Source organism: Streptomyces sp. NPDC058671, from assembly GCF_042716475.1.
In the GTDB taxonomy this organism is placed as follows: domain Bacteria; phylum Actinomycetota; class Actinomycetes; order Streptomycetales; family Streptomycetaceae; genus Streptomyces.
This window is the reverse complement of record NZ_JBHXSA010000001.1, coordinates 287,231-343,250: the sequence shown is the minus strand read 5'-3', so window position 1 is coordinate 343,250 and position 56,020 is coordinate 287,231. Positions and strand designations below refer to the sequence as shown.

Genomic DNA, 56,020 nt, shown 5'->3' with positions numbered 1-56,020 from the left:
AGGGCGAGCACCTCGCGCTGGCGCCGCTGGAGCCCGCGCATGGCCTTGATCAGGTCCTCGCGCTCCAGCAGGTCGTACGCGCCCTCCTCCGCGCTGGCCATGTCCGGCATCGGCTTGGACAGCAGCTTGAGGCCGAGGATGCGGCGGCGCAGGGCGGACCGGGAGAGGTTCACGACGGTCTGGCGCAGGTAGGCGAGGGTCTTCTCCCGCTCGCGCACCCGCTTGCGGGCCGAGTGGACGCGGATGAACGCCTCCTGGACGACGTCCTCGCAGGAGGCCGTGTCGTCGAGGAGCAGCGCGGCGAGACCGAGCAGCGACCGGTAGTGGGCGCGGTAGGTCTCGGTGAGGTGGTCGACGGTGGTGCCGGCGACCGTGTCGCCCTCGGCGCTCGTCCGGGGCGACGGGATGCCGTCCATCGAGCCTGCGCGGGATCCGGTGGGCACGGGGGCGATCACCGGCATGCCGCCGAGAGCCCGCGGGCGCCGGTAAGGGGCGGCCGCGGGGGCGCGTACGGGGGCGACGGCGACGCTCCGCGGGGGGAGCACCACTGTGCCCGCGCCGCGCAGCGGAGCGATGGTCGCGATGTCGAGTAGCTCAGCCACGCATGTTGGACACGCTTCCCCCCGGCAGGGTTGTACGCGTACGCGACCCTTTTCGACGGTGCGTCGTCTGTCCTCATGCGTAACCGATCTCCCCCGGTGCCCCGCCCTCGCGGCGTCCGCCCCCCACGACCGTGACCAACGCGGAGACGCCTCCCACCGACCACTGGTTGCAGCGAGGGTGAAGAGCATCGTCAACCACGGCATCACCGCAGTTCAAGAGGTATCTGACGCGTATTTGCTCACAGGGTGTCCACAGATCCTACAAAGCTGGGACAACCGATTCGGCGATCTGCAGGGCGTTGAGCGCCGCGCCCTTGCGGAGGTTGTCGACGCAGACGAAGAAATCGAGCGCCCGTTCGTCGTCCAGGGAGCGCCGCACCCTCCCGACCCAGGCCGGATCGGTGCCGACGACGTCGGCGGGGGTGGGGAAGTCGCCCGCGCCGGGGTCGTCGTACAGCACGACGCCCGGGGAGGTCGCCAGGATCTCGTGGGCCCGCGCGACCGGTACGGGCCGCTCGAAGCGGGCGTGCACGGAGACGGAGTGCCCGGTGACGACGGGGACCCGCACGCAGGTGACGGCGACCCGCAGGGCGGGCAGCCCGAGGATCCGGCGGGTCTCGTCCCGTACGCGCTCCTCCTCCGAGGAGGCCCCGTCGGCGCCCGCCGTGCCCGACCAGGGCAGGACGTTGAACGCGAGGGGCCCGGGGAAGGGCCCGGTGTGCTCGCCGACGGCCCGCCGTACGTCACCGGGCCGGGTGCCCAGGTCGCCGTCGGCGGCCACCAGGCCGAGCTGTCGCCGGAGCGTGTCGGCGCCCGCCCGTCCCGCGCCGGCGCCGCCGGCGGCCTGCTGGGCGGTGACGACCAGTTCGGTGAGGCCGAACTCGGCGTGCAGGGCGCTCACGGCCACGATCAGCGCCAGGGTGGTGCAGCCGGGGCTCGCGACGATGCCCCGGGGCCGCAGGCGGGCGGCGTGGGGGTTGGTCTCGGGGACGACGAGGGGGACGTCGGGGTCCGCGCGGAAGGCGGCGGAGGTGTCCACGACGACGGCGCCCTTGGCGGCGGCGATGGGCGCCCAGCGCGCGGCCACCTCGTCGGGCACCAGGAAGAGCGCCAGGTCGACGCCGTCGAGGGCGTCCTCGCTCAGCGCGAGGATCTCGCACTCCTCCCCGCGCACGGCGGCCTTCCGGCCGGCCGAGCGCGGGGAGGAGAGGAGGCGTATCTCGCCCCAGACGTCCGCGTGGTGCGTGAGCATCTGGAGCATCACCGAGCCGACGGCTCCGGTCGCGCCGACGACCGCGAGTGCCGGCTTCGGCGTCACCGGCCGGTGCCTCCGTAGACGACGGCCTCGTCCGAGTCGCTGTCCAGACCGAAGGCGGTGTGGACGGCGCGCACGGCCTCGTTGACGTCGTCGGCGCGGGTGACGACGGAGATGCGGATCTCGGACGTCGAGATCAGCTCGATGTTCACGCCCGCGTCGGAGAGCGCGCGGAAGAAGTCCGCCGTGACACCGGGGTTGGTCTTCATCCCGGCGCCGACCAGGGAGATCTTGCCGATCTGGTCGTCGTAGCGCAGCGAGTCGAAGCCGATCGCGCCCTTCGCCTTCTCCAGGGCGTCGATGGCCTTGCGGCCCTCGGCCTTGGGGAGGGTGAAGGAGATGTCCGTGAGGCCGGTGGAGGCGGCGGACACGTTCTGCACGATCATGTCGATGTTGATCTCGGCGTCCGCGACGGCCCGGAAGATGGCCGCGGCCTCGCCCGGCTTGTCCGGCACGCCGACGACGGTGATCTTCGCCTCGGAGGTGTCGTGGGCGACGCCCGAGATGATGGCCTGCTCCACCTTGCGGCTCTTTTCTTCGGAGTGTGGCTCGTTGCTGACCCACGTGCCCTGCAGCCCCGAGAAGGACGAGCGGACGTGGATCGGGATGTTGTAGCGACGCGCGTACTCGACGCACCGGTGCAGGAGCACCTTGGAGCCGGAGGCGGCGAGCTCCAGCATGTCCTCGAAGGAGATCCAGTCGATCTTCTTCGCCTTCTTCACGACGCGCGGGTCGGCCGTGAACACACCGTCGACGTCGGTGTAGATCTCGCAGACCTCGGCGTCGAGCGCCGCCGCGAGCGCCACGGCGGTGGTGTCGGAACCGCCACGGCCCAGCGTGGTGATGTCCTTCTTGTCCTGGGACACACCCTGGAACCCGGCGACGATGGCGATGTTGCCCTCGTCGAGGGCGGTACGGATCCGGCCCGGCGTGACGTCGATGATGCGCGCTTTGTTGTGGACGGAGTCGGTGATGACACCGGCCTGGCTGCCCGTGAACGACTGGGCCTCGTGGCCCAGGTTCTTGATCGCCATGGCCAGCAGGGCCATGGAGATCCGCTCTCCGGCGGTCAGCAGCATGTCGAACTCACGCCCGGCAGGGATCGGGGATACCTGCTCGGCGAGATCGATCAACTCGTCCGTCGTGTCGCCCATCGCGGAAACCACGACGACCACCTGGTGGCCGTTCTTCTTGGCGTCCACGATCCGCTTGGCGACGCGCTTGATGCCTTCGGCATCGGCAACGGAGGAGCCTCCGTACTTCTGCACGACAAGGCCCACGTGCGCTCCTCGCTCAGTGTGTGCCGCAGCCGGCGCTGCGATCGCCTCAGTCTAACGAGCGACCCGCGAACGCCTTTGTGATCCCGGATGCTGAGACGGCCCGCTCACGGAATGATCGTGAGGTACGTCGGACCGGTCCGCTACTTCCTCAGCGGGCGGCTGCGCAGACCCAGGGGGGCGGCGATCTCCTCCAGCATCACGCGGCCCGCCTCCTCGGCGAGGTCGTCCTCGGTGATGTCCTCGTCGATGTCGAGGCCGTCGAGGGCCGCGAGGGGCTGGTCGAGGCGGACGTGGGCGACGAGGGACTGGAGGGCGCGGAGGGTCGCCGAGGCCGTCGGGCCCCAGTTGGAGAAGTACGAGAACTGCCACCACCACAAGGCCTCGCTGGTCCGGCCCGCCCGGTAGTGGGCGAGGCCGTGCCGCAGGTCGGTGACGATGGCGGCGAGGTTGTCGGAGATCCGGGCCGGGACCGGGGCCTTGCGGGGCTCGTACGGGTCGAAGACCTCGGAGAAGACGTCGACGGGCTCCAGGAGCACGGCGAACCGCTCGCGCAGGGCGTCCGCGTCGGGCTCGGGGCCCGTGTCCGTCTCGTACCGCTCGTCCGGGACGATGTCCTCGTGCGCGCCGAGCCGGCCGCCCGCCAGGAGCAGCTGCGAGATCTCCAGGAGCAGGAAGGGGACGGCGCTGTCCGGCTCGTCGCCCTTGGCGACCTCGGTGGTCGCGACGATGAAGCTCTCGATGGAGTCGGCGATCTGGACGGCGAAGTCGTCGGGGTTCTGCGTGATCGCGTGCAGCGTGGGGTCAGACATCGAGGAGCCTCCCTGAGAGCGCGCCGGCCCGGTCGTCATACATCTAGCAGCCTCCGCCCCTCGAAGGCCCGGCCGAGGGTCACCTCGTCCGCGTACTCCAGGTCGCCGCCGACCGGGAGGCCGCTGGCGAGCCGGGTGACCTTGAGGCCCATGGGCTTGATCATCCGCGCCAGGTACGTCGCGGTGGCCTCGCCCTCCAGGTTCGGGTCGGTCGCCAGGATCAGCTCGGTGACGGTGCCGTCGGCGAGCCGCGTGAGCAGTTCGCGGATCCGCAGGTCGTCCGGGCCGACGCCCTCGATCGGGCTGATCGCGCCGCCGAGTACGTGGTACCGCCCCCGGAACTCGCGCGTCCGCTCGATCGCCACGACGTCCTTCGGCTCCTCGACGACGCAGATGACGGTCAGGTCGCGGCGCGGGTCCCGGCAGATGTTGCACTGCTCCTGCTGGGCCACGTTGCCGCAGACCGCGCAGAACCTGACCTTCTCCTTGACCTCCAGGAGCGCGTGCGCGAGCCGCCGGACGTCCGTGGGCTCGGTCTGGAGGATGTGGAAGGCGATCCGCTGCGCGCTCTTGGGACCGACGCCGGGCAGCCTGCCCAGTTCGTCGATGAGGTCCTGAACCACGCCTTCGTACACGGAACGCCCTTTCAAGGGAGTGCTTGATTCTTACGGTAGTGGCTGGAAGCGAGCCTTAGTAGCCCACGGAGGCGAGGGAAGCCGGAGGCGCGGAGGCCCCCGGCCCCCGGGGGCCTCAGATGCCCAGGCCCGGCATGCCGCCCATGCCCTGCGCCAGCGGGCCGAGCTTGGCCTGCTGGAGCTGCGACGCGTTGTCGTTGGCGGCCTGGACGGCGGCCACGATCAGGTCGGCGAGCGTCTCGGTGTCCTCCGGGTCGACCGCCTTCGGGTCGATCACCAGGCCGCGCAGCTCCCCGGAGCCCGTCACGGTCGCCTTCACCAGGCCGCCGCCCGCCTGGCCGTCGACCTCGGTCGCGGCGAGCTCCTCCTGGGCGCGCGCGAGGTCCTGCTGCATCTTCTGGGCCTGCTGGAGAAGCTGCTGCATGTTGGGCTGACCACCACCGGGAATCACGGTCACTCCTGAGGTTCGGTACGTCCGTATGTCGGTACGCCGAGCCTACGTGGTCCCCGCCCGCCCTGCCTCCATCACTCTTTCGAGTGAGAAAGCGCGGGCTCCTCTACCTGATCAAGGCCCTCTTGCGGGCGGAAATCCTGGGATTCCGGGCCCATCGCCCACCATTCGGCGGTAGGAAGGGCGGGCACCACCTGCACCGCACGTCACAGAAGGTCACGAGCGCTGAGCTGAACAGAGGAGTCCCCCGGTGAGCCAGCAGCCGGAGACGCCACCACCGGGGCCCCCCGGGGGAGACGTCCACCGCGATCTGACCGGTACGCCGTTCCCCCTGGGCGACTGGGGCGAGCCGGCGGAGCGGCTCGACGAGCTGTACCGGTGGGTGGAGGCCAACGCCCTGCGCACCGTCGAGTGGTACCTCTCCGACCGGGTCCGCAAGCGCCTCTGCGCCAGGATCCTGCGCGTCGGCACGACCACCGGGGTGATCGCGGGCGCCGCGCTGCCCCTGCTCGACCTGACCGGGGTCGCCGAGGGCGCCGCGGGCCTGGGCTACCTCTCGCTGCTGCTGGGTGCGGCCTGTCTGGCCTGCGACCGGTACTTCGGTCTGACGTCCGGCTGGATGCGGGACGTGGCGACCGCCCAGGCCGTGCAGCGGCGACTGCAGGCGCTGCAGTTCGACTGGGCCTCGGAGAGCGTCCGCGAGGTGCTCGGGCCCACGGAGGGCACCGCCAGCGAGGCGGCCGAGCGGTGTCTGGGTGTGCTGCGCCGCTTCTCGGAGGACGTGACGGAGCTCGTACGGGCGGAGACGGCGGACTGGATGGTCGAGTTCCGCTCGGGTCCGGCGCCGCTGGCGCTCCAGTCGGTCGGCGTGGTGCCCACCCGGACGGAGGTCCCCCACCCCTCGGGCGCCCGTTTCCCGCTGCCGCCCGGCACCCGCCCGAACATGCCGCGGCAGCGGCCCCCGGAGGCCCGCTGAGACCCGCCGGCGCCCCCGGCGGCCCCGCTGGGGCCGGTCCGGGGGCTCGGCCTCGGCGCGCGCTCGGCTCAGCTCAGGTCGGCTCAGCCCAGGCAAGCTCAGCCCAGGCAAGCTCAGCCCAGGCAAGCTCAGCTCAGCTCAGGATGATCATCGACCCCTGCGCCAGACTCCGGGTCGCCGCCGCGTGCAGTCCCAGCCACACATGGCGCTCCCGTGCGAAGGGGCCACCGTCCAGCGGGACCGGTACGGCCGGTTCCTCCAGGGCGGTCGGGCGATCCGGCGGCAGCGGGGCCGCCGGCGGGTTCGCCGGGTCGATGCCGATCGAGGGCGCCACGTAGTGGAGTTCCCGCAGCAGCCCGTACGAGGAGCCGAGCGGTCCGCCGCCCTCCAGGAGCTCGTCGCTGGCGAGCGGCACCGGGAAGTCGACCGGCACGTACGCGCCCGCGTGGTCGTAGTGCCAGACCAGGTGCGACTGCTGGGCGGTCGACTCGAACATCTCCAGGAGCTGTTCGTAGTCGCCGCCGAGCTCGCCGACCGGCTCGACCGGCAGTCCGCACCTCTGGAGGAGGTAGGCGCGCCGCAGGAAGTGCAGGGCCTCGTAGTCGAAGCCGGCCACCGGGGCGACGTCGCCGGAGAGTCCCGGCATGTACGCGTAGACCGGCACGGTCGGCAGACCGGACGCGCTGAGCACGGCGTCGTACGAGGCGATCTCTTCGGCGAAGGGGTTGTCGGGGCTGTGGCACAGCACGTCGACGAGGGGGACCAGCCACAGGTCACAGGCCAAGGGAGGCTCGCTCTCCGTCAGTTGCGGGGGACGTGTGCGGGAGACACGTGGGGGGACAGTCGCAGGGCGTTGTGCGGGGACCGCCAGGTTAGTCGGCGCCCCACAGGCACCGTCCACCCGCTCTGGACCTGCCCCCGGAGGCCTGCCCTCAACCTCCCCGCCGCTCCAGCCGGTCCGCCCACTCCATCGACTGCGTGTTGTACTGCCGGACCACCGAGACGGCGGACTCGGCGTCGCCGCGCGTGATGGCGTCGACCAGGTCCACGTGCCCGCTCCACAGCCAGCCGAGCATGTCCGGTTCGGAGCGCAGGTAGGGCACGGAGAAGACCCAGGCCTGGACGCGGAGGCGGTGCAGGAAGTCGGCGATGTAGTCGTTGGCGGAGACCAGGCGCCCGAGTTCGCGCCAGTAGCGGATGTCGTACCCGATGAGGATGTCGAGGTCCCCGGCACGGGCCGCGCGGGCGGCCGCCTCGCCGCGGCGCCGTACGGAGACGAGAGCGACCCCGGTCCCGAGGTCGGGTTCCGTGGCCGTGGCGGGGGGCGGGGGCGCGTGGCGGCGGAAGATGCCGTCGACGACGAGCATCCGGGCCTCGACCATGCCCCGGTAGTCGTCGACGGAGTACTCGTGGACGCGGAAGCCGCGGTGCTGGTCGGAGTCGAGGAGGCCTTGCGCGCAGAGGTCGACGAGGGCTTCCCGTACGGGTGTCGCGGACACCCCGTACTGCTCGGCGATCTGCTTGACGGTGAATTCCTCGCCGGGTTCGAGACGGCCCGCGAGTACCTCGTCACGCAGCGCGTCCGCGATCTGCTGTCGCAAGGTGTTGCGGGTGACAGCTCCGCTCGCGGGCATGTTGGTCGGTCCCCTCCGTCCGGCTGCGGACACCCTAGTCCAGACGGAGGGAACCTCTCCGGTACGGCGGTTACGCGGTGTGCTCGTCGGCCACCGAGAGGGCGGCGTCGAGGGCCGCGAGGCCTTCCTTGGCCTCGGCCTCGGAGACGTTGCAGGGCGGGACGGCGTGGGTGCGGTTCATGGCGACGAGAGGCCACAGACCGTTCTTCTTCGCGGCCGCGGCGAAGGCGGCCATCGGCGCGTTGGCCTCGCCGGCCGCGTTGTACGGGACGAGCGGTTCGCGCGTCTCGCGGTTCCTGACCAGGTCGAGCGCCCAGAAGACGCCCAGGCCGCGGACATCGCCGACGGACGGGTGGCGCTCGGCGAGCTCGCGCAGGCCGGGGCCGAGGACGTTCTCGCCGATGTGGGCGGCGTGCTCGACGACCTTCTCGTCCTCCATCACCTGGAGGGTGGCGACGGCGGCGGCGCAGGCGAGCGGGTGGCCGGAGTAGGTCAGTCCGCCCGGGTAGGCCCGCTTGTCGAAGGTGGCGGCGATCTCGCCGTTGATGGCGACGCCGCCGAGGGGCACGTAACCGGAGTTCACGCCCTTGGCGAAGGTCAGCAGGTCGGGCACCACGTCGAAGTGCTCGGCGGCGAACCACTTTCCGGTGCGGCCGAAGCCCGCCATGACCTCGTCGAGGATGAAGACGATGCCGTACCGGTCGCAGATCTCGCGGACGCCGGCGAGGTAGCCGGGGGGCGGGGTCATGATGCCGGCGGTGCCGGGCACGGTCTCCAGGATGATCGCGGCGACCGTCGCCGGACCCTCGAAGGCGATCGTGTCCTCCAGGTGCTGGAGGGCCCGTGCGCTCTCCTCCGCCTCGGTGGTGGCGTAGAAGGGCGAGCGGTAGAGGAAGGGCGCCCAGAAGTGGACGACGCCGGCGGAGGCGGTGTCGGAGGGCCAGCGGCGCGGGTCACCGGTGAGGTTGATCGCGGTGTTGGTGGCGCCGTGGTACGAACGGTAGGCGGAGAGCACCTTCGTACGGCCGGTGTGCAGCCGGGCCATGCGGACGGCGTTCTCGACGGCCTCGGCGCCGCCGTTGGTGAAGAAGATCTTGTCCAGGTCGCCCGGGGTGCGCCCGGCGATGAGGCGTGCGGCCTCGGAGCGGACGTCGACGGCGAAGGAGGGCGCGAAGGTGACGAGCTTCCCGGCCTGCTCCTGGACGGCCGCCACCACGCGCGGGTGCTGGTAGCCGATGTTGGTGTAGACGAGGCCGCTGGAGAAGTCGAGGTAGCGGTTTCCGTCGTAGTCCCAGAAGTACGAACCCTCGGCGCCGGCGACGGCGAGCGGGTCGATCAGGCCCTGGGCGGACCAGGAGTGGAACACGTGCGCGCGGTCGGCTGCCTTGACGGCGGCACCGGCCTGGGGATCGGGTTCGACGACATGAGGGGTCATGCGGCCGAGGGTAGGGAACCGCAGGTGGGCCGGGCCATGGCCATCTTGTCCATCGAGACCGGGGCGGACGCGACACGTTGCTCCGCCGCTCCCGGACACGACCCCCCTCTTGACAACATGCTGTCGTAATGACAGTCTCCTGTCATGGGAACCGGGAGCGACACCACGACCGTCCACCTCGCCGTCTACGACACCCTCGCCGACTGGGAGACCGGCCACGCCACGGCGTGGCTCGCCCGCGCCGGATTCACGGTCAGGACCGTCGGTCCGGTCGCCGGAGAGCCCGTCACGACCCTCGCCGGCGTCCGGATCGTCCCCGACCTCGCGCTCGCCGACCTCCGCCCCGAGGACAGCGCCCTGCTGATCCTGCCGGGCGCCGAGAAGTACGACGAGGGTGACGACCTCGCCCCCTTCACCGCGAAGGCCCGCGCCTTCCTCGGCGCCGGGGTCCCGGTCGCCGCGATCTGCGGAGCGACCGCGGGACTCGCCAAGGAAGGCCTCCTCGACGAGCGGCCGCACACGAGCGCGGTCTCGTTCTACCTGGCCGCCACCGGCTACAAGGGCGGTGACCACTACGTCGAAGCGGACGCGGTGCGGGACGGGGACCTGATCACCGCAGGCCCGACGGAGCCGGTCGCCTTCGCCCGCGAGATCTTCGCCCGGCTCGGCGCGTACGAGGGCAAGCGGGACGCCTGGTACCGCCTCTTCCACGACTCGGACCCGACTGCCTTCGAAGAGCTGAACGCGTGAGCCGCGAGCAGCAGGACGCCCTCTCCCGCACGGCCCTCGGCGTCTTCCGCCTCAACGGCCAGTTCCTCGCCGTGTCCGAGAAGCTGGCCGGACCGGCCGGCCTGACCGCCGCCTGGTGGCAGGTCCTCGGCGCCGTCCTCCCCGAGCCCCTCCCGGTCGCCGGGATCGCCCGGGTCATGGGCATCACCCGCCAGAGCGTCCAGCGGATCGCGGACCTGCTCGTACGGGAGGGCCTGGCCGCGTACGAGCCGAACCCGGCCCACCGGCGCGCCAAGCTCCTCGCCCCCACCGAGGCGGGCCGGGCGGCGATCCGCCGCGTCGACCCCGGCCACGCGGAGCTGGCCGCCCGGCTCCTGCGGGAGCTGGGCGGCCAGGACGCCTTCGACGAGACGGTACGGGTCCTGGACCGGCTCTCGGCGGCCCTGGAGGCGGTCACCGAGGGGTAGGGCGTGACCGTTTCGCCGTCACCCGTGCGACCGAGGTCGGGAACGGGAAGAGGTCGATCCATGGCCTGGATGCGACGAACTGGCTGAAGCCGGCGGGCGCTTGGTCCGGCCTATGCTGCGCGTCATGACCACGCCAGGCCGGAACAAGGCCACCACCCTCACCGGCTGGGGCATGGTCCTCAGCGGGGCGGCCGCCGTGACCGCCTCCCTCCGGGGCGTCTCGCCGTACCCGCCGTTCCTGCCCGAACTGGCCCTCGCCGGCCTCACCGTGCTCTTCGCCGCGGCCTGGGTCGTCACCTCGTACCGGTCCACCACCCGAGACCCGCTCGGCAAGCCGTACCGCGAGACCCGCCGACCGAACCCCGTCCTGCCCTACCTCTTCGCCTTCGGCGTCCCCCTCGCCGCCCTGGCCGCGTTCATGACGGCATTCACCGTCAGCGGCCCCTACGGCCGCGAGACCGAGCGCCTTGAGCGCGCCGGATACGACCGGTTCCAGGTGAGCGTCGTCCGCCTCGCGGGCAGGCCCGCGTTCCACCCGGGCGACGAGGACCGGGCCCCGTACTACCTGACCGACCTCACCCTGAGGATCCCGTACGCGGACGGTCCGCGCGAGGTCACCGTCCCTGGCATGTACACCCGCCACAGGGCCCCTTCGCCCGGCCAGAAGGTGGACGTCTACTTCGCGCCCCGCGACCCCGGCACCGGCGTGACCGAGGACGGCGACCGCGACCGGCACAGGCGGCGGAGCATCCTCGTGCTCGTCCTGGTGTGCCCGTTCCTCCTGGCCGTCGCCATCGCCATGCGGTGGCAGATGGAGGTGGAGGCCCTGCACCGGCTGCGCAGGTTCCGCCCCGTGGTCCATCTCCCCGCGCTCGCCATCCTGCTGACCGGCCTGATCCTGCTCCTGCCGAAGGCCCTGGAGTTCGATGTGGCGGGCTTCGACCGACTGCCCGCCGTCCTTGCCTCCCTGACCCCGTTCCTGGCCCAGACCTGGGTGGCGCTCAGGAGGCGCTGAACAGTTCGGACACCGCGCTCCGCAGCAACAGCGGATGGACGAACCTGTCGGGGCCCGTCGGCGGGAAGCGCCAGGCGAGCGGCCAGGTCCTGCCCGTCAGGGCGGGCACCGGCACGAAGCTGACGTGGGCGGGACCGGCGTTGAACCGGGTCACCCCGCGCGGCCACGGTCTGCGCGCCGTCGACCCCGGCGGCACGAGGAAGTAGACCCCGCGCCGCCCGTTCGCCTCGACGACGACGGGCCCGGGATCGCCCCCGGTGAGCGCCTCCATCCAGTCCGCGAGCCGACGCCCCTCGTCGCCGTCGACGCGGACCGCGTCGAATTGCACCCCGGCCTTGCGGAGTTGGAATCCGGAAACTGGAATCCAGTCCACGATTACTTCCCGATTCTCATCATTCACGAGGACATGTTCCCGCGCCGACGCTAGCGTTTTCCACGACTGCCGAGGGCGCGTCGACAACCCCTTGACCTGCGTCAACGGCCTTTCAGGCAGTCGAATTCGGCGGGGAGCGGTTGAGACCGGTTGAGATCGGTTGAGTTCGAATGGGGATCGCGGATGGCGCGAGCGGAGAACAAGGAATCGGTGGGTCCGGCGGCGCGGATGGCGGCGGCCGTGGCGAAGCGAATGCGTATCAAGAGAGGCCTGACGCAGGACCAGCTCGGGGCACAGATGGGCTTCACCGGCGCGGCGATCAGCGCGATGGAACGGCTGATCCACCCGGTGAGCGACGACATGCTCGTGCAGCTCGAACGTGTCCTCGGCGGCGGGACGGGCGTCTTCGAGGAGATGCGGGAGCTCGTACGCCTGGAGAAGCTGCCCGAGCAGTTCCGCGGGTACGCCCCGATCGAGCAGAAGGCGGTGGCCCTGTGGCTGTACGCGAACCACGTCGTCCACGGGCTGTTCCAGACGGAGGCGTACGCGCGGGCGCTGATCTCGGGTAGTTATCCGGAGCCCACAGCGGAACGAGCCGAGGAGCTCGTCGTTGCCCGGATGGCGCGTAAGGCGCTGTTCGATCGCAAGCCCGTATGTGAAATCGAGCTGGTGCTGGACGAGTCGGTGCTGAGGCGTCAAATTGGAGACACAGAGGTCATGCGCGAGCAGCTGCTGTACCTCGCGGAGTGCGCGCGACGGAAGAACGTGAACCTTCAAGTGCTGCCCTTGGACGCGGGACTGGGCGGGGAATACGCGGGCGATCGAGGAGATCTGAACATCGTGGAGACTCCGGCCCACGACCACGTGACCTACCTGGAGATCCAGGGGGAGAGCCTGCTGATCACCGACCGGGCGAAGGTCAGTACGCACCGGCAGCGGCATGCGAAGATCCGAGCACAGGCCCTGGATCCGCGCAGGTCGCTGGGTCTCATCGAGGAGTTGGCGGGAGTACAGAGATGAGCAACACCCTGCACTGGTTCAAGTCCAGCTACAGCGACGGTGGCGGGGGTAACTGCGTGGAGGTCGCCTTCGACTGGCACAAGTCGTCCTACAGCAGGGACAGCGGCGGCGACTGCGTCGAGGTCGCCACCTGCGTCCACGCCGTCCACCTCCGTGACTCGAAGGTCGGCGACGGGCCCACGTTCGCCGTGGAGCCCGCCGCCTGGACCGCGTTCCTCGCCTGGCAGGACTGATCAGCAGTACAGGTTCGCCCCGGTGGGGACGCCCAGGATCTGGGTGAACTGCTGGTACTTGGTGACCCGGCTCTGGACCTGGGCCGGGTTCTTGCCGTCGCACTCCAGCGAGCCGTTGATGGAGCGGATGGTCTGGCCGAAGCCGGCGCCGTTGACCATGGCGTTGTGGGCGGTCATCGTGCCGGGGCCGTTCTGGGTGTTCCAGTACCAGAGGCCCGTCATCATGGCGACGGCCGGCTCGCGCTCGACCCGCCAGGGGTTGTTGAGCAGGTCGATGCCGAGGGCGTCACCGGCGGCCTTGTAGTTGAAGTTCCAGGAGAGCTGGATGGGGCCGCGGCCGTAGTACGCGGCCTGTCCCGCGGGGCAGCCGTAGGGCTGGTTGCGGTCGCAGTAGTGCGGGTAGTTGGCGGTGTTCTGCTCGACGATGTGGACGAGGCCACCGGTCTCGTGGGAGACGTTCGCGAGGAAGGCGGCGGCCTCCTGGCGCTTGACCGTCTCGCCGCCGGTGGTGGCGAAGCCGGGGTAGGACTTGAGGGCGGCGGTGAGGCCCGCGTACGTGTAGAACGGGTTCCTGTTCGGGAACATCTGGTTGAACTGGGCCTCGGAGACGACGAACCCGGAGGGGTCCGGGATGCCCCCGCCGCCGCCCGTGCCGCAGACGCCCTCGTCGCGCCAGACGTCGGAGCCGCCGGGGCGCTCGTTCTGCGTCCACCACTTCGCGTACCAGTTGTGGCCGTTGTACGAGGCGGTCATGCCGCCGGTGTAGACGCTGCCGGAGTTCCAGGCGCCCACGCAGGCGGGGGCGGCGCCCGCGGAGGCGGCGGGGAGGAGTACGGCGAGTCCGACGGCCGTACAGAGCGCGGCCAACAGGGTGACCAGTTTGCGCAGCATGCGTGCTTCCTTCCGGGTGGGGCCGGGTGGGGAAGCCACAGCGAAGCGCGATTGGTCTGAACCTGTCAAGGTCTAGACCAAAACTCGTCCCGGGCACGGGAAAGCCGCGCGGGTCCACCTGCGACCACGCGCGGCTCGTTTCGCCCGGCGTCGAACTCAGACCGGGGGAGGCCGGCTCAGATCAGCAGCACGATCCGGCCCGGCCTATGTCCCGCCTCCGCCCTGCGGTGCGCCTCCGCGACCGATTCGAGGGGCATGACGTCGGCCACCCGGGTGATCAGCTCCCGGGCCTCCACCTTCTCCAGGGTCGCCTTCAGACGGGCCGCGTCCGGCCTGGCCCGGACGGTCTCCACGCGGATGTTCCGCTCCCCCGCCGGGACGCGGTCGGGGGCGAGCGCGAGGAAGACGCCGCCGTCCTTCAGGACCGGCAGGAGCCCTTCGCCCACGAGGGCCCCGTCGAAGACCGCGTCCACCCGGTACGGATCGCCCTCGATCACCCGCGCGACCACGTCCTCCGCCGGACCCCGCGTGACGACGTGCTCCGCGCCGAGGACCCTCAGCTCGTGCTCGTCGCCCTCGTGGGCGACGGCCACCACCCGCAGCCCGGCCGCCGAGGCGAACTGCACCGCCAGTCGGCCCACCACCCCGCTCGCGCCGGTCACGACCAGCGTCGCGCCCGGCTGGAGCCTGAGCCGGTCGAGGCCCTCCAGCGCGGTCGCGGAGGCCAGCGGCACGGAAGCGGCCACGGTGAACTCCACGTCGTCCGGGATCGGGGCCAGCCACTCCGGGGCGGCCCGTACGACCTCCGCGTACGTGCCCTCGCCCGTCAGCTCGTCGTACCAGGGGATGAATCCGGCCACGCGGGTCCCCGGCGCCATCCCGGGGACGGGGTCGAGCAGCGTGCCCGCGAAGTCCGTCCCGAGGACGAACGGCGGCTTGAGGTCACCGACCGCGTCGGCGTACAGCCCGGCGCGGATCCGCAGATCCGCCTGGTTGACTCCGGCCACCTTCAGGCGCACCCGTACCCGCCCCGGGACGTCCCCGGCCTCCGGCTCGGGCCGGCGGGCCATCTGGAGGACCTCGGGTCCGCCGTAGGCGGTCACTTCGACGACACGCATGGGGGTCTCCTCGGACGGACGTCGGACGGAATGCCCCCTGGTCGCCATTACACCCACGCCCCCCACCCCCGGCAACCCCGGCCCGTCCACCCGAACGACCCGGCCCACCCGAACGGCCCGTCCACCTGAACGAACGGAGAAGTCCAGGTGGCCACCCGCTACGCCGCCCCCGCGTTCGTACAGACGTCCGTACCGTCCCGGCCATGGAGTGGATAACCGCCGAGAACGTCATCGCCCTGGGGACGGCGCTCCTCGGTGTCCTGGTCTCGGTCGCGGTCGTCTGGATCGACCGGATCTCGCCGCAGCGCAAGCGGCTCGGCTACCGCGTCCAGCTCAACACCCCGCTCCACCGGGAGGAGAACCGGGACAGCGAGGTCATGACGGTGCGGGAGGGCCAGGTGGTCGGGATGGCCCCGCCCGCCAACGAGTCCACGCTCGTCCTCCTCCGCATCGAGAACGACCGGGACCTCGACATCAGCTCCGAGGACTACGGCGCCGCCGCCCACCCCCACGGGCTGCGGATCACCTTCGGCGAGCGGAACGTCGAAGGGGTCGTCGCCACCGTCCCGGCCGGTTGGGTCTCCGTACGGGACGACCTGGAGCGCACCCCCCGGCTCGGCCGCGACGGCAGCGCGGTCCTCGTCCCCAAGGTGGCCCTGGAGCGCGGCCAGTACTTCAAGCTGCTCGTGCAGCTCTCCGGCCGGGTCGCCGACAAGGACATCAAGATCGAGGGAACCCTCCAGGGCGGCTCGATCTGGCGCAACAGGAGCACCACCCCCGACGAGAAGGCCGCCCGGTTCAGCCCCACGGCCCGCAACGTCACCATCATCCTCACCGCCTGCGTGATGGTCCTGGCCTCGATCATCGTCCGGGAGCAGACCCCGCCGCCGATCGGCTGCGCCGAGGGGAGCCTCACCGTCACCGGTTCGACGGCCTTCGCCCCCGTCCTACGCAAGGTCGCGGAGGCGTACGAGAAGGACTGCGAAGGCTCGACGGTGGTCGTCGACGCGCACGGCTCGACCTCCGGGATCCGGGAACTCGCCGCCGCCGGGGCGAAGACCCCCAAGGGCTCCCCCGCCGTCATCGCGCTCTCCGACGGACGCAGGCCCGGCGGCTACCCGCAGCTGCGGGAGAGCATGGTCGCCGTCTCCCTCTTCACCCTCGTCCTCAACGACGGCATCCCCGCCGACGACCTCACCCTCGACCAGATCCGCCGCCTCTACCGGGGCGACATCACCAACTGGAACGCCCTGGTGCCCAGCGTGGACCAGCCGGTCCTGCTCGTCAGCCGCGACGCCAACTCCGGTACGCGCGAGGTCTTCCAGCGCCGAGTCCTCGGCCGCAACGAACCGGCCAACTCCTCCCGCGACTGCGAGAACCTCGACGACCCCGAGGCCGAGGTCATCCGCTGCGAACTCGACTCCACCGAACAGGTCCTGTCCACCGTCGCCCGGCTCCCCGGCGCCATCGGCTACACCGAACTCCGCTCCGGCAGCGGCCTGAAGGGCCTGCACCGGGTGGCCGTCGACGGACGCAGAGCCGTCCTCGACGAGATCGGCGAGTCCAGCTACCCCTACCGGGAGATCGAGTACGCCTACACCTGGGGCGACCCCCCGGCCGACTCGCTGACCTCAAGCTTCCTCACCTACCTGAGCCGGGGCAGCGGCCAGGACGTCATCCGCACCCACGGCCACCTGCCCTGCGCCACCCCCAAGGGGCTGCGGATCTGCGGCGACGGCTGACGCCGGGTCTGGCATCCTCTTTCGACGTGGACCCATTGAACGCGGAAGACCCGGTCAGCATCGGCCCGTTCCGTCTGCTCGGCCGCCTCGGCGTCGGCGGGATGGGCCGGGTGTTCCTGGCCCGCTCGGCCGGGGGACGGACCGTCGCGGTGAAGGTGGTGCACTCCGAGCTGGCCGCCCAGGACGAGTTCCGGCGCCGGTTCGCCCGCGAGGTCGCCGCCCTGGAGCGCGTCGGCGGGACGGGCACGGCGCCCGTACTCGGCTCGGACACCGCCGCGAAGTCGCCGTGGGTGGCGATCGGGTACGTGGCGGGGCCGTCGCTGCGGGCCGTCGTCGGTGACGAGTTCGGGCCGCTGCCGTCCGCGACCGTGAAGGCCCTGGCCGCCGGACTCGCCCGCGCCCTCGTCCACATCCACACCGCCGGGCTCGTCCACCGCGACCTGAAGCCGTCCAACGTGCTGCTCACCGTCGACGGGCCCCGGATCATCGACTTCGGCATCGCCCGCGCCGTCGACACGGTCGCCGAGGGCGGCGACCTCACCACCACCGGGGCGGTCGTCGGCTCACCCGGCTTCATGTCGCCGGAGCAGGTGCGGGGCGAGCACCTCACCCCCGCGTCGGACATCTTCTGCCTCGGCTCGGTCCTCGCCTACGCGGCGACCGGCCGCTCCCCCTTCGGCACGGCGGACAGCGGCGTCCACGCCACCATGTTCCGCATCGCCCACGACGAGCCCGACCTGACGGATCTCGCACCCGAACTGTCCGGGCTCATCCGCGCCTGCCTCGCCAAGGACGTGACGGGCCGCCCCTCCGCCGCCGAGATCGCGGAGACGCTGCCGGTACCGGACCCCTGGCTCCCGGCGGACATCCTGACCCGGCTCGGACGGCACGCGGCGCGACTGCTGGAGGCGGAGACGGAGGCGGAGACGGGGACGGCGACGGGCGCGAGGGCGGGTGGCGGGGCGGGGGCCGGGACCGGGGCTGGGGCTGGGGCCACGAACAGGACGGGGGCCGGGCCGGGCACGGGGTCCGGAGCGGGCGCGGGGTCCCGGCCGGGGGGTGCCGTAGCCGCCGCCGGGGACCCGGCCCCGCCCACGCCCCTGCCGTCCACCGCCTCCACGGCTCAGCAGCCCGCGCCCGTACGACGGGGACGCCGTACCGCCCTGGTCGCCGCACTCGCGGCCCTCGCGGTCGCGGCCGCCGCCACCGCCACGTACACCCTGTGGCCCGACCCGGGCGCCGGTGGCGACGGGCAGAAGAACCGGGGGGCCGGCGGGACGGTCGGCGGCTCCGCCCGGCCCGCCGGGATCGTCCCCGCCGCGTTCCTCGGCGCCTGGGAGGGCGTCCTCCAGGGCTCCCCCGACCATCCGAGGGAGACCAGCCGGATCGAGATCTCCCAGGGCGCGGCCGGCACCAAGAACGCCGTCTACGTCCAGGTCACGGAGAACCGGTTGTGCATGGGCCGCTCCCGGCTCGTCTCGGCCGACGAGGACAAGGTCGTCCTCGGCGAGTCCGACGTGACGACCAGCGTGCCCCCGCAGCGCTGCACGCCCGCCGCGCACCAGACGCTCACCCTGCGCTCCCCCGACGTCCTGGAGTGGACGTCGGGAGCAGCGAAGGCCACCTTCCGCAAGGCACCCACCGGCACCGAGGTGGTGCCCGCCCGCTTCCTCGGCCGCTGGTCCCGCATCCCCGCCCCGGAGATCTACGGCGAGAACGACGACCGCTACACCTCCGAGGTGACGATCACCCAGGGCCCGGTCGGCGCCCCCGTCGTCGGCGTCGTCAACGGCTACCCACGCGTCGTCGACGGCGTACCCACCTCCGAGGACTGGTCCTGCGGCACCACGGCCGTCCTCGCGGGAGCCGGCGCCATGCTGGTCGTCGGCCCGGCCACCCGGGACACCGACGCCTGGGACCACGAATGCCAGGAAGGCCTCTCCGGCTACCTGGTCGTCGACAGACTGAAGGGCAGGGACCGGCTCCTGATCTACCCGATGCTCGACGGCGAACCGAACGAGTACCACCGCTCCTGAACGACGCACGCCGCCCGCGCCCCGGGAAGGAGGCGCGGACGGCGTGCGTCGTCGTGCGTCGTCATGCGGGTCCGCCGCGGGCGACAGGTCCTACAGGAACGAGTTGATCTCGATCGTCTCGGTGCGGCCGGGGCCGACGCCGATCGCGGAGATCGGGGCGCCCGACATCTCCTCCAGCGCCTTCACGTACGCCTGCGCGTTCTTCGGCAGGTCCGCGAAGGTCTTCGCCTTGCTGATGTCCTCGGACCAGCCCGGCAGCATCTCGTAGATCGGCTTCGCGTGGTGGAAGTCGGTCTGCGAGTACGGCAGCTCCTCGACGCGCTTGCCGTCGATCTCGTACGCGACGCAGACCGGGATCTGCTCCCAGCCCGTCAGCACGTCGAGCTTCGTGAGGAAGAAGTCCGTCAGGCCGTTGACCCGGGTCGCGTACCGCGCGATGACCGCGTCGAACCAGCCACAGCGACGGTCACGGCCGGTGGTGACACCCCGCTCGCCGCCGATGCGGCGCAGCGCCTCGCCGTCCGCGTCGAACAGCTCCGTCGGGAACGGGCCGGCGCCGACACGGGTCGTGTACGCCTTGAGGATGCCGATGACCCGGCTGATCTTCGTGGGGCCCACGCCGGCACCGGTGCAGGCGCCGCCCGCGGTCGGGTTCGACGAGGTGACGAAGGGGTACGTGCCGTGGTCGACGTCCAGGAGCGTGCCCTGGCCGCCCTCGAAGAGGACGACCTTGTCCTCGTCCAGCGCGTTGTTGAGGATGAGGGTGGTGTCCGCGACGAACGGCTTGATCTGCTCCGCGTACTGGAGCATCTCCTCGACGATCTGCGCGGCGTCGATGGCACGCCGGTTGTACAGCTTGGCGAGCAGCTGGTTCTTGCCCTCCAGCGCCGCCTCCACCTTCTGGTTGAGGATCGACTCGTCGTACAGGTCCTGGACCCGGATGCCGACGCGGTTGATCTTGTCGGCGTACGTCGGGCCGATGCCGCGTCCCGTCGTGCCGATCTTGCGCTTGCCGAGGAACCGTTCCGTCACCTTGTCGAGAGTGACGTTGTACGGGGTGATCAGGTGAGCATTGCCGCTGATCAGGAGCTTCGACGTGTCGACGCCTCGCTCGTTCAGCCCGCTCAGCTCGGAGAGCAGGACCGCCGGGTCGACGACGACACCGTTTCCGATCACCGGGGTACACCCCGGCGAGAGGATTCCGGAAGGGAGAAGATGCAGCGCGTACTTCTGGTCGCCGACGACGACGGTGTGGCCGGCGTTGTTGCCGCCCTGGTAACGCACTACATAGTCAACGGATCCACCGAGGAGATCGGTGGCCTTTCCCTTGCCCTCGTCACCCCACTGAGCACCGAGCAGCACAAGTGCGGGCACAGGCGTACACCCCTTCCGGGTGGGGCATGTCCAAGGTCAGGGGCATACGCCGCCTCACCGGTGTGCCCCGGAATAGACGAAGCCCCTGGCGCAATAGCGCAAGGGGCTCTTGCACAAAGATGCTACCCGAGGAAGGACCGAGGTGTCGGATCACGACCAGCTGCTGGTCATCGTCGACCCGGTCGCCCGCCGAAGTGACGGCGAGTCCGTACGGATCGCGAAGGATGTGCTGTCCGCGGGAGCGGAGGCGAAGATCTGCCTGCCGGACACCCCGGAGGAATTCTCCCGGGCCCTGGCCCGACGGGGCTCCCGGCGCCTCGTGGTGCTCGGGGACGACCGCGCGCTGCTGCGTACGGTGGCGCTGCTGCACCGGGACCGGGAGCTCGCGGGGGCCGTCCTCTCGCACGTCCCCATAGGCCCTCCAGGCGCCCTGGAAGTCGCCCACGCCCTCGGCGTGCCGCGCTCCACCCCGGCGGCGGCCCGGACGGTCCTCGCCGGGGCGGTGCGACGCCTGGACCTCCTCGTCGACGACAGCGACGGAATCGTCCTCGGTGACCTCCTGGTCCCGGCCGCCCCCGCCCTCTCCTCGGCCCCGTCCGTCTGGGGCACCTGCCGCTCCCTGGTCCGCACCCTGGTCCGCCCGGCCCCGGCGCCCGTCGCCACCCGCACCCACCGGCTCCGGGTGGAGGCCGACGGGGTACTGCTCACCGACATCGACACCCCGCTGGAGAGCCTGACGGTCCGCTCCGTCGCCGGTACGGCCGAGGTGACCGTCCACCCCTGGTCCGCCCCGCCCCGGCACACCACCGCCGCCGTCCTCACCGTCTCGGGCCCCGACTTCCGCTACCGCGCGGACAACCGCCTCACGGGCCCGGTCCGCCGCCGCACGTGGACGGCCAGGGCGGGGGCGTGGGGACTCGTCCTGCCGCGGGGCCCCCTCGCGTGATCGACGGGCCCTTGTCGTCCGGGAGGCGAGCCCTCACACCTCCACCAGCAGTTCCTCGAAGCCCCGGATGACGTAGCCCGGTTTCCGGACCGGTTCGGCCGCGAGGGTCAGGCGTGGGGCCCGGGTCAGCAGCTCGGTGAAGACGGCGGTCAGTTCGAGGCGGGCCAGAGGGGCGCCCAGGCAGTAGTGGATGCCGGCGCCGAAGGTGACGTGGGGGTTGTCCGTGCGGGTGAGGTCCAGGGTGTCGGCGGTGGGGCCGAAGCGGGCCGGGTCGCGGTTGGCGGAGCCGAAGAGGAGGGCCACCTCGGAGCCGCGCGGAATGGTCACGCCGCCGAGCTCGATGTCGTCGAGGACCCAGCGTTCGAACATCTGGAGCGGGGTGTCGTAGCGCAGAAGTTCTTCCACAGCTGTGGACAACTTCTCCGGATCCGGCCGGACGCCCTCCTTCAGGAGCGTCCACCAGCCGTTGACCGTCGTGTTCACCGTGGCCTCGTGGCCCGCGTTCAGGAGCAGCACACAGGTGGAGATCATCTCCTGTTCGGTCAGCTCCTCCACCGCGATCAGGGACGAGATCAGATCGTCCCCCGGCTCCCGGCGCCGCCGCGCGATCAGCTCCCTCAGGTAGTCCGAGAACTCGATCGAGGCCCCGACCGCCCGCCGTGCCGCCTCCTCGGACGGATTCAGCTCGAACATCCCGCAGATCGCCGCCGACCAGGGCCGCAGCCGCGCCCGCTCCTCGTCCTCCTCCGGTACGCCGAGCATCTCGGCGATCACCGCCACCAGGAGCGGCTCGGCGACCGAGGCGAGCAGGTCGCCGCCGCCCGCCGCGACCAGGTCCCCGACCAGACCGGCGGCGAGCCGCCGTACCGTCGGCGCCAGGTTCTCCACCGTCCTCGGCGTGAACGCCTTCGACACCAGCCGCCGGATCCGCGTGTGGTCGGCCGCCTCCAGATCGAGCAGCCCGTGGTCGTTCAGCGTGTGGAACGGCTCGTGCGCGGCGGCCGGCGGCTCCTGCCCGAACTCCTCGTGCGTGAAGCGATGGGTGTACGTACGCCCGAGCCGCCGGTCCCGCAGGAGCGCCGACACGTCCTCGTGGTGCGGGATCAGCCACTGGCGGGTGGGGGCGAACCAGTGCGCGCGGCCGGTGGCCCGGAGCCGGGCGTACGCGGGGTACGGATCGGCGACGAAATCGGCGGACCAGGGGTCGAAGGCGGTCTCGGTGGCGTCCATGGCGTCCATGACCGGACGCTACCGTTTCGAACCGCGTCAGCCGCCGGCCTCGTACCGGACCACGGCTCGTACGGACCGCGTCAGCCGCCGACCCGTACCAGGCCCGCCTCGTACGCGAAGACCGCCGCCTGCGTCCTGTCCCGTAGCGCCAGCTTCACCAGGATCCGGCTCACGTGGGTCTTGATCGTGGATTCGGCGACGACGAGGTGGTCGGCGATCTCGGCGTTCGACAGGCCCTGGGCGATGAGGACGAGCACCTCCGTCTCCCGCTCCGTCAGCTCCCCGATCCGCGCCATCACCGGCGGGCGCGGGGAGCTGCCCGGCGCCTTCGCGAACTCGGTGATCAGCCGCCTGGTGACGGTCGGCGCGAGCAGCGCCTCACCGGCCGCGACGACCCGTACGCCCTCCGCGAGCTGCCGGGCCGAGGCGTCCTTGAGGAGGAAGCCGGAGGCCCCCGCGCGCAGCGCCTGGTACACGTACTCGTCCAGGTCGAAGGTGGTCAGGACCAGCACCTTCGCCTCCGCGTCGGCGGCGACGATCTCCCGGGTGGCGTCGATGCCGTTCAGCTCGGGCATGCGGATGTCCATGAGGACCACGTCCGGGTGGAGCGCCGCGACCTGCGCGACGGCCTCCCGGCCGTTGACCGCCTCCCCGACGACCTCGATGTCCGGCATCGCGCCGAGCAGCACCGAGAAGCCCTCGCGGACCATGATCTGGTCGTCGACGATCAGTACGCGGATCACTTCGCGGCCTCCTCACGGCTGACGGGGATGAACGCCGCCACCTCGTAGCCGCCGTCGCCGGTCTCCTCGGCCGTCATCTCACCGCCCAGCATCGTCACCCGCTCCCGCATCCCGGTGATGCCGTGCCCGGCGCCCGGCGAGGGCTTCACGAGCCCACGGGCCGGGCCGTTGGCGATCCGCAGCCCGAGCCCGCCGAGGACATAGCTGACCTCGACCTTCGCCGCCGCGCCCGGCGCGTGCCGCAGCACGTTCGACAGGGCCTCCTGGACGATCCGGTACGCGGAGAGCTCCACCCCCTGCGGCAGCTCCCGCACCGCGCCGGTGACCGTCTTGTCGACGGCGAGCCCGGCCTCGGCGACGTTGCGGACGAGGGCGTCCAGGTCCCCGAGGGTCGGCTGCGGGGCGTCGGGCGCCTCGTAGTCCTCCGCGCGGACGACTCCGAGGATGCGGCGCAGCTCGGTCAGCGCGGCGACCGCGTTCTCGCGGATGGTGCGGAAGGCCTGTTCGAGCTCCGGCGGCGGGTTCTCCACCCGGTACGGGGCGGCCTCCGCCTGGATCGCGACCACCGACATGTGGTGGGCGACGACGTCGTGCAGCTCGCGGGCGATGGTGGTGCGCTCCTCCAGGACGGTCCGCTTGGAGATCTCCTGAGCGGTGACGGTCTGCTGCGCGGTGACCTCGCGGTCGGCCTGGCGGCGGACCTGGATCACGGTGACGGTGAGCAGGACCAGGGCCGCGACGAAGAGCAGCGGGACGGAGTCGGAGCTGCGTCCCACGCCGAGGAAGACCTCGGCGAAGAGGCAGTAGCCCGCCGTCATGAGCCACATCCAGCCGGCGGTACGCGGCCGGGTGCGGGCGGCGACCACGGCGAGGACGACCAGGTGCGCGGCGAACGAGTTCTCGGCCCAGGGCCAGCCGCCCCCGAAGCCGCCGAGGGCCCCCACGACGGGGGTCGAGGCGAGCGAGACCCAGAAGGCGAAGACCGGGCGGACCAGGGTGAGCAGCACGATCGCGGCCGGTACACAGGTGATCAGGAGCGCCGGCAGGCCGAAACTGTAGTAGATGCGGTCGTACCCGACGGCGAAGACGATCACCGCGCAGAACGCGACGAACGCGTGCGGCAGCAGCCCCGTGTACGCGCGTATCCGCTTCGGCAGGAAGCGCGTCGGCCCGCTGTGCACGTCCATGCGCGGCAGCGGCCGGTAGGCGAGGGCGTCGTGGAACAGTTCCTGGCGCAGCCCGCCGAGCGCCGCCTGCACCAGGCGGAACTCGGGGCTGCGGCTTGCCTCGGTGGGCTGTGTCTGGGTCACGGGAACCACGGTACGGGCGGCGGGGGACCCGGTCGTCCCGCTGGATGCGGATCCTTCCGGGTCCCTCCTGAGGACTAGGAGGGACCCGGAGGCGGGCCTCAGGCGACGCTGTTGAAGCGGGTGCCCTCGCCCGCGTACAGCGACGTCGTCCAACGGCTGAAGGGGGCGTTGACGACGCCCGTCGAGCGATAGGCGTAGGTGGCGCCCGCCCCGTACGCGATCAGGTCGGGTCGCCCGTCGTTGTCGAGGTCGCCGGCGCCGACGAGCTGGGAGAAGGCGCCCCAGCCGCCGCCGATCCGCACGCGGGAGGTGAAGCCGCCGCGGCCGTCGCCCTGGTGCAGCCAGAGGACGCCGGCGGTGTCACGCGCGACCAGGTCCCCGGCGGCCGTGCCCGCGATGTTCCCGACGGCGGTGACCTGGTTGTAGACCTGCCAGCCGCCGCCGACCTTCACCCGGGGAGCGAAGGGCTTCGCGTAGTTGCCGGTGCCCTTGTAGAACCACAGGGACCCAGCGCTGTCCGTGGCCACCAGATCGGCGCGGTTGTCACCGTCGAGGTCCGAGCCTCCGCTGATCTTGTTGTAGACCTGCCAGCCGGTGCCGACCTGCACCCGGGGTGCGAACGTACCGTCGCCCTTGCCCAGGTGGAGCCACTGCACGCCGGAGCCGTCGACGGCGATCAGATCGCCGTGCGCGGCACCGCCCACGGTGCCGACGGCCTCGATCTGCTTGTACGCCCCCCAGCCCGCGCCGACACGGGTGCGCCCGGCGACGCCGACCTGGCTGTGGTCCGGACGGTCCCGCAGGTCGTCCCGCCACAGCACGCCGGAGGCGTCCCGGGCGAAGACGTCCGTGGAACCGTTGTCGTTGTAGTCGTGCGGGTTCGCGGTGCGCACGACGTTCGTGAACCAGCCCTGGTAGGCGGGCTCGCCGACGCCGTCGAGCGGCGTCGCCTCGGCCTCCACGGCGTACTTGCCGTTCGGCGCGTCCACGTCTCCGCCCGCCGTCTCGATGACGCCGTCCCACGCGAAGGAGAACAGGGTGCCACTCGCGGGCGCGGTCAGGCGCTTCGTGAACTCCTTGCCCGTGGCGACGTGCGTGAGGGTGACGTCCAGGGAGGCGTCGCGGCGCGACAGCGTCCAGCCCAGGGTCACCTTGCCGCCGGTCCTGTCCAGTTCCGCCACGTCGGGGACATGGACCTGCTCGATGACCAGCGGGATCTCCACCGGGCCCGTCTCCGCCACCTTGGTGACCGTCGGAGTGCCGTCGGCCGCGGCCGTGACGCGGAACAGCCCGTCGCCGTCAGCGGTGTGGCTGCCGTGCAGCACCACGCTGCCGTCGGCGGCGGCCGCCACGCCGGCCGCGTGGACGGCGAGGTCACGGGTCTCGCCGGTGACCAGAGAGCGCGCCCGGACGGGCGTCGAGGGGCTGCCGTAGACCAGCCAGTCGCCCACGAGCTCGTAGTACCACCCGTCACCGCGGCTGCCCAGGACGGTCTGCTTCTGTTCGCCCGTCGCGCGATCCGCGGACGTGACGTACAGCCCGAGGCCGGACTTCCAGTCGACCCACGCCACGTGCGAACCGGAGAACATCAGGCTGGTGAAGTCGTACCCGGACTCGGCGGAGGGGTACGTCTCGGACACCCTCCCCGCCGCGAGGTCGATGAGTGCCCGGCCGCCGGTCCGTGCGCCCTGCGGACCCGTCGCGTAACCGACGAGGACGTGGCCGTCCTGAACCTCCGAGCCGGTGAACTCGGTGGCGTCCGCGGGCAGGCCCGCGATCTCGCGGCTGGTCGTCGTGGTGCCGTTCCTGGTCACGACGTGGAGTTCGGCCGTGCCGTCCTCCTTCGTCACCTGCGCGAGCACGCTCGTGGGGCTCAGTACGGCGACGTAGTTCCCGTTCAGCGCTCCGAGGTCGATGTCCACGCCCGGGGCGGACGGGTCGGCCATGTCGCGCAGGGTGAGCGACCGCATCTCGACGGTCCAGCTCGCGTCGCCGAGGACGACCACGTCACTGCCCGCCACGGTGAAACCGCCGCCCTCGGGCTGCTGGAGCGGGGTCGGCTTCCCCCCGTCGTACGGGGTCCAGAGCAGGTTCCGGGTCCCGTCCTGGGCGAAGGAGTAGGTGAGGAAGCCGGTGGTGCCGGTGCCCGCGAGATCGGATCCCTGGGGGAAGACCGGAAGCTCGGCGAGCTGATCGGCCGGGGCGGGAGCCGGGGCCGAAGGGGCGGCGAAGGCCGCCGGGGCGGTGGCCAGTGTGCCGACGCCGACGGCCGTGGCCGCGAGGACGGCGGTGACGGCCAGGGCGAGACGGGTGGTGCGGAACTGCAAGGTGAACCCCCACGAGAAGACCGGACACGGGAGTGCCGTGCCCGAGGAGACTCGTGATCGGTTCGAAGGGTTGTACGGAAGGTTCGGGGTCACCAGGCCAGTTGGGTGAGTTCTTCCGCCACCACCGCGCACGCGTCCGCCGACGGGTCGATCAGGGGGAAGTGGCCGACGTCCTCGAGGAGCGTCAGGCCCACCGTCTCGCCCGCGGCCGCCGCCGCCTCCGCGTACGCGTCCGCCACCGGGTACGGCACGTCCAGGTCCTCCCGGCCCTGCACGAGCGTCGTCGCGATCCCGGTCGGGACCAGGGCCGAGGGGTCGGCGTACGCGGCCCGCTCCTCGTACGCGGACGGGCCGCCGAGGAGTTCGGTCACCGCGCCGCCGCAGACGCCCAGCTCGACTGCCCGCCCGAAGTGGGCGATGGGGGCGAGGGCGACGACGCCGCGCAGCGGCGGCGGGGCCGGCAGGCGCCACGGGGAGCCCGCGGGCAGAACGTGCCGGGCGGCGGCCCAGAGGGCGAGATGGCCGCCCGCCGAGTGCCCGGTGAGCACGATCCGGCCGGTGTCGGCCGCCGGCAGGTGCGCGGCGGCGAGCGCCGGTACCGCGTCGAGCGCGGCGGCCACGTCGTCGAAGGTCTCCGGCCAGCGCCCGGCGACCGGTGCCGCGCCGCCCTGCCGGGGGATGTCGCTGCCGCGCCGGTACTCGACGTTCGCGACGGCGAAGCCCCGGCGGGCCAGGAAGTCCGCGAACGGGGTCAGGTGCCGCCGGTCGTACGGGGCCCGCCAGGCGCCGCCGTGCAGGGCGACGACGAGCGGCGCCCGGGTCGCTCCGCCGCGCGGGGCGTAGAAGTCGATCACCTGGTCCGGGTGCTCGCCGTACGGGGCGGAGGCGTCGGGGGCGACGGCCGGGTGCGAGAACGCGGAGGCCTCTTCTGCGGCACCGCGCGCGGCGGGGTCCGGCATGCTGTTCCAACCTCTCGGATACGCGGCCCAATCGGCCTGACCTGCGGGGACGGTACCAGGCGTCCCGCTCCCCGCAGTTCAGGTGATCATCGGACCGTCACACCTCAGGAGGCGAGGTCGGCCAGGACCTCCGAGAGGACCCGCGCCGCGCGTTCCGCGTCCTGGAACCCGACGTACAGCGGGGTGAAGCCGAACCGCAGCACGTCCGGCCTGCGCAGGTCGCCCACGACTCCGCGCCGGATCAGCTCCGCCATCACGGCGGAGGCGTTCTCGCAGGCCAGCGCGGTCTGGCTGCCGCGCTCCTCGTGCGCCTCCGGGGTCACGCAGCGGAGGCGCCCCTCCGGTACGTACGCCCGCACGCACTCCAGGAAGAAGTCCGTGAGCGCGAGGGACTTGGCCCGTACGTCCTCGATCGCGACACCGTCCCAGACGTCCAGCGACGCTTCGAGGGCCAGCAGGGAGAGGATGTCGGGCGTACCGACCCGGCCCCGCAGGGCGCCCGCCGCCGCCTCGTACCCGGGGGTCATGGCGAACGGGTCGGCGTGCGAGTTCCAGCCGGGGAGCGGCGAGTCGAAGGCGGCCTGGTGGCGTTCGGCGACGTACAGGTAGGCCGGCGAACCGGGCCCGCCGTTCAGGTACTTGTACGTGCAGCCGACAGCCAGGTCGACCCCGTGCGCGTCCAGGCCGACGGGCAGGGCGCCCGCGCTGTGGCACAGGTCCCAGACGGCGAGCGCGCCCGCCGTGTGCAGCGCGGCCGTGATGCCGGGCAGGTCCCGGAGGCGGCCGGTGCGGTAGTCGACGTGGTTGACGAGCGCGAGGGCCGTGCGGTCGCCCACCGCGTCCGCCATGCCGGCCGGGTCGCACGCCACGATCCGGTGACCCGTCATCCGGGCGGCCGACTCCGCGATGTACCCGTCCGTGGGAAAGGTCGTCGCGTCGACGAGGATCTCGTCCCGGCCGTCGCCGCTCAGCCGGGCCGCCGCGACGACCGCCTTGAAGACGTTCACGCTGGTCGAGTCGCCGACCACGATCTGTCCCGCGGCGGCGCCGACGATCGGCGCGATCCGGTCGCCGACCCGCTCGGGCGCGGTCCACCAGCCGGACTCGTCCCACGAGCGGATGCGCAGCTCGCCCCACTCGCGGGTGATGACGTCGGCCATACGGGCGGGGACGTGGGCGGGCAGGGCGCCGAGGGAGTTGCCGTCGAGGTAGACGGTGTCCGCGTCGAGGGCGAACCTCTCCCGGTGATCGGCGAGGTCGTCGGCCGCGTCGAGGGCGCGGGCCCGGTCCCTGAGGAGGTCAGACATGGCTGCGCGCCGTCCACAGCTCGGGGAACACGTTCTTCTGGGCCCGCTTCTCCAGCCAGGCCACGCCCGCCGAGCCGCCGGTGCCGGTCTTCGCGCCCATCGCCCGGCGGGTCGCCACCAGGTGGTCGTTGCGCCAGCGCCAGACCAGTTCCGCGACGTCGCTGAGGGCCTCGCCGAGCCGGACGAGCTCGCCGTTCTGGTCGGCGTCCGTGTAGATCCCGGCCCAGACCGCCTCGACCTCGGGGGACGGCTCGTACCGCTGCGACAGGTCACGGCCGAGGACCGCGGCGGGGACGGGCAGTCCGCGGCGGGCGAGGAACGCCAGGACCTCGTCGTACAGGCTCGGTTCCTGGAGCGCCTTCTCCAGCTCGGCGTGGACGCGGGGCGCGCCCCGGTGCGGGACGAGCATCGACGCGGACTTCTCGCCGAGCAGGAACTCCATCCGCCGGTACATCGCGGACTGGAAGCCGGAGCCCTCGCCGAGCGCGGACCGGTAGGCGTTGAACTGGGCGGGGGTGAGCTGGGCGAGGGGGCGCCAGGAGTGGTTCAGGGCCTCCAGCTCGCGCACGGAGCGCTTGAGCGCGTCCATCGCCACGGGGACGCGGTCCTCGCGCAGGGCGCGGCTCGCGGTCTCCCACTCGTGGACGATCACCGTGAACCACAGCTCCATGACCTGGGTGGTGACCAGGAAGACCATCTCGCCCGGGTCGTCCGAGCGGAGGTGCTGGAGGTGGGTGAGGACGTCCGCCTGGACGTAGTCCTCGTACGGCGTCGTGCCGGCGAAGTCGAGATTCGGGTCTTCGGTGACCGAATCGGCTCCGGAATCGGCTCCGGAAGCGGGAGAACCCGGGAAGAGTGACATTTCTGTCTCCTCGATACGAACTACCGGGTAGCGGTCTGCTCCACCGTGTCCGCGTCGTTCCGTGCGGCACGGGAGCCCCGGTCCCCTCGGGAGGCGCGCTTCGTCGCGCGTCGTCCCAAGCGCATCATGACACGATCGGGCCGGTGATGTAGATCCCGTCTTCGTCATACGGAAACGCGTTCGATCGACAGCCGTTCAGGCCCTTGATCTGCTGCATCATGGCGGGCGCGAGCCTGCCCGGGCCCGGGCAGCCCAGGTGCTGCCGGATGCCGATCTCGTGCCCGACCTCGTGGTTGATGATCAGGTGCCGGTACTCGGCGGGCTCCCCCGCGAAGGTGGGCGAGCCGAGCATCCAGCGTCTGAGGTTCACCACGACACCGTCGGTCGTCTCGCAGTTCAGCTCGCCGCGGGTGTCGAGGCCCTGCCGGGCGCAGAGGGCGTCGGCGGTGTCCGGGGTCGCGATCCGGATGACGAAGTCGGCGTTCTCCGAGACCAGCTGGAACCGGCCCCTGCCGTGCGCGGCCCAGCCGCGCGGATGGGCCAGGATCCGCTGGATCTCGGCGGCCGTCCCGCGCGCCGAGAGCGCGATGCCGTCCTCGACCTGCACCTGGTAGCGGCGCAGCTCACCGCTGTCGCCGACCGCCTCGCCCGAGGCCTGCGCGGTGGTGAAGGTGCCGGCGCCGGACTGCGGCACCGCGGGCTTCACGAGGGTGGGCTTCGGTTTCGGTCTGGGCTTCGGCTCGGGCCCGGGCTTCGGCTCGACGGGCCGGGTCGGCCCGGGTTTCGGCTTCACGGGCGGGGTCGGCCGGGGTGTCGGCTTCGTGGCCCGGGCGGCCGGGGTGGCCGTCTTCCGAACCGGGGCCGGGGACGCGGTCGCCGGGGGCGGCGCGGTGACGGGGGCGGGGGCCGCGGCCGCCGAGTCGTCCGTCCCCGGACCGGTGAAGTGGGCGAGGGCGACGCCCGCGCCGAGCGCGAGCGTCATCAGGACCAGGGTCGGCAGCGCGAGACGGCGCGCGGGGCCGTGTCCGTCCCGGCCGCTGCGCCGGCTCGGCGGCCGTCGCCGTCCTGCGGATGCGGCACGCTCGGCCACGAGAGCCTTCTCCCCTGCGTCGGCCGGCGGTGGGGGAGAGGAGGTCGGGCCTCGGTACCGGCGTCTTCTGGTCTGCGGTCCCCGGGATCGTACCGGCCCAGTCGAACAGCATCGAACATCTCGAAAATTCTGGCCGGATTTCCCCCCTGACCCACGCTCGGGCGGGGGGAAACACGGAGGCGTCAGGACGACGTCAGCCGAGCGTCTCCGCCGCGGTCTCCGAGGAGTCCCTCAGGAACGTCGTGCAGCGCTCGTACTCGTCCTTCTCACCGATCTCGCCGGCCGCGCGGGCCAGCGAGTGCAGCGCGCGCAGGAAACCCCGGTTCGGCTCGTGCTCCCACGGCACCGGGCCGTGGCCCTTCCAGCCGTTGCGGCGCAGCGAGTCGAGGCCGCGGTGGTAGCCGGTACGGGCGTAGGCGTACGACTCGACGACCGAGCCGCGCTCGTACGCGTCGTCGGCGAGCTGGGCCCAGGCGAGCGAGGAGGTCGGGTACTTCGCGGCAACGTCCGCGGGCGCCGTACCGTTCGCGAGCAGCTCGCGCGGACCCGGGTCGTCGGGCAGGAGGGTGGGGGCCGGTCCCCCCAGAAGGTTCTCGTGGATGGCCATGGGGTCAGTCTGCCTCAGTCACGGCGGCCCGAAGGCCCCGCCCGGGGCTCCCGCCACCTCTCCCCCGCCGGGCCCCGCTTCACGCCGACGCGTCCCGCGCCTCTCCCCCGCCGGGCCCCGCTTCACGCCGACGCGTCCCGCTCCCCCGGTTCCAGCGGCGGCGACGTCACCCCGCAGTGCACCCGGCACCCCGGATGGCAGCCCGCCCGCGCCGGGGTGCGCATCGTCGTCCAGGCGAGCACCGCGCCCGCCACCAGGATCCCCGCGCACATCGGCATCGCCCGTCGGAAGGTCTCCCCGAACTCCGCCGCCGAGCGGTACGCCTCCGGGCCCATCCCCGCCAGCATCGGCAACGCCGCCACCGCCAGCAGCCCGGCCGCCCGCGCCGCCGCGTTGTTGATGCCGCTCGCGAGGCCCGCCCTCGCGACGTCCACCGAGGCGAGGACGGTCGCGGTGAGCGGGGCGACCAGGGCCGTCATCCCGAGGCCCAGCACCAGCAGGGCGGGCAGCACGTCCCGTACGTACGAGGCGTCCTCACCCACCCGCAGCATCAGGAGCATCCCCGCGGCGCACAGCAGCGGCCCCACCGTGAGCGGGATCCGGGGGCCGATCCGCTCCCCCAGCTCCCCGGACTTCGCCGAGAGCAGCAGCATGAGGACGGTCGTGGGCAGCAGGGCCGTACCGGCGCCGAGGGCCGAGTAGCCGGACACCACCTGGAGCTGGAGGGCAGCCAGGAAGAAGAAGCCGCCGAACGCCGCGTACACGCAGAGCGTGACCAGGTTGACCGCCGTGAAGATCCGGGACGCGAAGATCGACGGCGGCACCATCGCGGACCCGCCGCGCCGCCGCTCCACCACCACGAACCCGGCCCCGACGACGATCCCCGCCACCCCCGCCCACCAGGCCTCACCGATCAGCCCGTACGTCACGAACGCGAGGGCCGCCGCGCCCAGGACCGCGCCGAGGACGTCGAACCGGCCGCGCGCGGTCTCGTCGCGCGACTCCGGCACGTGCCGGAGGGCGACGGGTACGCAGAGGGCGGCGAGCGGCACGTTGAGCAGGAACACCCACCGCCAGCCGGGGCCGTCCACCAGCCAGCCCCCCACGAACGGGCCGACCGCCGCGCCGACCCCGCCGAAGCCGGACCAGAGCCCGACCGCCCTGGCCCGGTCGTCCTCGTGGAAACTGGCCTGGATCAGCGCGAGCGACCCGGGCGTGAGCAGCGCCCCGCCGACGCCCTGGAGGGCGCGGGCGGCGATCAGCACCCCGGCGTTCGGCGCGAGCCCGCACAGCAGCGAGGCGAGCGCGAACCACACCACCCCGATCACGAAGACCCGGCGCCGCCCGTACCGGTCACCGAGCGCCCCGCCGAGCAGGATCAGCCCGGCGAGCGTCAGCATGTACGCGTTGACCGTCCACTGGAGCGCGCCGAGGTCGGCGTCGAGGTCCTCACCGATGTGCGGCAGGGCGACGTTGACGACGGTGGAGTCGAGCAGCGCCATCCCCGAGCCGAGGACGGTCGTGAACAGGATCCACCGCCCGGTCCCCGAAGCCATCCGCACGTCCCGCTCTCCCATGCCTGCATGGTCCCGCGAACGGCGGAGCCCCGCCCGCCGGAATCCGAGGAGACGGCGGACGGGGCAGCGGTGGCCGACGGGTCAGCGGGTGATGTTGAAGTACTTCCACGCGCCGTGGACCGTGGTGTTCACGTTGTCGCCGGAGACGCCGTCGACGTACGCCGTGCGGACCCGGGCGCGGATGCCGGCCGCTCCCTCGCCGTCGAACACGACGTACGCCATGCCGCCGCCGTTCAGCCGGACGAAGTCCTCGGAGCCGGTGCGCCAGGCGCCCGCGTACCAGACCTGGACCTCGTACTTGGTCTCGCGGCCCGGGTACGGGTTGTTCCACGCGGTGACCAGCACGTCGCCGGTCTGGTGGTACGACTGGTACCAGATGGTGCCGATCTTCGACCACTTGTAGTGCCGGGACAGCGAGGTCGCCACGCCGGCCCGGGTGTACACGGTCGACCCGACGTAGGCACTGCCGGAACGGGTGTCACCGGCGAAGTACGCGGTCACCCAGGTGTCGCGGGTCATCTTGGTGGTCACCGACAGCTTGCCCGCCGAGTTGACCGTGCCGCGCTTGAGCAGCCGCTTGGGCTCCGTCCCGTACGGGTCGGCCCAGATCTCCACCACCCGGTTCCGGTACGACCAGCCGAGGGACGCCGTGTACGTCACGTCGGTGCCGTAGTTGACGGTGAGCCTGTTCCGGTCCAGCGCCAGCGGGGTCTTGAACGGGGTCACCTTGACGACCGCCGTGCCGCTCGCGCCCATGTGCGTGGCGTCGCCCGTGTACGTCACCCTGTACGTGACGTTGCCCGCCGCGGTCGGGGTGTCGGCGAACGAGAACGTGCCGTTCGCGCCGAGCTTCCTCGTTCCGAGCGCCTTGCCCTTCGGGAACTCGGCGTCGTACCGCGTCACGGTGAGCGGCGTGCTGGCCGGCAGCCCCAGCGTCGCCGCGACCGTGCCGGAGACGGTGACCGGCTTGAGGACCGCCACGGTGGCCGGGACCTTCACGGTGACCGTCGGCAGGGACTTGGTGGGCGTGTCCAGGACGTGCAGGCGGACGCTGTCGCCGCTGGAGGCCGAGGTCACCGCGAACAGGCGGCTTCCGCCCGGCTCCCAGGCGAGGGCACCGTGGGCGAGACCGTCGCCGCCGCTGCTGGTCCCGGTGCCGGGGAAGTCGTACTGCCGCACGGCCTTCGTCTCGCCCGGCCGGTAGACGAACACGTCCGGGTTGTACGGGGCGTCGGAGCCGGCCGCCACGGTGCCGTCGGGGGCGACGGCCACGGCGACGCCGTGGTACTCGCTGGCGTAGGACGGCAGCTCGGCCATGTCGGTGGCCCGCCACACCCGGTGACGGTTGCCGGCGGTGGCCGTGATGAGCCTGCCGCCGTCCGGGGTGTAGGCGAGGTCGTTGGCCATGCCCACCGAACCGACGTCGGCTGCGGTCCGCGCGGTACGGGTCGCGGTCCCCGTGGACGCGTCGTACGCGCCGAGCAGGAACCGGTGGTAGTACGAGGACATCGCGGCGAAGGCGTTCGGATCCGTCGGCGAGGAGACGAGCCTCGGGGCGCCCGAGTAGCGCAGCTCGGTGTCCTGGCCCAGTGCCACCACGGGTTCGGCACCGGAGGTGTCGACCGACCCGATGTCGCCGTGGTCGCCGTTGCCGTAGCCGAACCAGATCTTGCCGCCCGCGAGCGCGACGTACTGCGGGTCGGTGCCCTCGCCCGTGGCGTACCGGGCCCGCTCGGTCCCGGCCTGCGCGTCGAGGGCGACGACGGCGTCGGCGCCCGGGACCGCGGCGTACACGCTCCCCGCGTCGGCGGAGAGCGCGAGCCCGGTGACCCCGGGCAGGCCGGTGACGGTGCTCAGCACCGTGCCCGCGAAGTCGGTCGCGACGACCTTCCCGAGGTACGGGTCGCTGATGAAGATCTTCCGGTGGACACCGTCCACCACCATGTCGCCCACGGACGACATCGGAAGGGCCCTACTGCTGTCGGCGGCCGCATGGCCCGCCGTGCCCGCGACCAGCGCCGCGGAGCTGACAAGGACCGCGAACGACGTCGCGGCCGAGAGAGTGCGCTTGCGCACGATGAAAGAGCCCCCCAAAGGCATGGTTCCGGCCCTCGGACTCGGGGCGCGGTGCACGCAGACTAGAACACGCCTGCGACACCTCGCCTCCCGGTGTCCACACCTCGCGTGACCGGGCCCGCCGCCGCCCCCTCAGGATTTCCGCAGCCGCCCCGCCGCCCGGACCAGGGCGTCCACTCCCCGCTCCGCCTTCTCCCGGGGGCAGCCGACGTTGAGCCGGACGAAGCCGGGCGTGCCGTACACCCCGCCCGGCATGATCGCGACCCTCTCCACCCGCACCAGCTCCTCCTGGAGCCGGGCCTCCTCGATGCCCAGCGGCCGCAGGTCGATCCAGGCCAGATAACCGGCCTGCGGGGGCGTCCAGTCGACCTCCGGAAGGCCCGCCGCGAGGCGCTCCCCGACCGTGCTCATCGTGCCCGCCACGTACCCGCGCAGGGCGTCCAGCCAGGCCGCGCCCTGCCGGTACGCCGCGATGTGGGCGGTCAGGGAGAGCACGGCGGGCGAGGCCAGGCCCTCGCCGGTCTCCATCCGCCGGACGAAGGCCGCGCGCTCGTCGGGGTCGCCGATCAGCCCGTACGAGCCGGAGAGGGCCGGGAAGTTGAAGGCCTTCGTGCCCGAGGTGACCAGGGCCCAGCGGCGGCCCCGGCCGGCCCGTGCGATCCGGGTCCACGGGATGTGCCGGTGGCCGTCGGTGGTCAGGTCGGCGTGGATCTCGTCGCTGACGACGGCCGCGCCGTGGCGCTCGGCCAGTTCGGCGAAGACGGTGAGCTCCTCTTCCGTCCAGACCCGGCCGGTCGGGTTGTGCGGGGAGCAGAGCAGCAGCATCCGGCTGTCCGGCCGGGCCAGCTCCCGTTCGAGGGCTTCGAGGTCCCCGAGGGGTACGCCGCGCAGCTCGCGCCCGAGTCCGTTGACGGCCTTGCGGAAGCCGTCGTAGGTGGGGGTGTGCACGACGACACCGTCGCCGGGTTCCGTCCACATGCGCAGGAGCTGCGAGATCTGGTTGAGCACGGAGGGCGCGTACACCAGCGCGTCGGTGTCGATCTCGGCGGCGTACCGGCTCGCGTACCAGTGCCGGATCGCCTCGCGGAACTCGCCGAGCCGCCAGTCGGTGTAGCCGAAGACCCCGTGGTCGACCCGCTCGCGCAGGGCGGCGAGCACCTCGGGCGGGGAGGCGAAGTCCATGTCGGAGATGGTGAACGGAAGCAGGTCGGGCACGCCGAAGCGGTCCGCGATCCCGTCCCATTGGACCGACCAGGTGCCGTGCCGGTCCGTCTCACGGTCGAAGTCGTACATCGGGCCTCCCCTCGACACACGAAGGGCCCGGCACCTGGAGAGGTGCCGGGCCCTTCGCTCACACGATCACGTCGTTACTTCAGCTTGGTGCCGGTCGAGCGCAGCGCCGCGCACGCCTCGGTCACGCGGACGGCCATGCCGGCCTCGGCCAGCTTGCCCCAGGTGCGCGGGTCGTAGGTCGACTTGACGCCGACCTCGCCGTCGACCTTCAGGACGCCGTCGTAGTTCTTGAACATGTGGTTGGCCACCGGACGCGTGAAGGCGTACTGGGTGTCGGTGTCCAGGTTCATCTTCACGACGCCGTTCTCCAGCGCGGTGGCGATCTCCTCGGCCGTGGAGCCCGAACCGCCGTGGAAGACGAAGTCGAACGGAGAGGCCTTGCCGTACTTCTCGGACACGCCCGCCTGGAGGTCCTTGAGGAGCTCGGGACGGAGCACGACGTTGCCCGGCTTGTAGACGCCGTGCACGTTGCCGAAGGAGGCGGCGAGCAGGTAGCGGCCCTTCTCGCCCAGGCCGAGGGCCTCGGCGGTGCGGAGGGCGTCGTCGACGGTGGTGTACAGCTCGTCGTTGATCTCGTGGGTGACGCCGTCCTCCTCGCCACCGGTCGGGGTGATCTCGACCTCAAGAATGATCTTGGCGGCGGCGGCCTTGGCGAGCAGCTCCTGACCGATGGCCAGGTTGTCGGCCAGGGTCTCGGCGGAGCCGTCCCACATGTGGGACTGGAACAGCGGGTCGCGACCGGCCTTGACGCGCTCGGCGGAGACGTCGAGCAGCGGACGGACGTAACCGTCCAGCTTGTCCTTCGGGCAGTGGTCGGTGTGCAGCGCGACCGTGATGTCGTACTTCGCGGCGACGATGTGCGCGAACTCGGCCAGGGCTACGGCGCCCGTGACCATGTCCTTGTTGTACTGGCCGCCCAGGAACTCGGCTCCGCCGGTCGAGATCTGGATGATGCCGTCGCTCTCGGCCTCCGCGAAGCCGCGCAGAGCAGCGTGCAGGGTCTGGGACGAGGTCACGTTGATGGCCGGGTAGGCGAACTTGCCTGCCTTCGCCCGGTCGAGCATCTCGTTGTAGACCTCGGGGGTTGCGATGGGCATTCGTCCGCTCCTTGTGATGTGCGGGGTGTGTGCGTTGCTGTCCCTGACCTGGGGGCGACGTCATCGTCGACGCCCATCCTTCCAGACTCTCGTCCGGGCTCCCACGGGCATGGCACACAGAGGGGCGGAGTGTTTCACGTGAAACACTCCGCCCCTCGGCGAAAACGCAGGTCAGGACACCTGTCACCAGGGTCAGGGACCTAAGTCACGACTTCGCGGCGGTTACGCCAGGCCGAGATCGGCCAGCTGGTAGCCGGTGAGGTACGTCAGACCCGCCCCGGAGATGGCGTCGGCGGCACCCCGGTCCACGATGGTGGCCACGGCGACGACCTCGCCACCGGCCTCGCGAACGGCCTCCACCGCGGTCAGCGGCGAACCGCCCGTGGTCGAGGTGTCCTCGACCACGAGGCAGCGACGGCCCTTGACGTCCGTGCCCTCGATCCGGCGCTGCATCCCGTGCGCCTTCTGCGCCTTCCGCACGACGAAGGCGTCGAGGCGCTGCCCGCGCGCGGCGGACGCGTGCAGCATCGAGGTCGCGACCGGGTCGGCGCCCAGGGTCAGCCCGCCGACACAGTCGAAGTCCAGGTCGGCCGCCAGGTCGAGCATGACCTGACCCACCATCGGCGCGGCCTCGCCGTCCAGCGTGATCCGGCGCAGGTCGATGTAGTAGTCGGCTTCCAGACCCGACGAGAGGGTCACCTTGCCGTGCACCACGGCCTTGTCCTTGATCTGCTGGAGCAGCTCAGCGCGTACGTCAGTCATGCCCCGAGCTTAAAGGGCACTGCTCACAGGCGGCGCCAGCTCCAGGTGCTCTCGACCTCCAGGGGGTCGATCGGGGTGACCAGGCGCGGATGGGTGTTGAGGCCGTTCGGCGGCCCGGACTGCGGCTCGACGCAGACGGCTTCCTCGGGCTCGTCGTAGATCACGACCCAGGGCTCCCGGCTGGTGACCTTCAGCTCCAGCTCCTCCGGCCACGTGAGGGTGACGTCGACACCGTCGGGCATGCCGAAGCAGTCGTCCCACGGGCCGGGCAGGGGGTCGATCCGGCGCCCGGTGGGGAGGTGGTCGTCACCGCGCTCCTCCTGCCAGGCGGCGGTGAAGCCGATGCGCACGTCCTGACCGCCCTCGCCGAGGTTGCGCAGGAACCAGGGGTGCCAGCCGGCCTGCGCCGGGAAGGAGTCGTCGTAGGTCTCGACCCCGAAGCGCAGGGTGAGCGAGTCCTCGGCCAGCTCGAAGACCTGCGTCACCGTGCCCTTGTACGGCCAGGGGTCCCCGAGCTCACAGGTGAAGACGGCCTCGGTGCCGGACGTCCTGGCGGTCTTCCAGGCGAGGTCGCGGACGGTGCCGTGGATGGCGTGCGGGGCCGCGTTGACCGGCAGCCGGTGGGGGGTGGCCCCGTTGCGGAAGAGGCCGTTCCCGGTCCGGCCGCACCAGGGCACCATCGGGAAGCTCCCGTACCGCTCGCCCTGGCGCAGCACCTCGGTGCCGCCGAGGCGCAGGCTCTCGATCCGGCAGCCGTTCTCGGGGCTGATGGTCAACTCGGCGTCGCACGCCGTCAGTCGCGTCTGCATGCTCACGCCCCGACCCTAATCGTGCGGAGCCCTCTCCGTGGGCGACCCCTTCCGGACAGGTTTCAGCGGCGCCGGCGCAGCGCCCTGCCGACGACGACGGCGGAGGCGAGCGCGAGGGCCGCGGCGGGGGCGATCCAGCGCAGGGTGGCGCCGGCACTCGACGCGTCGGGCGCGGGCACGGGGGCGTACCGGCCGCGCGGCGGGGCGTGGTCGACCTCCTCGGCGCTGCGCCCGATCATCGTCCGGCGGGCGTGGGCGGCCTCGGCGGCGGGCTGCGGGGCGGGGAAGGCGAGGGGGGTGTCGCCGAAGTCCTGGCCGAGGAGGGGGTCGAGGGAGGGCGGCGGAACGGGTGCGTCGAGGCCGGAATCCCGACGGGGCTCCTCGACCCCGTCGTCGACCCCGTCGTCGTCGGTGTCGGGCTCGGGGGCGGGGGTGGCCTGGGGCTCGGGGGCGGTCTCGGCCTCGGGAGCGGGGGCGGTCGCGGCCTCGCCCCCGGAGGAAGCCCCAGCCTCGGAGACCGCCTCGGAGACACGCTCAGCCTCAGCCTCGGGAGCCGCTTCCGTCTCCGCCTCGGGAGCCGCTTCCGTCTCCGCCTCGGGAGCCGCTTCCGTCTCCGCCTCGGGAGCCGCTTCCGTCTCTGCCTCGGGAGCCGGTTCAGCCTCCCGTTCCTCCGCCCTCGTCGTCAGCGCCTCCGCGAACCTGTCCAGCAGGCGGGTGCCCGTCGTGGTGCGGGCCTCGTCCGGAGCCTCGGTCAGCCGGCCGTCCGCCGTCACGGCACCGGTGAAGCTCAGGGAGGTCCCCTCCGCCACCGGGGTGAGGACGACGGTGAGCGTCAGCTCCACCGTGCCCTTGCCCCGGGCCTCGGTGCCCCGGCCCTCGTAGGTGACGGCGCCATCCCCTTCGACGATCTTCAGGGCGCCCCGGTAGGTGATGGTGTGGCCGCCGACCCGCACCTTGAGCCGCCCCGTGAGGGGGCCCGCCTCCGCGTCGGCGTCCCGCTGGAGGCCGGGTACGCAGCGCGCCACCCGGCCCGGGTCCGTGAGCGTCGCGCGCAGAACCTCGGCCGGGACCGGGACGAACACCTCATGCTCCATGGAAGCCGAGCCTACTCAGACCGCGGCGCGGCGTCGCCTCTTCGGTGCCGGGCCCGGCACCGGAGGGCCCCCACGCCCGGGGGACCCGTCAGTCCCCGTACCGCGGATGCACCAGCGTCGACGGCGGCAGTCCGCCGCTCCGGCGGCGCTCGGCGTGGCGCGCGGCCGCGTCCAGAAGGTCCTCGTCGAGGGACCGCAGCCGGGGCGCGTCGGGGGCGAGGCCGAGGGTGGGCGGGCGGCTGCCCGGGACGGCCAGGAGGAAGCCCCAGTCGACGGGCCCCCGTCCCGCACCCCTGGCGCGGCCGCTCGCGCTGTACGGGCGGGTCGCGAAGCCGGCCGCGTGCAGGGTGGCGTCCACGGTCCAGAAGGTGCGGGGCCGGTCGGTGACGGACCCGGCGTGCACGGCGAGGCGTCCGGAGCGGGTGAGGACCTGGGACACGAGGCCGTAGAACTCCTGCGCGTACAGCTTGGTGCTGCGGGTGATCCCGGGGTCGGGCAGGTCGGAGATCACCACGTCGTACCGGTCCCGCACGGCCGTGGCGGCGCCCCGGAGCCAGTGGAAGGCGTCCGCGTGGACCACCCGGACGCGGGGATCACGGAACGCCCGCGCGTTCAGCCGGGCGAGCGCCGGGTCCGTACGGGCGAGGCGGACGACCCCCGGGTCGAGTTCGACGACGGTGACGGAGCGGACCCCGGGGTAGCGCAGCACCTCGCGGGCGGCCATGCCGTCCCCGCCTCCGACGATGAGCACGCGCGTGCGCCCGCCGTTCATCGAGGGGTGGACGAGCGCCTCGTGGTAGCGGTACTCGTCCTGGCCGGAGACCCGGAGGCGTCCGTCGAGGAAGAGGTCGGGCGGGCCCTCGACGCCTCCCGTGACGACCACTTCCTGGAGTTCGGTGTGGACGGCGACCCGCACGTGATCGCCGTAGACCGCGCGGCGCGCCGCCTGTTCGAAGTCGTCGACGAGCACGGTCGCCGTGGCGAGGACGGCGAGGACCGACACGTTCACGGCCACGAGGAGGGTTCTGGAGCGGGGGGTGAGCTCGTGGCGGAACACCCACAGGACGAGGCCGCCGCCCGCCACCGCGTTGACCGCGCCGGTGACGAGGGCGCCGGTGAGCTGGCCGAGCCAGGGCAGCAGCAGGAAGGGGAAGGCGAGGCCGCCGACGAGCGCGCCGACGTAGTCGGCGGCGAAGAGGTCGGCGACCGTCCCGGCGGCGTCGTCCTGCTCCCCGGGCGGATCCTGCCGCACGGAGCGTCCGGACCGTTCGGCCCGCGCGGACCGGGCGGAGGAGGTGGGAGACCGGACGGAGGCGGCGGCGGAACGAACGGCGGAACGGGCGGGAGAGCGGACGGAGGGGCGGGCGGAGGAGCGGCCGGCCGCCCCGGCGGACCGCTGTAGCAGCGACATCAGGAGCGGGATCTCCGCGCCGATGAGCACCCCGATGGCGAGCGAGAACGCCACCACCACGTACCGCGGTTCGCCGAACCAGGCGAAGGCCGCGTACAGCACCATCGCCGAGCAGCCGCCGATGAGCGCTAGTCCGGCCTCCACCATGCCGAAGCCGACGGCGGCGCGGCAACGCAGCCGCTTGGCGAGGAGCGAGCCCACGCCCATCGCGAAGACCATCACGGAGAGCACGACGGAGGCCTGGGTGACCGAGTCGCCCATCAAGGAGGAGGCGAGCGCCACCAGTTCGAGCTCGTAGACAAGACCGCAGGCGGCGCAGACGAAGGCGACCGCGAGGACCGGGAACCGTACCGCCCCGGGCGTCCCGCGCGGCGGTTCGGACCGCCGCACGGGCGCCCGCCGCACCCTCTTGGGTGGCAAGGTCACGGTCGGCTCGATCATGCCCGTAACGCTACGTCACTATTCCCACACCCCTTGTCACCCACACGAGTGCACCTGGGGCGCCGAGAGGGCGTATCAGAGCGTTGCGGGCATACGTGCGCCGATGCGGGTCCTGGTCACCACCAACTGCCCCTCCTGCGGGTAGGCGTGCCAGGTGCGCCAGCGCACCTGGCCCTCGTGACGCTGGGCCAGCATCGCCGTGAAGGCGTGCGGGGAGCCCGGGAAGGTGCCCGCGAGCCCGTGGGGATGGTCCGCGACGAGGGCGAGCAACTCCTGTGCGCGGCCCGCGAAGGAGCCGTGCGACAGCGTCTCGACGCGTGCGGCGAATTCGTACTCCCATCCACCGACGCGCTTGGAGACGCCGAGCGGGAGCGGGGTACTGCTGCCCGGCATGCAGGCGACGGTCTCCGAGCAGCTGCGGCCCTCCTCTTCCAGGAGGACCTGATGGGAGGCGCCGAGCAGCCGCAACTGGAGCTCGGCGCCGCCGAGTCGGAGGTCGAGCGTGGCCAGGGCGGGGAGCGGCTCGCGCCCGAGGGCCCAGGCCAGGTCGGCCGCGCGTGTGTCGGTGTAGGAGGTCTTCAGGGTGGTGAGCATGGGTCGGCTCCGCAAACACGGTTTGGCGGGTGGGCCGGGGGCGCCCCGGAGAGGGTTCAGCGGGAGTGGGGATTCGCCGGCTCGGGTCCACACACGGTCCGAGGGCTGTCTCTGTCAGGAGCGAGAGAACCACGGACCCCGAGCGACTCGCAGCGGTTTTACCCAACTTGCTGTGTTTTCCAACCCCTTCGGGGAGCCCACAGTTCACTTGTTCAATCGAACTCGACCGACCGGTTCACACGGACCGCCCCCACCCTGTGCTTCAGTTCCCGCCGCCGCAGCCACCACCCCCGCAGCTCGACCCGCCGGAACCGCAGGAGCTGCTCCCCCCGCAGCCCCCGCCCCCGCCGCCGTCGGCCCAGGTGCTCCCGCCCCGCGACCCGGCGCGCCGCCTGCCGCCGCCGGTCCGGCCTCGGGCGGCGGAGACCACCCCGGCGACGACCACGGCCACGATGACGAAGATGACGACAATGAAGAATTCCATCTGTACTACCGCCGTTCTTGTGTGCGGGGGAGATGCCCGATCCACCGGTGCGCCAAAGCGCACTTGAGCAAGTCCAGAGCTTGGCTTCAGGATGGCCGTCATGACACGACCGCCGCTCAACCGCCGCCTCGCCGAGTTCGGGACGACGATCTTCGCCGAGATGTCCGCGCTCGCCGCCAGGACCGGGGCGATCAACCTCGGTCAGGGGTTCCCCGACACCGACGGCCCCGAGGAGATCCGGGAGGCCGCGGTCCGCGCGCTGCGGGACGGTCGCGGCAACCAGTACCCGCCCGGCCCCGGCGTCCCCGAGCTGCGCTCGGCGATCGCCGACCACCAGCGGGAGCGGTACGGCCTGCCGTACGACCCGGACACGGAGGTGCTCGTGACCGCGGGCGCCACCGAGGCGATCGCGGCGGCGCTGCTCGCCCTGGTCGAGCCGGGTGACGAGGTGATCGCCCTGGAGCCGTACTACGACTCGTACGCCGCCTGCGTCGCGATGGCCGGCGGGACCAGGGTCCCCGTCACCCTCCGCCCGCACGAGGGTTCCTACGTCCTCGACCTGGACGAGCTGCGGGCCGCCGTCACCGACCGGACCCGGCTGATCCTCCTCAACACCCCGCACAACCCGACCGGCACCGTCCTCAGCCGGGCCGAACTGACCGCCGTCGCGGAGCTGGCGATCGAACGGGACCTGCTCGTCGTCACCGACGAGGTGTACGAGCACCTGGTCTTCGACGGGGCCGAGCACCTCCCGATCGCGAGCCTCCCGGGCATGCGGGAGCGCACGGTCACCATCGGCTCCGCGGGCAAGACCTTCTCGTTCACCGGTTGGAAGGTCGGCTGGGTCACCGCGAGCCCCGAACTGACCTCCGCCGTCCGCTCGGCCAAGCAGTTCCTCACGTACGTCTCCTCGGGTCCGTTCCAGTACGCGATCGCCGAGGCCCTGCGGCTCCCGGCCGCCTACTTCGACACCCTCCGCGCCGACCTCCAGGCCAAGCGGGACCTGCTGAGCGAGGGCCTCGCGCAGGCGGGCTTCGAGGTCTACCGGCCGGCCGGCACCTACTTCGTCACCACCGACATCCGCCCGCTCGGCACCGACGACGGCTTCGCCTTCTGCCGCTCGCTGCCGGAGCGCGCCGGGGTCGTCGCCATCCCCAACGCCGTCTTCTACGACCACCGCGAGGCCGGCGCCCCCTTCGTCCGCTTCGCCTTCTGCAAGAAGACCGAGGTCCTGGAGGAGGCCGTCTCCCGGCTCAAGCGGCTGGGCTGAGCGACCCCGCGGGCCCGGACGTACGGGAGCCCGGCACCCCCTCTGGTGAGGGGGTGCCGGGCTCCCGTGGCGGTTCGGGGGAGGCTCAGGCCTCCTCGTCGCCGGCCTTCTGCTCGGGGGTCTCCAGACCGAACTGCTCGACGATCCACTTGTCGAACTCGATGGAGGCGCGGACCCAGCTGACCGTGGAGGACACGAAGTGCTCCAGGGCGACGCCGGTGCCGATCAGCATCTGGGCCTCACCGATGAGGCGGAGGGTGGCGGAGCCGTCCTCCTCCTCGTGCAGGTGCGTGTAGACCTTCGGCCACAGGGTGCGGCGGTTCCAGTCGTCGATCGCGTCGAGGATCCGCGCGCGGTCGTCGGCCGAGTGCGGGCGGTCGTAGAACGTCCGCACCGAGAAGACCTGCTGCTCGTCCTCACCGCGGAACATGAAGTACGTGCGGAATTCCTCCCACGGCGCCGCGAGGTCACCCTCGTCGTCGACGACGTACTTCAGCTCCATCTGCTCGAGGAGCTGCTTGACGAGGTCCTGGTCGGGGACGACGGGGCCCGCCGGTCCTGCGGCCTGAGGCTGGGGCTGGCCCCCGAAATTCGGAATCGAGGACGGGTCGATGCTCACCGTGTATTTCCCTTCGTACGGATGCTCGCCATCCTCCCCCATCCCGGGCGGGTTGTGGCAACCCCGGGCCGGTCGGATGGCCGAGCATGACCGTCAGCGTCCCGCCGGCCCCACGGTCAGACCGTCCCCGACACGGTCCACGCGGACCGTGTCGCCGTCCCGGACCTCGCCCGCGAGGATCTCCTTGGCGAGCCGGTCCCCGATCGCCGTCTGGATCAGACGGCGCAGCGGACGGGCACCGTACGCGGGGTCGTTGCCCTCCTCGGCGAGCCACTCCAGGGCCTCCTGGGTGACGTCCAGGGTGAGCCGGCGCTCTGCCAGCCGCTGCGCGAGGCGGTCGATCTGGAGCCGCGCGATCCGGCCGAGCTCGGCCCGGTCGAGGGCGGAGAAGATCACGAGGTCGTCGAGCCGGTTGAGGAACTCCGGCTTGAAGCTCGCCCGGACCACGTCCATGACCTGCTGCTTCTTGACCTCCTCCGAGCTCAGCGGGTCCACCAGGTACTGGCTGCCGAGGTTCGACGTGAGGACCAGGATGGTGTTGCGGAAGTCCACCGTCCGGCCCTGGCCGTCGGTGAGCCGCCCGTCGTCCAGGACCTGGAGCAGGACGTCGAAGACCTCCGGGTGCGCCTTCTCCACCTCGTCGAGCAGGACCACGCTGTACGGGCGGCGGCGCACCGCCTCCGTGAGCTGGCCGCCCTCCTCGTACCCCACGTAGCCGGGAGGCGCGCCGACCAGGCGGGCGACGCTGTGCTTCTCGCCGTACTCCGACATGTCGATGCGGATCATCGCCCGCTCGTCGTCGAAGAGGAAGTCGGCGAGCGCCTTCGCCAGCTCGGTCTTGCCGACGCCCGTCGGGCCGAGGAAGAGGAAGGAACCGGTGGGCCGGTCGGGGTCGGCGATGCCCGCGCGGGTCCGGCGCACGGCGTCGGAGACCGCCTGCACGGCCTCGGACTGGCCGATCAGCCGCCTGCCGAGCTCGTCCTCCATGCGGAGCAGCTTCTGCGTCTCGCCCTCCAGGAGCCGCCCCGCGGGGATGCCGGTCCAGGCGCCGACGACGTCCGCGATGTCGTCCGGGCCGACCTCCTCCTTGACCATGGTGTCCTTGGACGACTCCTGCTGGGCCTCGGCCTCGCTCGCCTCCTCCAGCTCCCGCTCCAGGGCCGGGATCTCCCCGTACAGCAGCTTGGACGCGGTGTCGAAGTCGCCGTCGCGCTGGGCGCGCTCGGCGCGGCCGCGCGTCTCGTCGAGGCGCTCCTTCAGCTCACCGACCCGGTTGAGGGACTGCTTCTCCTTCTCCCAGCGGGCCGTGAGGCCGCGCAGCTCCTCCTCGCGGTCCGCGAGGTCGCGGCGCAGCTTCTCCAGGCGCTGCTTGCTCGCGGCGTCCGTCTCGTTCTTCAGGGCCAGCTCCTCCATGCGGAGCCGGTCGACCGAGCGCTGGAGCTCGTCGATCTCGACGGGCGAGGAGTCGATCTCCATGCGGAGCCGGGAGGCGGCCTCGTCGACGAGGTCGATGGCCTTGTCGGGGAGGAAGCGGGAGGTGATGTACCGGTCGGAGAGGGTGGCCGCGGCCACCAGGGCCGAGTCGTTGATCTGCACCTTGTGGTGGGCCTCGTACCGGCCCTTGAGGCCGCGGAGGATCGCGATGGTGTCCTCGACCGTCGGCTCGGCGACCAGGACCTGCTGGAAGCGGCGCTCCAGGGCGGGGTCCTTCTCGATCCGCTCGCGGTACTCGTCGAGGGTCGTCGCGCCGACCATGCGGAGCTCGCCGCGGGCCAGCATGGGCTTGAGCATGTTGCCCGCGTCCATGGCGGAGTCGCCGCCGGCGCCCGCGCCGACGACCGTGTGCAGCTCGTCGATGAAGGTGATGATCTGGCCGTCGCTCGCCTTGATCTCGGAGAGGACGGTCTTCAGGCGCTCCTCGAACTCGCCGCGGTACTTGGCCCCGGCGACCATCGCGCCGAGGTCGAGCGAGACCAGCCGCTTGTTCTTCAGTGACTCGGGCACGTCGCCCTTCACGATCCGCTGGGCGAGGCCCTCGACGACGGCGGTCTTGCCGACGCCGGGCTCACCGATGAGGACCGGGTTGTTCTTGGTGCGGCGGGACAGCACCTGCACGACACGCCGGATCTCGTGGTCGCGGCCGATGACCGGGTCCAGCTTGCCCTCGCGTGCGGCGGCCGTGAAGTCCGTACCGAACTTCTCCAGCGCCTTGTACTGCCCCTCCGGGTCGGGTGTGGTCACCCGGCGTCCTCCCCTGCTCTTCTCGAACGCGTCGAGCAGCTTCTTCGCGCTCGCGCCCTGCCGGTCGAGGATCTCACCGGCGCGGCCGCCCTTGGCCGCGATCGCGATGAGGAGGTGCTCGGTGGACAGGTAGTCGTCGCCGAGTTCCCTGGCCTGCCGGTCGGCGTCGGCGATCACCGCGAGGAAGTCCCGGTTGGGCTGCGGGGGCGCGACCGTGGATCCCGTGACGCTCGGCAGGGCGGCGGTGAGCCGCTCCGCGCCCGCGCGGACGGCCGCCTGGTCGGCCTCGACGGCGGCGAGCAGGTCGGTGATGTTCTCGTTGTCCTGACCCGTGAGCAGCGCGAGCAGCAGGTGGGAGGGGGTCAGGTCCGCGTGCCCGTCGGACACGGCGCGGCTGCTGGCCGCGTTGATCGCGTCCCGGCTCCGGTTGGTCAGTTCGGCGTCCACGTGCGGTGCTCCTCCTCGAACGTCGTGGGTCCTCTCCCTTTATGCCCTCTCCAGAGTACACAAAGTTGAGTCGGTACCGCTCAAGGTGTCGGGAAGGGCTCCGCCCCGGGTAGTTTCCGGGGCATGGCGACCGACCCGAGGAATCCCACCGACTCGTACCTCAGCTTCTGGCGCGAGTACCACATGTGCACCCTGACCACCCCGCGCCCGGACGGCACCCCGCACGTCGTGGCGGTGGGCGTCACGTACGACCCGGAGAACGGGTACGCGCGGGTCATCACCAACAAGCACAGCCGGAAGGTCGCCAACGTCCTGGCGGCGGGCACGGAGGGCGCGCGGGTCGCGGTCTGCCAGGTCGACAAGGGGCGCTGGGCCACCCTGGAGGGCGTCGCCCGCATCCGTACGGAGGCGGAGGTCGTCGCGGACGCCGTGAACCGCTACGCGGAACGCTACGGACGGACGCCGACCCCGAACCCGGACCGGGTCGTCATCGAGATCGCCCTCACGCGCGCGATGGGCCGCGCCTGATCCCGTGCGGCGAGCCCCCCGCCGTCCGGAGAACCCCTTCAGGGAAAGTCCGGGGACAGCACAGCGGCGCCATCGCGTTTCAGGTCCGCGATGGCGCCGCTGTGTGGGGGAAGTACCTGAGCGATCTACAACGACGGGGGAATCGCTCAGGCACTGCGGGGGGTGGCGGTGATGGTCTCGGGCTCGATCAGCCGGTGGTCCCGCTGGTCGAGGTTGACGAAGATCATGCCGTACCGGATGGCACAGCGGATGGGCTGCGGGGCGCCGCGGGGGCGACGGAGGCAGCGGTAGGCGCGGACGTCCTCGTCCTGCTCCCGTGCCACCACGATCGGCTCCCCGAAGAGGGTGACCTTCAGCGAGTCGCCACGGTGGGGGATGGCCGTGGCGAGGTCGACGAAGTGCCATCCGGATCGGTAGGCCGAAGCCATCTCCCGGCGGAACCTGGGGTCGTCCGGCGGCACGGTCACGCGCCCGCGCCCTTGGGAGCGATCTCCCAGGACGGCTCGTAGGGGGCCGCGAGCACGACGCCTTCGGCGGAGCTCTCCCACGAGGGCTCGTCCGGGCCCGCCGGAACGGAGCGCGCCGGAGCGATCTCCCACGAGGGCTCGTCCCCCGCCACGGAGTGCGCCGGTGCGACCTCCCACGAGGGCTCGCCTACGGCGAGTGCGCCGAGAGCAGCCGCCGCAACGGCTATGGCGCTAAGTGCACGAACCATCCTGGTCATGGCCGATCTCCACCTCTTTTGATCACTACCTCCCCCCCGCGAGTAAGACGATGGCTCACGCACGCCCCCTTTCACCAGCCAAGCCGGGCATCATGTTCCTGTAATTCATGACCCTGAGGGGGGTGCAAATGAGGCGAGAGTGCGACGAGTCCGGTCATAAGCACAGTCACGGTGACCTATGCGACGTGGGCAAGGAGCTCTATGCGAACGCTCTCCGCACCGGGCGCATAGCCCGCGCCGACGCCGAAGCGGCCCCCTGCCTGAGGGCGCTCTCCCTCCTGCACCCGGACCCGGACGACAGCCAGTGGCTGCGTCCCGTACCGCCGGCGATCGCCCTCAGCCAGCTCGTGCACCCCATCGAGCAGGAGATACAGACCCGCCGCCAGCACGCCATCGCGCTCGCCGACGCTTTCGAGCCGTTCATGGCCCTCCACACGCAGGATCCTTCCGGCGTCCAGTCCATCACCGTCCTCGAAGGCCTCAGCGTCATCAACGCCGCCCTCGACCGCGCCATCAACGAGTGCACCGAGGAACTCCTCACCATCCAGCCCGGCAGCGGCCGCCGCCCCGAGACCCTCGAAGCGGCCCTGCGCCGCATGGAGCCCCTCCTCGACCGCGGTGTCCGGATGCGCACCCTCTACCAGCACACCGCCCGGCACCACCCCGCCACCCTCGCCTACGTCGAACGGGTCGCCCCCTACGGGCTGGAACTGCGCACCCTGGAAGAGATCGTCGACCGGCTGATCATCGTCGACCGCAAGGTCGCCTTCGTGCCCGCCCGCAGCGACCGCCAGGTCGCCCTCGAACTGCGCCACGAAGGCCTCGTCCAGTACCTCGTCGGCGTCTTCGACCAGTTCTGGCTGCACGGCGTGCCCTGGGAGGAGGAGATCCCCTACAGTCCCTCCGTGGACGGCATAGGGGGCGTCCAGCGCTCCATCGCCAAGCTCCTCGTCGAGGGCCATGTCGACGAGGCCATCGCCCGCCGCCTCGGCATGAACGTGCGCACCTGCCGGGCCCACATCGCCAAACTCGCCGCCACCCTCGGCAGCGGCAGCCGGGCCCAACTCGGCTACCTCATCGCCCGGTCGGGCATCCTCGAAGGGGACGACCGGCCGGCGCGCCACCTGACCGGCATCGAACGGAACGCCTGACCACCGTGTACGTACAGATCGACCTCGACGGCCCCGCCGGGACCCTGCGGGTCTCCGGGTACCAGCTGCCCACCGTGGAGCTCGTACGGGCCGCCGGGACCCGCCCCGACGCCCACACCCCCATCGGGACCCGCAGGGCCGCCCTCCTCGCGCTCACCGTGGACGGGGAGCCCGCCACCGTCCGGCCCGCCCGCGGACGGCTCCTGCGGCGCTCCTACCGGGTCGACGTACGGACCGGGGGCACGCGCTACCGGCTGATCCCCTGCGGGTACACCGAGAGCCGCCTCACCCGCGGCCGGCGACGGATCGGCACCCTCCTCAGCACGGGCGACGGCCGGGTCGTCGACACCTGGGAGCCCGGTGCGACCCCCCGCGACATCGCCCTCGGCACCGCCCTCGCCGCGGCCTTCGGGACGGGCGCCGCACCCTGGTTCGAGACCGTCGGCGACATCGTCTCCGAACTGATCCCCTGACCCCCGTGACACGACGAGGCCCCCTCCGCCGGAACGGAAGGGGCCTCACCCACGGGGGGATACGCGCGCGCCTACTCGCCGCGCTTGGGGCGCCACACCACCAGGGCGCTCGCCTGCTGCACGTCCTGGTACGGCACCAGATCGCGCCGGTACGAGGCGTGCACCTGCGCCTCGCGCTGCCGCATCGCCGCCGCCGCGCCGTCGACCGCGGCCGACAGCTCGGCGATCCGGCTCTGCAGCGCCGCGACCTGGTTCTCCAGCTCGATGATCCGCTTGATTCCGGCCAGGTTGATGCCCTCGTCCTGCGACAGCTGCTGCACCTGACGGAGCAGCTCGATGTCACGGGCCGAGTAGCGACGCCCCCGGCCGGCCGTACGGTCCGGGGAGACCAGACCGAGACGGTCGTACTGCCGCAGGGTCTGCGGGTGCAGACCCGAGAGCTGGGCCGCCACCGAGATGACGTACACCGGCGACTCGTCGGTCAGCTGATACGGATTGCGTCGGCGCCCGTCCACGGGTCACGCTCCCTTCGCGGCCTGGAACAGCTCCGCCCGCGGATCCTCGGAGGCGGTCGCCTCGCGGTAGGTCTCCAGGGCGTCACGTGCCTTGTCGTCCAGTTCCTTCGGCACCGCGACCTCGACCGTCACGAGGAGGTCGCCGCGGGTGCCGTCCTTGCGGACCGCGCCCTTGCCCCGGGCGCGCATGGTCCGCCCGTTCGGGGTGCCGGCGGGCAGCTTGAGGGTGACCGGGGGGCCGCCGAGGGTCGGCACCTTGATCTCGCCGCCGAGCGCCGCCTCCGTGAAGGAGACCGGCACGGTGACGGTGAGGTTGTCGTCCTTGCGGCCGAAGACCGGGTGGGCGTCGACGTGGACGACGACGTACAGATCGCCGTTCTGCCCGCCGCGCTCGCCCGGCGCTCCCTTGCCGCGCAGTCGGATCTTCTGGTTGTCGCTCACACCCGCGGGGATGCGGACCTGCATGGTGCGGGAGGACTTGGCCCGGCCGCTGCCCCTGCAGACCTCGCAGGGGTTCTCCGCGATCAGACCACGGCCCTTGCAGTCCACGCACGGGTCGGTGAGCGAGAAGCCGCCGCCGCTGCCGCGCGAGACCTGCCCGGTGCCGACGCAGGTCGGGCACACCCGGGGGGTGCCGTTCTTGTCGCCGGTGCCCGAACACGCCGTGCACGGCTGCTGGCTCGACATCCGCAGCGGCACGGTCGCGCCCTCGATGGCCTCGGTGAAGCTGAGCGTCACCTCGGACTCGATGTCCTGGCCGCGCCGCGGCTGGGTACGGGCCCCCGCACCCCCGCCGCGGTTGAACAGGCCGCCGAAGACGTCCCCGATCCCGCCGCCGCCGAAGCCGCCCGCGCCGGCGGGGCCGCCCTGGGCGCCGCCGAAGAGGTCGCCCAGGTCGAAGTTGAACGAGCCGCCACCCGGGCCGCCGGCCCGGAGGCCGCCGTTCCCGAAGAGGGCGCGGGCCTCGTCGTACTCCTTGCGCTTCTTCGGGTCACCGAGGACGTCGTTCGCCTCGGAGATCTCCTTGAAGCGTGACTCCGCCTTGCTGTCGCCCTTGTTGGCGTCCGGGTGGTTCTCGCGGGCGAGCTTCCGGTACGCCTTCTTGATCTCGGCGTCCGTGGCGTCCTTGGGGACGCCGAGGACCTTGTAGTAGTCCTTCTCGACGAAGTCCTTCGTGCTCATCGACGTCCCTCCTTCCGGACTGCTCCGGTGTGCGTCACTGGTCCGGTGACCGCCGGCGATGCGGCGGTCACCCCTGCTCCGACCGGCGCGTCACCCCTCGTCGGGGGCACCGCTCTCCTCGTCGGCCGACGTGCCGTCCTCCTTGGCCGGAGCCGCGCCCGGCTGGGGCTCGGCGACGGCCACGCGGGCGGGCCTGATGGTCCGCTCGCCGATCCGGTACCCGGGCTGCAGGATCGCCACGCAGGTCGTCTCGGTGACGTCCGGCGCGTACGAGTGCATCAGGGCCTCGTGGATCGTCGGGTCGAAGGGCTCGCCCTCCTTGCCGAACTGCTGCAGACCCATCTTGGCGACGACGGTCTCCAGCGATTCGGCCACCGACTTGAACCCGCCCACGAGTTCGCCGTGCTCACGGGCCCGGCCGACGTCGTCGAGCACCGGGAGCAGGTCGGACAGGAGGCCCGCGACGGCGATCTCCTTGACCGTGACCCGGTCCCGCTCCACACGGCGGCGGTAGTTCTGGTACTCGGCCTGGAGCCGCTGGAGGTCCGCGGTGCGCTCGTCGAGCGCGGAACGGACCTGGTCCAGCTGGGCCGTGAGCCCCGCGGCACCGGCACCGGCCGACTTCTGGCTGCTTTCGTCCCCGGCCGGGGCCGTCAGGTCCTCCTCCACGGAGGACTCGACGGTCTCGGCGGCGTCGTCAGGGGTGGCGCCGGAGGGGACGTCGGGCTTCTCCTCGAAGCCCGGGGTCTCCTCGGTCACGCCTGGCCACCCTTCTTGGGCTCGTCGTCGATGATCTCGGCGTCGACGACGTCGTCGTCGGCCTGGCCCTGCTGGCCGGCACCGGCGTCGCCGCCCGCGGCCTGCGCGCCCTGGGCGTCGGCGTACAGCGCCTGGCCGAGCTTCTGGGAGACGGCCGCGACCTTCTCGGTGGCGGTACGGATCTCCGCGGTGTCCTCGCCCTTGAGCTTCTCCTTCAGCTCGGCGAGCGCCGCCTCGACCTCGGTCTTGACGTCACCGGGGACCTTGTCCTCGTTGTCCTTGAGGAACTTCTCCGTCTGGTAGACGAGCTGCTCGCCCTGGTTGCGGGACTCGGCGGCCTCGCGGCGACGGTGGTCCTCGTCCGCGTACTGCTCGGCCTCCTGGCGCATCCGGTCGACCTCGTCCTTCGGCAGCGAGGAGCCGCCGGTGACGGTCATCTTCTGCTCCTTGCCCGTGCCCAGGTCCTTCGCGGTCACGTGCATGATGCCGTTGGCGTCGATGTCGAAGGCGACCTCGATCTGCGGGACGCCACGCGGGGCCGGCGGCAGACCGGTCAGCTCGAACATGCCGAGCTTCTTGTTGTACGCCGCGATCTCGCGCTCGCCCTGGTAGACCTGGATCTGCACGGACGGCTGGTTGTCCTCGGCCGTCGTGAAGATCTCGGACCGCTTGGTCGGGATCGTGGTGTTGCGCTCGATGAGCTTGGTCATGATGCCGCCCTTGGTCTCGATGCCGAGGGACAGCGGGGTCACGTCGAGGAGCAGGACGTCCTTGACCTCACCCTTGAGGACACCGGCCTGGAGCGCGGCGCCGATGGCGACGACCTCGTCCGGGTTGACGCCCTTGTTGGCGTCCTGACCGCCGGTCAGCTCCTTGACGAGCTCGGCGACGGCCGGCATACGGGTCGAGCCACCGACGAGGACCACGTGGTCGATCTCGGAGAGCTGGATGCCCGCGTCCTTGATGACGTTGTGGAACGGCACCTTGCAGCGGTCGAGCAGGTCCGAGGTCAGCTGCTGGAACTGGGCGCGCGTGAGCTTCTCGTCCAGGTGCAGCGGGCCCTCGGCGGACGCCGTGATGTAGGGCAGGTTGATCGAGGTCTCGGTCGAGGACGACAGCTCGATCTTCGCCTTCTCCGCGGCCTCGCGGAGACGCTGGAGAGCCATCTTGTCCTTGGCCAGGTCCACGCCGTGACCGTTCTGGAACTGCGTCACCAGGTAGTCGACGACACGCTGGTCCCAGTCGTCACCACCGAGGTGGTTGTCACCGTTGGTGGCCTTCACCTCGACGACGCCGTCACCGATCTCCAGGAGCGACACGTCGAAGGTGCCGCCACCGAGGTCGAAGACGAGGATCGTCTGGTCGTCCTTGTCCAGGCCGTACGCCAGGGCGGCGGCGGTCGGCTCGTTGACGATGCGCAGGACGTTGAGGCCCGCGATCTCACCGGCCTCCTTGGTCGCCTGACGCTCGGAGTCGTTGAAGTACGCCGGGACGGTGATGACCGCGTCGACGACCTTCTCGCCCAGGTAGGCCTCGGCGTCGCGCTTCAGCTTCTGCAGGATGAAGGCGCTCATCTGCTGCGGGTTGAAGTTCTTGCCGTCGATCTCGATCTTCCAGTCGGTGCCCATGTGGCGCTTGACCGACCGGATGGTCCTGTCGACGTTGGTGACGGCCTGACGCTTGGCCACCTCGCCGACGAGCACCTCGCCGTTCTTCGCGAAGGCGACGACGGACGGCGTGGTCCTGGCGCCCTCGGCGTTGGTGATGACGGTGGGCTCGCCGCCTTCCAGAACGCTGACGACGGAGTTAGTCGTGCCCAGGTCGATGCCGACCGCACGTGCCATTTCGGTTCCTCCAGCTGACGTACTTGAGTGGATCTGACTCAAGGATGCACGACCACCCCGTCCACGTCAACAGACCTGAGCGCAGTCGACTCAACTCTTCGCTTGCTGACGCGCTCATGCCCAGCCGCCGCGCGCGTCGATCCGGGACCGGGCGGGGTGCGCCATGAGAGAGTCCGTGTGCTCCTTGCCGGGCAAAGCAGGCATATCCCACGAATATCCCATGATTCTCGGATGCCGAGATCTCGGATACCCACGACTTCCGGTCACGCACGGTTCTCGGTTCACGCACGGTTCTCGGTTTACGCACGGTTCTCGGTCGACGCTCGAAAGGGTGTGGGGAAATGACGGCCAAGCGGATGTTCGACGTCATGGGCGGGCTCGCCCTCCTCGTACTGCTGTCCCCGCTGTTCGCCGCCGTCGCCGTCTCCGTCGCCGCCGGCTCGGCGCCCCCCGGCCACGGGGTCCTGCGCCGCCGCACGGTGGCCGGTCTCGGCGGGACCCCCTTCACGATGCTGACCTTCCGCACCCGGAGCCCGCTGGCCGCGCTGCCGCTGCTGCTGCACGTCGTCGCGGGCCAGATGTCCCTGGTCGGTCCGTGCCCGCTGACCCCCTCCCACCGCGAGTGCGCGGGCGAGGGACGCCGCCGGCTCTCCGTACGCCCCGGCCTCACCGGCCCGTGGCAGATCAGCGGACGCTCGGACCTACCGTGGGAGGAGCGGGAGCTGCTCGACCTCCACTATGTGGACCACCACTGGCTGGGAATGGATCTGGACATCCTGGCGCGTACGCTTCCAGCAGCACGCAGGCGTCGCGCGGCAAGGTTTGCCTGAGCGACACACATCACCGCGAGCGCCGCTACAGCGCGGGGCCGCGACCGGGTAATCTCAGCAGGAACTCAATAAGTTACCGCTTAGTAGGCCCGCCCGAGGAGCCCTTCATGCAACTCGCAGCGATCATCGTGTCGATCGCCATCACGGTGGTGGCCGTCGCGCTGTTCGGCCGCGCCACCGTGCAGATCTACCGCTTCGTGCGGCTCGGTCAGCCGGTGCCCGCCGGCACGCGTACCGGTGACCCCACACAGCGCACCATCACGCTGGTCAAGGAATTCCTCGG

Annotated in this window: 55 protein-coding genes (2 of these 55 cut by a window edge); 15 read left to right on the top strand and 40 right to left on the bottom strand. The window is 71.8% G+C overall.

The genetic code is table 11. From position 1 onward, the window contains the following. The 6 genes from ACFWV2_RS01550 to ACFWV2_RS01525 all read right to left on the bottom strand — a co-directional run. On the bottom strand, window positions 1-602 hold the 5' portion of the coding sequence (locus ACFWV2_RS01550; protein WP_384400002.1) for a SigE family RNA polymerase sigma factor. It extends 127 nt beyond the left edge of the window; 602 of the gene's 729 nt are visible here — the first part of the coding sequence; it begins with the start codon at window positions 600-602; its stop codon lies beyond the left edge, outside the window. Between the two features lie 259 nt (window positions 603-861). Further along, window positions 862-1,920, bottom strand: a complete 1,059-nt coding sequence (locus ACFWV2_RS01545; RefSeq protein ID WP_384399999.1) for an aspartate-semialdehyde dehydrogenase — start codon at window positions 1,918-1,920, stop codon at window positions 862-864. Then, window positions 1,917-3,197: an aspartate kinase gene (locus tag ACFWV2_RS01540; RefSeq protein ID WP_384399996.1), complete on the bottom strand. Its 1,281-nt coding sequence runs from the start codon at window positions 3,195-3,197 to the stop codon at window positions 1,917-1,919. Before ACFWV2_RS01540 ends, ACFWV2_RS01545 begins: the two co-directional genes overlap by 4 nt. Before the next feature lie 140 nt (window positions 3,198-3,337). Continuing rightward, window positions 3,338-4,006: a DUF5063 domain-containing protein gene (locus ACFWV2_RS01535; RefSeq protein WP_360788749.1), complete on the bottom strand. Its 669-nt coding sequence runs from the start codon at window positions 4,004-4,006 to the stop codon at window positions 3,338-3,340. 35 nt (window positions 4,007-4,041) lie between these two features. Then, window positions 4,042-4,641: a recombination mediator RecR gene (gene recR, locus ACFWV2_RS01530; protein WP_384399993.1), complete on the bottom strand. Its 600-nt coding sequence runs from the start codon at window positions 4,639-4,641 to the stop codon at window positions 4,042-4,044. 115 nt (window positions 4,642-4,756) lie between these two features. Then, window positions 4,757-5,092: a YbaB/EbfC family nucleoid-associated protein gene (locus tag ACFWV2_RS01525; protein ID WP_384399990.1), complete on the bottom strand. Its 336-nt coding sequence runs from the start codon at window positions 5,090-5,092 to the stop codon at window positions 4,757-4,759. A 250-nt stretch (window positions 5,093-5,342) separates the two neighbouring features. On the opposite strand from ACFWV2_RS01525, the gene ACFWV2_RS01520 reads away from it, so the two are divergent. Then, a complete protein-coding gene (locus ACFWV2_RS01520; protein ID WP_384399987.1) occupies window positions 5,343-6,068 on the top strand; it encodes an SLATT domain-containing protein in 726 nt (241 codons plus the stop codon). Between the two features lie 133 nt (window positions 6,069-6,201). On the opposite strand, the gene ACFWV2_RS01515 is transcribed toward ACFWV2_RS01520, so the two are convergent. The 3 genes from ACFWV2_RS01515 to ACFWV2_RS01505 all read right to left on the bottom strand — a co-directional run bounded on the left by ACFWV2_RS01515 (window position 6,202) and on the right by ACFWV2_RS01505 (window position 9,137). Further along, window positions 6,202-6,852 (bottom strand): hypothetical protein, encoded by a 651-nt coding sequence (locus ACFWV2_RS01515; RefSeq protein WP_384399984.1) that lies wholly within the window; start codon window positions 6,850-6,852, stop codon window positions 6,202-6,204. Between the two features lie 148 nt (window positions 6,853-7,000). Further along, a complete protein-coding gene (locus tag ACFWV2_RS01510) occupies window positions 7,001-7,702 on the bottom strand; it encodes a GntR family transcriptional regulator (protein ID WP_384399981.1) in 702 nt (233 codons plus the stop codon). A gap of 70 nt (window positions 7,703-7,772) precedes the next feature. Continuing rightward, a complete protein-coding gene (locus tag ACFWV2_RS01505) occupies window positions 7,773-9,137 on the bottom strand; it encodes an aspartate aminotransferase family protein (protein WP_384399978.1) in 1,365 nt (454 codons plus the stop codon). A 144-nt stretch (window positions 9,138-9,281) separates the two neighbouring features. Here ACFWV2_RS01505 and ACFWV2_RS01500 point away from each other — a divergent pair, with 144 nt between their 5' ends. The 3 genes from ACFWV2_RS01500 (at window position 9,282) to ACFWV2_RS01490 (ending at window position 11,348) form a co-directional block, all read left to right on the top strand. After that, window positions 9,282-9,887 carry a DJ-1/PfpI family protein gene (locus tag ACFWV2_RS01500; protein ID WP_384399975.1) on the top strand — a complete coding sequence of 202 codons (606 nt, stop codon included), beginning with the start codon at window positions 9,282-9,284 and terminating at the stop codon, window positions 9,885-9,887. Further along, on the top strand, window positions 9,884-10,333 hold the full coding sequence (locus tag ACFWV2_RS01495; RefSeq protein ID WP_384399972.1) for a MarR family winged helix-turn-helix transcriptional regulator: 450 nt from the start codon (window positions 9,884-9,886) through the stop codon (window positions 10,331-10,333). The genes ACFWV2_RS01500 and ACFWV2_RS01495 overlap by 4 nt, the downstream gene beginning before the upstream one ends. A 124-nt stretch (window positions 10,334-10,457) precedes the next feature. Next, window positions 10,458-11,348, top strand: coding sequence for a DUF3592 domain-containing protein (locus tag ACFWV2_RS01490; protein ID WP_384399969.1), 891 nt, complete (start codon window positions 10,458-10,460; stop codon window positions 11,346-11,348). Here ACFWV2_RS01490 and ACFWV2_RS01485 read toward each other — a convergent pair. Next, the gene (locus ACFWV2_RS01485; RefSeq protein ID WP_384399966.1) at window positions 11,335-11,748 is read right to left on the bottom strand and encodes a hypothetical protein; all 414 of its coding nucleotides are present in this window, start codon (window positions 11,746-11,748) and stop codon (window positions 11,335-11,337) included. The genes ACFWV2_RS01490 and ACFWV2_RS01485 overlap by 14 nt on opposite strands. Before the next feature lie 156 nt (window positions 11,749-11,904). On the opposite strand from ACFWV2_RS01485, the gene ACFWV2_RS01480 reads away from it, so the two are divergent. After that, a complete protein-coding gene (locus tag ACFWV2_RS01480; protein WP_384399963.1) occupies window positions 11,905-12,741 on the top strand; it encodes a helix-turn-helix domain-containing protein in 837 nt (278 codons plus the stop codon). Then, complete coding sequence (locus ACFWV2_RS01475) at window positions 12,738-12,974, top strand: DUF397 domain-containing protein (protein ID WP_384399960.1); 237 nt, start codon at window positions 12,738-12,740, stop codon at window positions 12,972-12,974. The genes ACFWV2_RS01480 and ACFWV2_RS01475 overlap by 4 nt, the downstream gene beginning before the upstream one ends. Here ACFWV2_RS01475 and ACFWV2_RS01470 read toward each other — a convergent pair whose 3' ends face one another. Together ACFWV2_RS01470 and ACFWV2_RS01465 are read right to left on the bottom strand one after the other, a co-directional pair. Continuing rightward, window positions 12,975-13,865 carry a glycoside hydrolase family 19 protein gene (locus tag ACFWV2_RS01470; RefSeq protein ID WP_384399957.1) on the bottom strand — a complete coding sequence of 297 codons (891 nt, stop codon included), beginning with the start codon at window positions 13,863-13,865 and terminating at the stop codon, window positions 12,975-12,977. Between the two features lie 176 nt (window positions 13,866-14,041). Further along, on the bottom strand, window positions 14,042-14,983 hold the full coding sequence (locus tag ACFWV2_RS01465; RefSeq protein WP_384399954.1) for an NADP-dependent oxidoreductase: 942 nt from the start codon (window positions 14,981-14,983) through the stop codon (window positions 14,042-14,044). 203 nt (window positions 14,984-15,186) lie between these two features. Between ACFWV2_RS01465 and ACFWV2_RS01460 the strand changes: the two genes are divergently transcribed. Together ACFWV2_RS01460 and ACFWV2_RS01455 are read left to right on the top strand one after the other, a co-directional pair. After that, window positions 15,187-16,725, top strand: coding sequence for a substrate-binding domain-containing protein (locus tag ACFWV2_RS01460; protein WP_384399951.1), 1,539 nt, complete (start codon window positions 15,187-15,189; stop codon window positions 16,723-16,725). A 26-nt stretch (window positions 16,726-16,751) separates the two neighbouring features. Further along, a complete protein-coding gene (locus ACFWV2_RS01455) occupies window positions 16,752-18,761 on the top strand; it encodes a serine/threonine-protein kinase (RefSeq protein ID WP_384399948.1) in 2,010 nt (669 codons plus the stop codon). Between the two features lie 90 nt (window positions 18,762-18,851). On the opposite strand, the gene ACFWV2_RS01450 is transcribed toward ACFWV2_RS01455, so the two are convergent. Further along, window positions 18,852-20,135, bottom strand: a complete 1,284-nt coding sequence (locus ACFWV2_RS01450) for an adenylosuccinate synthase (RefSeq protein WP_384110843.1) — start codon at window positions 20,133-20,135, stop codon at window positions 18,852-18,854. A gap of 142 nt (window positions 20,136-20,277) precedes the next feature. Between ACFWV2_RS01450 and ACFWV2_RS01445 the strand changes: the two genes are divergently transcribed. Beyond that, on the top strand, window positions 20,278-21,081 hold the full coding sequence (locus tag ACFWV2_RS01445) for a diacylglycerol kinase (RefSeq protein WP_384399945.1): 804 nt from the start codon (window positions 20,278-20,280) through the stop codon (window positions 21,079-21,081). A gap of 33 nt (window positions 21,082-21,114) precedes the next feature. On the opposite strand, the gene ACFWV2_RS01440 is transcribed toward ACFWV2_RS01445, so the two are convergent. From ACFWV2_RS01440 to ACFWV2_RS01350, 19 genes are all read right to left on the bottom strand, one after another. Then, window positions 21,115-22,311, bottom strand: coding sequence for a cytochrome P450 (locus ACFWV2_RS01440; protein WP_384400319.1), 1,197 nt, complete (start codon window positions 22,309-22,311; stop codon window positions 21,115-21,117). Window positions 22,312-22,391: 80 nt separating this feature from the next. Further along, a complete protein-coding gene (locus tag ACFWV2_RS01435) occupies window positions 22,392-23,054 on the bottom strand; it encodes a response regulator (protein WP_384399942.1) in 663 nt (220 codons plus the stop codon). Next, window positions 23,051-24,373 carry a sensor histidine kinase gene (locus ACFWV2_RS01430; protein ID WP_384399939.1) on the bottom strand — a complete coding sequence of 441 codons (1,323 nt, stop codon included), beginning with the start codon at window positions 24,371-24,373 and terminating at the stop codon, window positions 23,051-23,053. Before ACFWV2_RS01430 ends, ACFWV2_RS01435 begins: the two co-directional genes overlap by 4 nt. Window positions 24,374-24,462: 89 nt before the next feature. After that, complete coding sequence (locus ACFWV2_RS01425) at window positions 24,463-26,691, bottom strand: FG-GAP repeat domain-containing protein (RefSeq protein WP_384399936.1); 2,229 nt, start codon at window positions 26,689-26,691, stop codon at window positions 24,463-24,465. 89 nt (window positions 26,692-26,780) lie between these two features. Continuing rightward, window positions 26,781-27,650 carry an alpha/beta hydrolase gene (locus ACFWV2_RS01420; protein WP_384399933.1) on the bottom strand — a complete coding sequence of 290 codons (870 nt, stop codon included), beginning with the start codon at window positions 27,648-27,650 and terminating at the stop codon, window positions 26,781-26,783. A gap of 104 nt (window positions 27,651-27,754) precedes the next feature. Further along, window positions 27,755-28,957, bottom strand: coding sequence for a kynureninase (gene kynU / locus ACFWV2_RS01415; RefSeq protein ID WP_384399929.1), 1,203 nt, complete (start codon window positions 28,955-28,957; stop codon window positions 27,755-27,757). Continuing rightward, window positions 28,950-29,819, bottom strand: coding sequence for a tryptophan 2,3-dioxygenase (locus tag ACFWV2_RS01410; RefSeq protein WP_384399926.1), 870 nt, complete (start codon window positions 29,817-29,819; stop codon window positions 28,950-28,952). Before ACFWV2_RS01410 ends, kynU begins: the two co-directional genes overlap by 8 nt. Before the next feature lie 124 nt (window positions 29,820-29,943). Further along, window positions 29,944-30,909 (bottom strand): DUF3152 domain-containing protein, encoded by a 966-nt coding sequence (locus ACFWV2_RS01405; protein ID WP_384399923.1) that lies wholly within the window; start codon window positions 30,907-30,909, stop codon window positions 29,944-29,946. Between the two features lie 193 nt (window positions 30,910-31,102). Then, window positions 31,103-31,516 (bottom strand): DUF3151 domain-containing protein, encoded by a 414-nt coding sequence (locus tag ACFWV2_RS01400; protein ID WP_360788675.1) that lies wholly within the window; start codon window positions 31,514-31,516, stop codon window positions 31,103-31,105. A 122-nt stretch (window positions 31,517-31,638) separates the two neighbouring features. Further along, the gene (locus tag ACFWV2_RS01395; protein WP_384399918.1) at window positions 31,639-33,093 is read right to left on the bottom strand and encodes an MFS transporter; all 1,455 of its coding nucleotides are present in this window, start codon (window positions 33,091-33,093) and stop codon (window positions 31,639-31,641) included. An 81-nt stretch (window positions 33,094-33,174) separates the two neighbouring features. Further along, window positions 33,175-35,169: an Ig-like domain repeat protein gene (locus ACFWV2_RS01390; RefSeq protein ID WP_384399915.1), complete on the bottom strand. Its 1,995-nt coding sequence runs from the start codon at window positions 35,167-35,169 to the stop codon at window positions 33,175-33,177. 132 nt (window positions 35,170-35,301) lie between these two features. Next, the gene (locus tag ACFWV2_RS01385; RefSeq protein ID WP_384399912.1) at window positions 35,302-36,462 is read right to left on the bottom strand and encodes a MalY/PatB family protein; all 1,161 of its coding nucleotides are present in this window, start codon (window positions 36,460-36,462) and stop codon (window positions 35,302-35,304) included. A 74-nt stretch (window positions 36,463-36,536) separates the two neighbouring features. After that, window positions 36,537-37,559: a class II fructose-bisphosphate aldolase gene (gene fbaA / locus ACFWV2_RS01380; protein WP_384399909.1), complete on the bottom strand. Its 1,023-nt coding sequence runs from the start codon at window positions 37,557-37,559 to the stop codon at window positions 36,537-36,539. Window positions 37,560-37,781: 222 nt separating this feature from the next. Continuing rightward, window positions 37,782-38,321, bottom strand: coding sequence for an orotate phosphoribosyltransferase (gene pyrE / locus ACFWV2_RS01375; RefSeq protein WP_384399906.1), 540 nt, complete (start codon window positions 38,319-38,321; stop codon window positions 37,782-37,784). A 23-nt stretch (window positions 38,322-38,344) separates the two neighbouring features. After that, window positions 38,345-39,130 carry an aldose 1-epimerase gene (locus ACFWV2_RS01370; protein ID WP_384400316.1) on the bottom strand — a complete coding sequence of 262 codons (786 nt, stop codon included), beginning with the start codon at window positions 39,128-39,130 and terminating at the stop codon, window positions 38,345-38,347. A 62-nt stretch (window positions 39,131-39,192) separates the two neighbouring features. Continuing rightward, window positions 39,193-40,224: an SRPBCC family protein gene (locus ACFWV2_RS01365; protein ID WP_384399903.1), complete on the bottom strand. Its 1,032-nt coding sequence runs from the start codon at window positions 40,222-40,224 to the stop codon at window positions 39,193-39,195. A gap of 88 nt (window positions 40,225-40,312) precedes the next feature. Further along, window positions 40,313-42,076, bottom strand: a complete 1,764-nt coding sequence (locus ACFWV2_RS01360) for a spermidine synthase (protein WP_384399900.1) — start codon at window positions 42,074-42,076, stop codon at window positions 40,313-40,315. 75 nt (window positions 42,077-42,151) lie between these two features. Continuing rightward, complete coding sequence (locus ACFWV2_RS01355; RefSeq protein ID WP_384399897.1) at window positions 42,152-42,670, bottom strand: DUF2617 family protein; 519 nt, start codon at window positions 42,668-42,670, stop codon at window positions 42,152-42,154. Between the two features lie 262 nt (window positions 42,671-42,932). Beyond that, entirely contained in the window at window positions 42,933-43,154 is a 222-nt protein-coding gene (locus ACFWV2_RS01350; RefSeq protein WP_384399894.1) for a hypothetical protein, read from the bottom strand. A gap of 100 nt (window positions 43,155-43,254) precedes the next feature. On the opposite strand from ACFWV2_RS01350, the gene ACFWV2_RS01345 reads away from it, so the two are divergent. Then, window positions 43,255-44,424: a pyridoxal phosphate-dependent aminotransferase gene (locus ACFWV2_RS01345; protein ID WP_384399891.1), complete on the top strand. Its 1,170-nt coding sequence runs from the start codon at window positions 43,255-43,257 to the stop codon at window positions 44,422-44,424. A gap of 85 nt (window positions 44,425-44,509) precedes the next feature. Here ACFWV2_RS01345 and ACFWV2_RS01340 read toward each other — a convergent pair whose 3' ends face one another. Both ACFWV2_RS01340 and clpB read right to left on the bottom strand, forming a co-directional pair. After that, a complete protein-coding gene (locus ACFWV2_RS01340; RefSeq protein WP_351210553.1) occupies window positions 44,510-45,043 on the bottom strand; it encodes a YbjN domain-containing protein in 534 nt (177 codons plus the stop codon). 93 nt (window positions 45,044-45,136) lie between these two features. Further along, window positions 45,137-47,731, bottom strand: coding sequence for an ATP-dependent chaperone ClpB (gene clpB, locus ACFWV2_RS01335; RefSeq protein WP_384399887.1), 2,595 nt, complete (start codon window positions 47,729-47,731; stop codon window positions 45,137-45,139). A gap of 123 nt (window positions 47,732-47,854) precedes the next feature. On the opposite strand from clpB, the gene ACFWV2_RS01330 reads away from it, so the two are divergent. Next, window positions 47,855-48,259, top strand: coding sequence for a pyridoxamine 5'-phosphate oxidase family protein (locus tag ACFWV2_RS01330; protein WP_384399884.1), 405 nt, complete (start codon window positions 47,855-47,857; stop codon window positions 48,257-48,259). 146 nt (window positions 48,260-48,405) lie between these two features. On the opposite strand, the gene ACFWV2_RS01325 is transcribed toward ACFWV2_RS01330, so the two are convergent. Together ACFWV2_RS01325 and ACFWV2_RS01320 are read right to left on the bottom strand one after the other, a co-directional pair. Continuing rightward, window positions 48,406-48,726: a (2Fe-2S)-binding protein gene (locus tag ACFWV2_RS01325; RefSeq protein ID WP_360788635.1), complete on the bottom strand. Its 321-nt coding sequence runs from the start codon at window positions 48,724-48,726 to the stop codon at window positions 48,406-48,408. Continuing rightward, entirely contained in the window at window positions 48,723-48,983 is a 261-nt protein-coding gene (locus ACFWV2_RS01320) for a hypothetical protein (RefSeq protein WP_360788632.1), read from the bottom strand. The genes ACFWV2_RS01325 and ACFWV2_RS01320 overlap by 4 nt, the downstream gene beginning before the upstream one ends. A gap of 107 nt (window positions 48,984-49,090) precedes the next feature. Here ACFWV2_RS01320 and ACFWV2_RS01315 point away from each other — a divergent pair, with 107 nt between their 5' ends. Further along, window positions 49,091-50,134 (top strand): helix-turn-helix transcriptional regulator, encoded by a 1,044-nt coding sequence (locus ACFWV2_RS01315; RefSeq protein WP_360788629.1) that lies wholly within the window; start codon window positions 49,091-49,093, stop codon window positions 50,132-50,134. Window positions 50,135-50,139: 5 nt separating this feature from the next. Continuing rightward, window positions 50,140-50,607 (top strand): hypothetical protein, encoded by a 468-nt coding sequence (locus ACFWV2_RS01310; RefSeq protein ID WP_384399879.1) that lies wholly within the window; start codon window positions 50,140-50,142, stop codon window positions 50,605-50,607. 71 nt (window positions 50,608-50,678) lie between these two features. On the opposite strand, the gene ACFWV2_RS01305 is transcribed toward ACFWV2_RS01310, so the two are convergent. The 4 genes from ACFWV2_RS01305 to dnaK all read right to left on the bottom strand — a co-directional run bounded on the left by ACFWV2_RS01305 (window position 50,679) and on the right by dnaK (window position 54,907). Continuing rightward, entirely contained in the window at window positions 50,679-51,122 is a 444-nt protein-coding gene (locus tag ACFWV2_RS01305) for a heat shock protein transcriptional repressor HspR (protein ID WP_073811278.1), read from the bottom strand. A 3-nt stretch (window positions 51,123-51,125) separates the two neighbouring features. After that, complete coding sequence (dnaJ, locus tag ACFWV2_RS01300) at window positions 51,126-52,304, bottom strand: molecular chaperone DnaJ (protein WP_384399875.1); 1,179 nt, start codon at window positions 52,302-52,304, stop codon at window positions 51,126-51,128. A 90-nt stretch (window positions 52,305-52,394) separates the two neighbouring features. Then, window positions 52,395-53,063 carry a nucleotide exchange factor GrpE gene (gene grpE / locus ACFWV2_RS01295; RefSeq protein ID WP_384399872.1) on the bottom strand — a complete coding sequence of 223 codons (669 nt, stop codon included), beginning with the start codon at window positions 53,061-53,063 and terminating at the stop codon, window positions 52,395-52,397. Next, complete coding sequence (gene dnaK, locus ACFWV2_RS01290; RefSeq protein WP_360788615.1) at window positions 53,060-54,907, bottom strand: molecular chaperone DnaK; 1,848 nt, start codon at window positions 54,905-54,907, stop codon at window positions 53,060-53,062. The genes grpE and dnaK overlap by 4 nt, the downstream gene beginning before the upstream one ends. 341 nt (window positions 54,908-55,248) lie before the next feature. Between dnaK and ACFWV2_RS01285 the strand changes: the two genes are divergently transcribed. Then, on the top strand, window positions 55,249-55,737 hold the full coding sequence (locus tag ACFWV2_RS01285; RefSeq protein WP_384399869.1) for a sugar transferase: 489 nt from the start codon (window positions 55,249-55,251) through the stop codon (window positions 55,735-55,737). Window positions 55,738-55,844: 107 nt separating this feature from the next. Beyond that, window positions 55,845-56,020, top strand: partial view of a (Fe-S)-binding protein gene (locus ACFWV2_RS01280; protein WP_384399866.1) — the start only. The gene runs 2,083 nt beyond the window's last position; 176 of the gene's 2,259 nt are visible here — the first part of the coding sequence; its start codon is at window positions 55,845-55,847; its stop codon lies off the right edge, out of view.

What these genes read in the sequence shown, in the direction of transcription:
- ACFWV2_RS01535 (WP_360788749.1), bottom strand. Translation starts at nt 4,006, where the DNA reads ATGTCTGACCCCACGCTGCACGCGATCACGCAGAACCCCGACGACTTC.
- ACFWV2_RS01510 (WP_384399981.1), bottom strand. Translation starts at nt 7,702, where the DNA reads ATGCCCGCGAGCGGAGCTGTCACCCGCAACACCTTGCGACAGCAGATC.
- ACFWV2_RS01505 (WP_384399978.1), bottom strand. Translation starts at nt 9,137, where the DNA reads ATGACCCCTCATGTCGTCGAACCCGATCCCCAGGCCGGTGCCGCCGTC.
- ACFWV2_RS01500 (WP_384399975.1), top strand. Translation starts at nt 9,282, where the DNA reads ATGGGAACCGGGAGCGACACCACGACCGTCCACCTCGCCGTCTACGAC.
- ACFWV2_RS01490 (WP_384399969.1), top strand. Translation starts at nt 10,458, where the DNA reads ATGACCACGCCAGGCCGGAACAAGGCCACCACCCTCACCGGCTGGGGC.
- ACFWV2_RS01480 (WP_384399963.1), top strand. Translation starts at nt 11,905, where the DNA reads ATGGCGCGAGCGGAGAACAAGGAATCGGTGGGTCCGGCGGCGCGGATG.
- ACFWV2_RS01475 (WP_384399960.1), top strand. Translation starts at nt 12,738, where the DNA reads ATGAGCAACACCCTGCACTGGTTCAAGTCCAGCTACAGCGACGGTGGC.
- ACFWV2_RS01470 (WP_384399957.1), bottom strand. Translation starts at nt 13,865, where the DNA reads ATGCTGCGCAAACTGGTCACCCTGTTGGCCGCGCTCTGTACGGCCGTC.
- ACFWV2_RS01465 (WP_384399954.1), bottom strand. Translation starts at nt 14,983, where the DNA reads ATGCGTGTCGTCGAAGTGACCGCCTACGGCGGACCCGAGGTCCTCCAG.
- ACFWV2_RS01460 (WP_384399951.1), top strand. Translation starts at nt 15,187, where the DNA reads ATGGAGTGGATAACCGCCGAGAACGTCATCGCCCTGGGGACGGCGCTC.
- ACFWV2_RS01440 (WP_384400319.1), bottom strand. Translation starts at nt 22,311, where the DNA reads ATGGACGCCACCGAGACCGCCTTCGACCCCTGGTCCGCCGATTTCGTC.
- ACFWV2_RS01420 (WP_384399933.1), bottom strand. Translation starts at nt 27,650, where the DNA reads ATGCCGGACCCCGCCGCGCGCGGTGCCGCAGAAGAGGCCTCCGCGTTC.
- kynU (WP_384399929.1), bottom strand. Translation starts at nt 28,957, where the DNA reads ATGTCTGACCTCCTCAGGGACCGGGCCCGCGCCCTCGACGCGGCCGAC.
- ACFWV2_RS01410 (WP_384399926.1), bottom strand. Translation starts at nt 29,819, where the DNA reads ATGTCACTCTTCCCGGGTTCTCCCGCTTCCGGAGCCGATTCCGGAGCC.
- ACFWV2_RS01400 (WP_360788675.1), bottom strand. Translation starts at nt 31,516, where the DNA reads ATGGCCATCCACGAGAACCTTCTGGGGGGACCGGCCCCCACCCTCCTG.
- ACFWV2_RS01395 (WP_384399918.1), bottom strand. Translation starts at nt 33,093, where the DNA reads ATGGGAGAGCGGGACGTGCGGATGGCTTCGGGGACCGGGCGGTGGATC.
- ACFWV2_RS01385 (WP_384399912.1), bottom strand. Translation starts at nt 36,462, where the DNA reads ATGTACGACTTCGACCGTGAGACGGACCGGCACGGCACCTGGTCGGTC.
- fbaA (WP_384399909.1), bottom strand. Translation starts at nt 37,559, where the DNA reads ATGCCCATCGCAACCCCCGAGGTCTACAACGAGATGCTCGACCGGGCG.
- pyrE (WP_384399906.1), bottom strand. Translation starts at nt 38,321, where the DNA reads ATGACTGACGTACGCGCTGAGCTGCTCCAGCAGATCAAGGACAAGGCC.
- ACFWV2_RS01370 (WP_384400316.1), bottom strand. Translation starts at nt 39,130, where the DNA reads ATGCAGACGCGACTGACGGCGTGCGACGCCGAGTTGACCATCAGCCCC.
- ACFWV2_RS01365 (WP_384399903.1), bottom strand. Translation starts at nt 40,224, where the DNA reads ATGGAGCATGAGGTGTTCGTCCCGGTCCCGGCCGAGGTTCTGCGCGCG.
- ACFWV2_RS01360 (WP_384399900.1), bottom strand. Translation starts at nt 42,076, where the DNA reads ATGATCGAGCCGACCGTGACCTTGCCACCCAAGAGGGTGCGGCGGGCG.
- ACFWV2_RS01355 (WP_384399897.1), bottom strand. Translation starts at nt 42,670, where the DNA reads ATGCTCACCACCCTGAAGACCTCCTACACCGACACACGCGCGGCCGAC.
- ACFWV2_RS01350 (WP_384399894.1), bottom strand. Translation starts at nt 43,154, where the DNA reads ATGGAATTCTTCATTGTCGTCATCTTCGTCATCGTGGCCGTGGTCGTC.
- ACFWV2_RS01345 (WP_384399891.1), top strand. Translation starts at nt 43,255, where the DNA reads ATGACACGACCGCCGCTCAACCGCCGCCTCGCCGAGTTCGGGACGACG.
- ACFWV2_RS01330 (WP_384399884.1), top strand. Translation starts at nt 47,855, where the DNA reads ATGGCGACCGACCCGAGGAATCCCACCGACTCGTACCTCAGCTTCTGG.
- ACFWV2_RS01320 (WP_360788632.1), bottom strand. Translation starts at nt 48,983, where the DNA reads ATGACCAGGATGGTTCGTGCACTTAGCGCCATAGCCGTTGCGGCGGCT.
- ACFWV2_RS01315 (WP_360788629.1), top strand. Translation starts at nt 49,091, where the DNA reads ATGACCCTGAGGGGGGTGCAAATGAGGCGAGAGTGCGACGAGTCCGGT.
- dnaJ (WP_384399875.1), bottom strand. Translation starts at nt 52,304, where the DNA reads ATGAGCACGAAGGACTTCGTCGAGAAGGACTACTACAAGGTCCTCGGC.
- dnaK (WP_360788615.1), bottom strand. Translation starts at nt 54,907, where the DNA reads ATGGCACGTGCGGTCGGCATCGACCTGGGCACGACTAACTCCGTCGTC.
- ACFWV2_RS01285 (WP_384399869.1), top strand. Translation starts at nt 55,249, where the DNA reads ATGACGGCCAAGCGGATGTTCGACGTCATGGGCGGGCTCGCCCTCCTC.